Below are 57,671 nucleotides of genomic sequence, written 5' to 3' on the forward strand. Positions count from 1 at the left end.
GCGGTCTACAATACTGTAACCTTACCTATACCAACTTCGCGGAGAGAAACGAGATCAACATCAGTATGACACAACAATACGACCCATATGAGAATGCTGTAGCAGAACGAATAAACGGAATATTAAAACAGGAATTTGGATTGGGTAAAACAATTGTGAGTCTAAAATTAGCTCAGAAAATGGTTAAAAAAGCAGTCAAAATCTACAATTCAAAACGAATGCACTACAGCCTAGAATTTAAAACTCCAGACTTTGCTCACAGCAATCAAAATCATAATTACAGACAGTACAGAAAAATACCGATATTAGTAACTCAATAAAAACAAAATAGTAAACCAAAAATGGTCAACCTATTTCAGTATAAGACAACTATCTTAGATCCCTAAATTTCCACAACTGAAAGATATACAAGACCATTGTGCAACATTTGAAAATCAAAATTTTTAGTAATATTTGAATTTTATTTTGGTTTTGCAGTTTGATTATTATTTAATAATATTTTATTAATGAGAACAGAATTTATATTTATTTTAATCTTCTTCTATTACAATATTAGCCAAAGTCAAAATGTATATTCTTTAAAATCTTCTGACGATAATTCACCTATAAAATATGCTTATATTTATGCAAATAATAAAATACTAACTTCTAGTGATTCTCTAGGCATATTTAAGATTAGCGATAAATACTTAAATTCAACAATTAAAATAGAAGCACTTGGTTATAAAACCATTGATAGTGTTTCACTTAAAAAAACATCAAATATTGTAATGGAAGTTAAACCTGTTACATTAAATGAGGTTATTTTAATTCAAAAAAAAGAATCAGAAAAATTTAAATTAGGTAAAGCTAAAAGTGGCGATATTGGTATTGTCTGTACCCTTCAAAATAATACCATATCACAAGTTTCTAAATTATTTAAAAAACCTACTCAAAATATTTTATTTTTAAATAAAGTTAAGTTTAAAACATTATGCTCGGACAAAAATAGAATATTATCAGTATTCATTTATACGGTGGGGAAAAATGGTAAGCCAGATAGAATCATTAATAATGAAGACATAATATGCAATTTAAAAAAAGGGCACAACGTACTTGAATTAGATCTAAGCCATTTAAACATAACTTTTCCAGAAAAAGGTGTTTTCATTGCCTTAAATTATATCTTCTTGGATCAAAATAAATGTTATCCTAATAAAAATAATAACTGGTATTATTATGAACCATCAATTGACGCGATAAGCATTGATAATTATACAGATAGTTGGTATAATATTAATGGTTTATGGAAAAAATCACAAACATATAGTATTAGTATGCAATTAAATGTAACTAACTAGTAAATTTCTATTCTATCTATATTAAAGAGGTATTAAAAAATAATAACCGATTTCAAACATCAACACTAAAAAAACGTTGCAAAACACCATATATAGCAAATAGCGGGGTTTGGTTCTAAACCGTAAATTTCGATATATTCGGAAGTTCGCCAATTTTTGTTTAAGTAAGAAAAGGTAAGATTCAAAAAAAAATTGTCTTGCATTTGGCGGAAAGGTTCTAGCATATCCGCCCGCGCTACTTGTCAAGAACTGTGTTAAAAAACAAATAAATTCGAATATTTATTTGGCTAATACGTTTCTATGATTTTCATCGTATTTCTAAGCTGCTTTGGCAATTGCAAAGGCCTGTTTTAAAAGCCTGTTCCATTGAAAGCTATAACGTTTTAGTTCATCGTATAACCTTTTATTTTACAAAGGGTTAACGATCGCTTAGCCTCTTCCCTATTCGTTAGGTGAGCACCGGTGTAGCCAACGTCATAAGTTCTTCTTTATATCTTAACAATTCTTGTTGAATCTCTTTATATTCTGACGATTGAACGGGTTGAAACAATTGTTGATAATAGGCAATTCCACTAGTTAAATTCACTTTAAACCGTTCCCATTTCTTAAGGTGTTTGGCGCTGATTTCTTCTGAAGTCGCTTCTATTTCATTTTTGAGGTAGTTCACATACATTTTCAATTCGTTAATGAACACATGAGAACGATTTACCGGGCTTAGCACAGAAGCATTGCCGTAAATATGTTGTATCATCTTAGCTAACGAGACTTCTTTATCGAAATAAGCCATATTAGGTCCAGGACAAATAACCACTCCCTGCGCTTGCCCCTTTATTGGGAGATCATGTTCCATATAAGAGGCATTGGCTAAGCCTACACACAAACAGGATTTCTCGTTTATAAGTGTTTGTTCTTTCTCATACTGATCCTTAGAGACTTGTCCTTTTTTTTCTGCTAAGGCTTGTAGTTTAGCTGTTTGATATTTTTTAGAAGCGGTACAAACCCCCTCAGGACCAAATTCTTTACTTAAAGCCAGATATTTTTTAGGGCATGAGCTTCCTGCTTTATTGGCATCGATGCGTTTTTGTTTATAATACTCATTTGTGGTTCCTTTAAGCGTATTAAAAGGAACTCCTAAAGGTGAAACACCACTTAAATATAAATCTTTCTCCTTAGCGTTAACAAGCAACGCTCTAGTGTGTTCATCTACCGACGTAGCTTCCGGTACCAATAAAAAAGGACTTCCCCACCCTACCGAATCAACCTCATAGTTGTCCAGTAAAAATTCATGTTCCGCGGCAGTACCCACTCCGCCTTGAACGGTTATTTTTAAAGCTAACGCTTTGGTGGGGACAAGAAGTTCTTTTTGTTGTAAAGCTTTTACGAAAATGGCATGCGTCTCTTCTAGTAAGGCTTCTTTTTTGGTTTTAAACTCTTCTAAAATGGGGCCCAATAAAAATCCTTCGGTAGCAAAAGCGTGACCTCCACAGTTTAAGCCCGATTCTATTCTGTATTCTGAAACCCAAAGTCCTTTCTTTGCAAAAAATTTACCCTGAATAATAGCCGAACGATAATCGCTTACTTTTAGCGTGATTTTCTTTTTTAAGTGTCCGTTGCGATCGGGGAAAAAGTCTTTGAAATTTTCAAAATAACTATATAAACGCGGATTCATTCCTGCGGAGAGAACTACGGAAGAACTTAAGTTACTTGTAGCAAACCCACGAAGCGAGGCGTGGGCATCATTAAATTCTACCGGTAATTGTTTTCCCTTTTCAAAGTTATCTTTATCTACTTTGGTCATGATGTTTACATCTATCTCCCCCGGGACCAAGTGCTTTTCTAAATACGTGGCAAGCCTTGCCGAAGGTACAGCGCCTTGTTTTATAAAGGTAAAAAGTCCTGCTTTAATCGTAGAGGTATTGGGTAAAATAGCCGTAAACCGCTCTAAAGCCTCAGTATTTTGCGACAGTTCCTTTTTAAACGTTGAAAAGTTATGCTTCACAATAGTCTCAACCAAATTTAAATAGGAAGTAATGCGTTTAGCGCGATAGTCGTGTTCTTTCTTTGATATTTCTTGATAAGGAAGATTGAATTTTTTGGAGTACAAGGCATTCATTTTTTCCATAAGCTCATCGTCTATAATAGAAATCACAGAGGAAATTCCATAATGAGCCACTCGTATCGGACTGTCTATGGTGTAGGCTAAACCCATAACCGGGATATGAAAACTATGTATTGATTGCGTTGAAATCATCTTATCAGCACGTTGAAAAGTTAATAACTACAAATATGCTTTTTACTACACTACTAAAAACTGACATAAATCATATTTGCATTTTTTTCAATAAAATATTCACCTAATTATAGTACGACAATGAATCCGAGAAAAACATATGATCTTACTGAAGTGTCTTCTCCTAAAAAAAATTGGAGCAAAAGTAAGTCCTATTATAAATAATTGGGATTACATTACCACAAGTCTCAACTTAGCCGAATGCCTTATTATATACCATAAAAAAACGGAAAGACGTGAGCAATACCTACCCAACTCTTATCTAATAAAAAGTAAAATTTAAAAGAACCTCAAAAATCTAACGCTTAACGAGCTTTTTACTTAGCTCTTCCATTTAGCGCTAGTGAAGTTGTATCTGTATATACCCGGAGGTAAAAGTACATGTACTTAAAACCAAACTAATAGTGAGTCCATTATGAAAACACGATATTGTGGTGAAATGTAGTTAAGTCCTAATTGCAGTTGGACTCAAAATGGTTTAACTATGACGTATCTGGGAAGCAAGGGAAGTGTTACTCCTCATACAACAATCGCATTATCTTGTTAAAAGAATGCGCTAATTCTTTCTGTTCCGGGAGGGATAAGTGAGAAATGATACCAGCGACGGAAACCGAAGACAACTCATCGAGTTTTTGTTGCTCCTTGATGCCTTTTTCGGTTAAACTGATTTTAAAAACGCGCTTATCGACCTGCGATTTTTCTTTGGTTAATATGGAATTAGAAATCAGTTTTTTGATGATTCGGCTTAAATAGCCTTCATCCAAATTCAGCACCTTATTAATATCGGTCGCGGTGGTTTTGCCGTGTTCCTTAACGATATACAGAATATGAGATTCGGTAAGCGAATATCCTGTATTTAAAAAAGTTTTTTCCAAAAGCCCAATGCTTCGTACATAATTACGATTGAATTTCCGGATGCTATGTATAATTTCGATTTCTTCCATAAAATTTACTTGCCTATATCAAGTATTTATACTTATATTTGCTTTTGTCAAGTAATATACAACATCTCCTAATAAATTCAAGCAATGATCAGCGTAAAAAATATCAACATCACAACTCCGCAGTATCAGCAGATGCGTGAACTCCGCAACAAGGTATTGCTCCGCCCCCTGGGGATTCCCGATCATTCCTGGGAAATGCACGACGCGCGTTCCTGGCATTTTGTAGCTCTTCAGGACGATCAGGTGATTGGCTGTGCGGTGCTGGTTCCTTCCGAAAAAAATAAAACTTCGGCACAACTCATACAAATGGCGGTCGCTCCCGAGGCTCAGGGAAAAGGCATCGGTCAGTTATTGCTTAACGAGATTATCGCATTTGCAAAACGTAAATCCTTGCAGGAAATTCATTGTCATTCCCGGCAATACGCAGTTAATTTTTATAAAAAAGCCGGCTTTACCATCTATGGCAAAACCTTTACCGAAGTAGGAATTCCGCATAATTATATGAAATTAGAGTTATTATAATGGAAATTAGAAAAATCAAAAGCACCGATAATCCAGCGGTGACCACACTGATTAAAACCGTGTTCGAAGAATATAATGCACCAAAAGAAGGAACTGTCTATTCCGATGCCGATACGAATAGGCTTTATGAATTCTTCGGAATAGAAAAAGCGGAACTTTGGGTAGCCGAAACAGAAGGGAAAATTGTTGGCAGCTGTGGCGTCTATCCTACTGAAGGATTGCCGGAAGCTTGTGCCGAGCTGGTTAAATTCTATATCGCTAAGGAAGCCCGCGGAAAAGGTTTGGGCAAAAAATTAATGGAGGCTTCTATCGCATCTGCCCTGCAATTTGGGTATCGCGAACTTTACCTGGAAAGCTTACCCGAGTTTTCCAATGCCGTTTCGTGGTATAAAAAACTGGGCTTTAAAACGCTCGATGCCCGTTTAGGAAATTCGGGACATTCTTCCTGCAATATCTGGATGCTGAAACCGCTGGTGTAGTTGTAAGAAGAATACTTTATGTTCTCAGCCAACTCCTAATTTCTTCTAGAAAAAAGTCATTTTTTTCAACTGAATATTTTTCATCTTTACTTTATACTTCAAAATTGAAAAATTTATTCTACATTATTTAAGTAAAAACAGTATTTTCAAATAAAAAAAGATGAAAACCCCACCTATACCTTACAACGATGCTGAACGATCTGAAGAGGCCTTTCAATATACCAAATATACTATAGAAGATGAAGATTTGAATTTTTTAAGCGCAATGGTGGCCGAAATTTGTAATACCGATAGCGCCCTTATATCTCTTATTGACAAAAAAAAGCAGTACATTCAGTCAACTTTTGGAATGGAACTGGAAGTACGGGAATTTCCAAGGGAATTTACGTTTTGTGCCCATACCATTAATAATATAGATAAGCCTACCGTTGTACCCGACGCAAGAAAAGACGAACGGTTTAAAGATAGTCCATTTGTCACTGGTGAAAATCCAGTGATATTTTATTCCGGTTATCCTTTAATAAATAAAAAAGGTTATGCTTTAGGAACTATTTGCGCCATAGACGGAGAGCCGAAAGAGTTAAATGAAGACCAAAAAAACAAATTGGTTTTACTCTCTAAACAGGTAATGAATGTATTGGAACTTAGAAAACAATCGGAAATTCTTACCCAAACAAACAAAGAACTTTCTAAGTTAAATAAAAGATTTCAATACATTACCAAAAGTACCAATACTGGGACTTTTGAATATAGTTTAAACAATTATTCCCTTGAATTTAATGAGGCATGGTGGACAATTACAGGCTATTACAGTGGACAAAACCTATCCTTAAAAAAATGGCAAGAGCTGATTCATCCCGGAGACCTTCCTTCGTTAAAAGAGAAAATTAAAAAGCATTGTAACTCCAATGATACTTTTAACCATCAGTTCCGACTTTTGCATAGAGATGGAAACTATATCTGGATAAGTGCTAATGCTCAGTTTAATTTTGGCTTAGCTAAAGATAAACCAACCCATATTTACGGCACACTTATAGATATTACCAAACAAAAAAATAAAGAGTCTGAAGTTGTTTATAGGCAAAAGCTTCTGCAATTATTATATGAGCTCTCACCTATTGGTATCGCCCTAAATGATTTTGAAACAGGGGCATTTTTAGAAGTGAATCAAAAACTACTAGACCCTACGGGTTATACCAGAGAAGAATTCCTACAACTCAATTATTGGGAAGTTACCCCCAAGGAATATGAACTACAGGAAGCACAGCAAATAGAATCCATGAATGAAAAAGGTGCATATGGCCCTTATGAAAAAGAATACATAAAAAAGAACGGAGAAAAATATCCGGTATTGTTAAGAGGTGTTTTGGTAGAAGATATCGACGGAAATAAAAAGATTTGGAGCTTTATTGAAGATATATCTGAACACAAAAAAGATGAGCTTGAAAAGTCACAGTACTTAGAGAAGATTCAAAGCTTGTTACATATAAAAAATAATCAAAACGAGCGGTTAGAAAATTTCGCTCATATTGTTTCCCATAATTTACGTTCCCATTCTGGCTCTATTAATATGCTAATTGAATTATTACAGGAAGAGAATAATACGTTAGATGAACAGGAAACATTTAAATATTTAATTCAAGCAACATCAAATCTGAAAACTACTATTCAGGATTTAAATGAAATTGTTGAAATAAATTTATCGGATACTAAAGATTTTAAACCAATTGATATCTATCCCTTGATTCAAAAGAATGTGGAAAGTGTATTTCCAATCGCCAAAGAAAACCATGTAAAGATATTTACAGATATTGACCCTAAAACCTATATGATAGGGGTACGCTCCTATTTAGAAAGCATTTTTCTTAATTTTATCACGAATAGTATTAAATACAGTGCTAAAGACCGAGACAGTTATCTAAAAATTTCCGCTAAATCTGAAGGAAACTTTACCAGCATAATTTTTGAAGATAATGGCTTGGGAATAGATATGGAAACCTATGGTAATAAACTGTTTAAAATGTATCAAACTTTTCACACGCATAAAGATGCCCGTGGCATAGGCCTGTTTATTACCAAAAACCAGATAGAAACCATGAACGGAACTATTGAAGTAAGCAGTAAAGTTAACGTAGGTACCACTTTTAAAATTAAAATTCCTAATAGCAACTAACTCCTGGAATTTTGAAGTACCAATACGCTAAGTCATAAAGCTAAAATTACCTTAAACAAGAGGAGCAAAAAATACATGCGCCTTTTTTAGTCGGGTTTATCTTATAGTGCAATCCACCAAATAAATCATGTATATCACTACATTATAATAAAGTAAATCCCCACTTCTCTATCATCATTACCCAGTTGAAATTGATAGCTTAAAAAAGTTATCAATTTAATAATGCGAAAATCTGTAGCGCGAAAAGTTCTATCGAGGTAATGTTTTAAGCGAACTCATTAGAAAAACCTAATTTAAAACCGTTGATTTTTAACGTAATGAGTATATTACTTTACTAAAATCGCTTTTAATTCTAGGTAGGGTTTCAAAGAATTTTTTAACTTCAACTACCGTACTTTTTTGTTGAATGTGATGTTCAAGTAACCCCTTATGAAGAAAGGATATATGTTTAACTTTATCATATTTCTACTTCATATTCCGCTCCAGTTATAAATTTCTCACGATTTTGAATAGCTTTTAAGAGTTAATTATTCCATATTAGTGATAATTTCTCAATCACAGTTTACTCAGCAATATAAAGCGTAGCTTACGTTTTTTTTATTTCTACATCTTTTACGTAACTTCTTTAATTTTGCCATTTCCAGGGATTAATTACTCGTCTTCTATTACAGTTCATTTTTTGTGCTACTATGAGCGTGGGAGAGATACTTCAAAAAAATTCATTGGCAAAGATGTAAAGTAATCCTTTCCCCAAGCTATGACTTCTTCAAATTAGTAAAGGTTTTTTTATGCTTATTATTTTATTTACTTAATTTTAATATTCTAACGGCTCCTTGAATAACCAACACAAAAACGATGGTTCCGATAATTAAATCGGGGGTGCTGGAATGCAACCAATTTACCAAAAGTGCTGCGATGATGACGCCTAAATTGATCACTACGTCGTTAGAGGTGAAAATCATACTGGCTTTCATATGCGCTTCTTGTTTGCTTTTTGACTTTTGGAGTAGATACAAGCAAATTCCGTTTGCGATAAGCGCGAAGATCGAAACGATAATCATTGTGGAAAAGTCAGGAAGTTTCTCGGTTCCTAAAAATCTCCTTAACACTTCAACAAATCCAATAATAGCAAGGGTTATTTGAAAATATCCGGCTAGTTTGGCTATTTTCTTTTTCTTAACCACGGTTCCGCCCACGACAAGCAAACTAATGCCATACACAAAACTATCGGCCAGCATATCTAAGCTATCGGCGACCAATCCCATTGATTTTGAAATGATCCCAGTGGTGATTTCTATTCCAAAAAAGATGAAATTTATGCCGAGTACTGCCCACAGTAGCTTTTTTTGGTTGGCATTTTCCTTAAATTCGGTTTGCTTAGTTTCTTCAGTCGAGATTTTCTTTCCGCCTAAATTCAGTTCGAGAACAGATTTTTCGATTTGGTCAATTTCTCCGCGGTGAAAAACAGTCAGTTTTCTATTGGGAATATCGAAGTCCAAATTTGCAATACTTGAGATGCCATCCAATTTCATTCGAATTAGGTTTTCTTCTGAATGACAATCCATTTTGGTAATCTCAAATATTGTTTTCTTCATTGGTTTACGGTTTTATTAATTTCTAATTAAAACTTTGTATAACGCTTCACCTAAGGTATATCGCTCCATAAAACTACCCAAAATCACCAATCTCCATTAAGGATTTCTTGAAATTATTAGCTTAAGTAACGCTTACCGGTTTTAGGCAACAGTTATTTCATTAGTTCTTCAACTTTTTCTATTGCTCTATCTTTATTATTAAATTCCGAGTTCAAAGTTTTAAAAAGTTTCGTTTCTTCTCTCGAATATTCAATTTTGTAATCAGGAGGAATTCCTGTTACCTCAAAAAGTTTACCATCCATTGTTTCATAAACTTCGCTTGACAACCAATAAGTCCAACCGTTAGGGAGTTTTTTGTATAAAACATCGGACAAAGCTCCATTAGTATTAGAGCCAACTCTTTTGAAATTTGGAAAATTCATTGTTGCTATTGTGGTTGTTTCGGCAGCACTAACCGTAAAAGGACTTGTAAGTATGTATACACTTTTTAGATAACCAGGATTTGAAGGCTCTATATCAATAATTTGATACTCTGAATAATTGTCTTTAAATCTTCTTTTCTTTTTAAAAATATCATATTTCTTATCAATAAAATGACTCATAAATGCGAGTCCCACCCAATCATATCCTCCTGAATTGAATCTTAAATCTATTATGCAGACTTCTTTGTTTTGAATATCATTAATGATTTTAGTAGCTATTTTATGTGTACCATCTATCAAATCTTTTTCATAATCATCACTTTCCTCTGCTTTTTCCCAATATTCACTTGCATTGACAGGTTGATAATCGGCAAGTCCATCCATTTCATTAATTTGGATATAAGCAAGATTTTCATCGATATTTCCCCAAGCTATTTGTCCTCCATTATATTTCTTCACCTGTGTTACAAAATTCTTTAGAATTTTATCTTTTGCAAGGTCTCTATAATCCGTGGTGTCTTGTTTCTTGTTTAATTTGTGCCATTTTTCATCAAAATCATCTGGGACTTCAAAGTCTGAATGTTCATCATTAAGTTCCAATACAATTTTTCTAATAATAAATAGAATTCAAAAGGTGGTGTTTGGTCTGTAAATTGAGATTGGTACTTGTTCTTTAACATATTCCAATCAATATTCCGTTCTTTAAAAAAAGCATATTGGTCATTAAAGGTATGCCAAAGGGTTTCAAAATTGTACGTATTGCTATTGATTTCTTCTTCGGTAAGTTCTGTACAAGACGTGGGTTTTTTTTCTAGTTTCTTATATGTGAAAATGGTGTATCCTTCTTGATTTGTAAAAGTATTTTCATCAATTACTTTTATGGTTGGGGTTTGTGTATTGAAATAATCTCTCGAAATTTTCCATTCAGGAAAGCAGTTAAAAGAGCTACTATAAAAAGAAGTAACTAAAGAATCATTGATTTCAACAATTTGTCCTTCTCCTTGTTGTTCAAAAAAGCCATTAAGTTCTGCTTTTGTTGTTTCAGTCTTTTGTTTTTCTGAATTTTTGCAATTAATCGCTGTAATTGTAATTAATAAAAGTAAAACTTTTTTTATCATAAATATATTTTTGTTAAAGACTATAGTTTATAGAAATTGTTACAGATCTGATCATAATTGTTGCCAACCTAGCTATACCCCAACAAGCATTGTGTGATATCCATTTTAGTTCAATGATAAAACTAACCAAAATCAACAATTTCAATTAAGGATTTTTTGGAATTATTAGCTTGGGTAACGCTTACCGGTGTTAGCTGCTGTTATTTTTTAATCAGTCCTTTATTATTTTCGTTCGGTTCAATCAAATCCCACAAATTTCCATATAAGTCTTCAAATACCGCAACAGTACCATATTCAAATTCAGTAGGTGGTCTAACAAAATTTATCTTTCTTTCCACCATTTTGTTGTAGTCTCTCCAAAAGTCATCAGTGAAGAGAAAAAATCCAACTCTTCCTCCAGTTTGATTTCCTACAATTTCAGTTTGTTTTTCATTAGCAGCTTTAGCAAGTAGTAAACAGCATTCAGTAGCACCAGTTGGCGCAATCATTACCCATCTTTTATTGTCGTCAATTTTTGTGTCTTCAAGAAGTTTGAATTCCAGTTTTTCTGTATAGAATTTAATTGCTTCGTCATAATCTTTTACTACTAAAGCGATATGAGCTATTCTTTGGTACATTTTTATTGCGTTCGGTTTTAATTGCAGCTAACCTAGCGATAACACCACTCTTGTTGGGTGACATTCCTTTTAGTTCAATGATAAAACTACCCAAAAATCACCAATCTCGATTAAGGTTTCTTGGAATTATTAGCTTGGGTAACGCTTACCGGTGTTTTGCATAGTGCTTTTACACTTAGCTTAGTCTTCCTATGTTCCTTATTTAGTTCTAAAATGTGCCTTGGTAAGACAACACATACTCTTTTGCGATTTTTGGCTTGTATGGTAGCTGAAGCGAATTGTAAATGTCTATAGCTTTTAGTGTCGGCTTCATTCCTCAAATTTTAAATATGGATTTAAATTAACCATTCTCCAAAGTCCATCACTTCCATCATAATCAAAAAAGACTCCATCAACATCATTAACAGAAGAGAAATCAATTTCAGAAGTACTTATATCTTCTATTAATTTATAATCAGGACTTACTAAATATTGAATCCCATTAATTTTCTTTGCAAGCAAACGAGTAGTTGTCTTGTGCTTTTCAGGAAATGTAAAATTAGGTACAGACTTTAAAACACTAATTTCTCTTTTAGAAAATTTAGATAATAGAACAAGCCATTTAAATGCTCCTTCAGAAATCAAATCTTTATATTTTTCTAAGCTATTGATTAAATCATTTTTGTAGAATTTGATACTTTTATCCCATAATTCATTATCGTACAATCCACTAATTTCATTAGCGGAAGACCTTGACCTAATTCCACATTGATAAATTTTGACACTTACTAAATTAGGTAAACCGAGTTCGACTAAAATTGATAGTTCCTCAATCGTATCTGCTTCAATATTAAGTTCTTTATTTCTTAGTTTTTTTGAGATTCCGTTTAAAACCCAAGGAAGGCTGAATGAATAATATTTGGTAACTATGTTAGTTGCTTCTTCAAGAATTGCTATTTCTGACAAAGGAACAGCTTTTAGCCATTTATCTCTTATTTCATCTTCATTTACACTTTCTATAAATTCTTCAGCAAGAACATTGATTTCTTTAATTTCATTTTCAATATCTTTTAACAAGTCAATTTTCGAATCAATATTTATGTCATTTGATAAATAATCTTGAATAATGCTTATTAACTTATCTAATTTATCTTCGATTTGTAAATCGCTATTTAGAGGTATGCCAGATTTAATTATTGAATTCCATTTACTTTTGTCATCGCCAACTTTTGTTACGATTCCTTTAGTTCTTGCTTTAAGGAACTGAATTACTTCTTCTCCAGTAATTTCCTCTGATTTCTCTGCCTGAATGTAAGCTAATGAATTTCTAAAGTAATCATCAGTCCATCCATAATTATCATCATCTGAACTATTTAAACTATGTAATGATAATAGGCCATCATCAATCCAATCTAAGGTATTATTAATTGCTTCTGAATTTTCGTGTATATCTGAAATGTCATTATCTGCTATTAATTCTATTAATTGTTCAAATGATACATCATTTGAGTCAGCTATTTTCTTTAGAATTTTAATTAACTCTAAGCAACCACTCTGGGCATTATCAATTTTAGCTTTATCGAAATAGTCAAATATTAGATTTCTTTCCCAATTAACTTTTCTTGATTTTTTATTTACCGTATCTAATGCTACTAAAATCTTCCCTTCGTGGTCTACAAATGCTCTTCCAGCTCTTCCAGCAATATTCCAAAAATCTCTAGAAGTAATTCGATTACCTGCTTGATATAATGTTGAGAATATTACAGTAGACACACCCAAATTAACTCCTTGACCTAAAGTTGATGTTGCAATTATAACTCTAGGTTTTTCTTTGCTCATTAACCTTTCAAGTGGTAATCTAACATCTGATAATAAATCAGCATTGTGGCATAAGATTCCTTTTCTAGCAAAATATAGCCATTCAGATTCTTCACCATAAGATTCAATACAAGCAAGCTCGAATGCATTCCAATCATTTTGATTTTTAAATACAAATTCGACTTCATTAGCAAGACATTTATCATATTCTCTTGCAATAGTAAAAACAGACCTTTTTTGCCCAACAAAAATTAAAACAGGTCCGAAGGTTCTAAGTTTATATGCTGTGCTAGCTATTGCTTGATTTTTTGTTTCAGGAAAATGTCTTATTCTAGTTTGCCTACCTTTTAATGGTTGTTCTACACTTTGGATAAATTTAGGGTTAAATGAATTCCTTTCTGTATCAGTACTTCTCCAGTTTAAATCAACGGAATCACCATTCCATTGAAGTATACCTAACCGTTCATCTGAAGGTCTCCAATTTTCTTTAAAAACGTTTTCGCTTGAGTCGGTTAACCATTCTGCTAAATCTTCTGCATTGGGAAGAACAGCCGATAATAGTAAAAACCTGCCTTCATTCTGCTTTATAAAATATCTTAATTCTTCATAGAAAATTTCATTGACAATCAGCCTTTTATTTGCTCCTAATAAATGACCTTCGTCTATAACAACAAGTTTTATTTGATTTAGAATTTCATTATTACCTCTAAGCATAGCTTTTGCTTTCTCAGGTGTTGCAATTATTACATCAGATTCATCAATTACTTTCTCGTCAAGTTTACTAAATAAGCTACCACCATAAAGGTGTGATGCTGATATTCCGATACTATGAAATATTTCGTCTAATGAATTTTCAATTTCATAAGCTAATGACCTAAATGGTGCGATATACAATACTTTACTTTCTTTGTTTTTTGAAATAGAGTCTAATATTGCTATTTCAGCAATTCTAGTTTTCCCGCTACTTGTTGGTATGCTTACCACGCATCCATTATTTTCTTCACTAATTACTTTAGATAATGAATTGCGTTGAGTTATGAATAACTCATATATTCCTCCATATTTTTGATACGTTAACGAATGAATATATTTGCGAGCTAGTCCATCGCTAATGTCAAAATATTTGCCAAGTGAATTCCATAAAGAAGCTTCTGAAATACCATCTGTTATAATTATCAATAATCTAACTACCCACCAAACATCAGGTTCGTTTTGAATCTCAGTAATTATTTTTAAATTTTTGAGATTGGTTTTTGCCAACTCTAAAAGATATTTTTCTCCTGTGTAGAAGTATTTAATGAAGTTATTTAAAGATTTTGCAATAGTTATTTCATATATGTTTTTACTAGAATCTATCTCTTCATTGTTTTCAGATAAATAGTCGTCATTGTAAATTTCATTTACCATCATACTATTTATTATCGCCTGAAGTTCTTGGTAATTTCGACTAATAAATAAGGAAACAATTTTTGAAATAACTGTGTCATTTTCAATTTTCTTAATTAATATGAATGCTTTTGAGTATTGAAAACAAACGTAATACGACAGAGCTGATATAAGACCATAGTAATTACCTAGATTAGTTTTTACTTCAGGCGAACCGTGGATGTTTTCCAATATTGAAGCTCCTTTTTCTAAAGGGAACATTCCATTTTTTATATGTTCATTTTCAATAAACCTACATCCTAAATTGAGATAATGAAATGCGAGTAGATTTAACTTATCGTCTTTAATCGTGTATTTTGGAAAGTTATCTACACTTTCTGCAGTATTATAAAGAATGTATCTAGCATTTGCTTGAGCAATTAGATTTTGAAGAGTCGAGTCTTTTTCAATTCTATTTAATTTTTCTTGAATTTGGTCAAATTTCATAAAGCTGATGGATTAGCAATTAGTTCATTTGCTTTATCAAAAACAAGATTTATAAAATTTTCAGGATTTTTAATGCCAATAGAAATAAAAATTAGTTCTGGATTATCATTACTAAGGTTTCGCTCAACATTAGCAGATGTATTTTCGTTACTCAATAGTAAACCTGTATAAATTAGTTGACTTTTATCTTTGATATCTTGCACAATAAAATCATCTAGCTTTAAAGCTAATTCTTCATTACTTTTAGCAATTTCTTCAACTAAGAAAGAATAAGACAAAGGCATTTTTTCTTTTTCTAATGAAGACGAAATATCGTTTACAGCTGTTTTGTCTGGGGTTTTTCGGAATTTAGATTCTCCTAGATAAATTTTTAAATCATCTCCACTTTCTTGTTGAAAAAGGTCAACCATTAATGTGTCATCTCCTTTTATTGCTTGGTCAACATTGGGATTGTATTTAAGTTTAAAAACTTTAATTAATTCACGATTTAATGTGCTTTGAATGTATTCGGTAAGTAAAATTTCTGTCGCATTTCCTTTTTTTACTTTATCTGCAATAGGCAGTTTTCTGTTTTGCTCAGCGTATTTTGGAAAACCTAATTCTCCATATTTTTTCTTTAGTTGCTTTAGTCGAAAAGAAGAGTAGTGATGACTGATTAATTTATTTGCCATCCATAAAATCAAGTCTTCATTTTCTTCGTTATTTATCTCAGTTAATTCTCTATGACATTTGGTAGCTGTAACTGGAATATCATTCGCTTTTAACCAAACTCCAAGAGGGTGTTCTGCGTTTGGATGATTTCCAATTAAATCAATTTGTTTAGTCATTTTATCGTATTTCTAAGCGTTGGCAAAAAACAGCTCTATTGTTTTTTTGGTGTCGGCTTATGTTTTGATCAAAAAACAATTGTGCCGTTTGTGCAGCTGTCATTTTAGTTTAAAATTACTCCCAACCTAAACATAACCCAAAAAGCTATATTATAAGTAATTATAAATCTACCAAAAAAACTCCAATCCTCATTACGGTTTCCCTTAAAAGAGAAAAACAGCCCATCAAAAAAACCTTTCCTAAAAAAATAGCCGTTCCACATAATCAAATACCTTTGCCTACGTTAGCCTAAAGCTATGCAAAAGAATAAACCAATGAAAACAAGACCAAGCCTGGGGATCCTCGTCGCTCTCCTTTTTAGTTTACCGGGTATCGCGCAGCAAATGTACCAACCCGTGAGTGCGCTTAATGTGGAAATTGACACGATACCGGTGAGTTTCCCCGAGCAGGAACAATTTAAAAACGAGGTGACCGGCAACACCGTCAAGGTATTGCACGCCATAGAAAATACCGGATTTCAGTTTTACAACAGCGTGAGTTTTCGCAACGAAAAAGAAGGCATTATCGCCGGCGGCACCCGGTTACGCCTACGCTCCACCCAAGACGGCGGAAAGCATTGGAAAGGCTTTTCCTTTTCCGGTTTTGCCAATGCCTTTTACAGCACCGCCATTTACGAAAATCAGTTTTATGTGGTGGGCGCTTCCCGCTATATTTTTAGGAATAACGATTTAAATACCGAATGGGAAGCTTTTGATGTCAATACGCTGGCCGAAAACAAATACGCCTTACGCCATCCTAAATTTTATAAAATAAAGTTTTCTCCCAGCGGTTTGGGGATTATCGTTGGCGATAACAACGGGAAACCACTCGTCCTAAAAACCACAGATAAAGGCGCGCACTGGCAACAAGTTCCGCTTGATGGATTGCCAGCCGATGAAGTTCCTTTAAGCGATGTGTTTATTTTTCCCGATAACACCATCAGGATCCTTTCGTTTACAGGAAATGTGTACGAAAGTACCAACCAGGGCAACAATTGGCGGCAATTGCGTAGCGGAAAAGAAGGGGAATCCTTAAATTCTATCGCTTTTACTACCAAAAAAGAAGGCTATATTTCTGGGTTGCAAGGCCTGCTTTTAAAAACCACCGACGACGGAAAAACCGGGGAACAGATAGATACCGCGGTGTTGGGAAGCGGCGCCAATATTTCGAATTTAGAATATACGAACGACAACCGCTTGCTGCTCACCACGGCCGAAAGTTTTCAGGATAAAAAAACAAAAGCGCCTCTATTTTCCATCGATGCGCAGGGAAAAATTTCGCCCTTTCTGTTGGCCCAAGGGAAAACCTTTGTGTTTGATGCTTACGGACTTTTCTTGCTAAATGACAAGGTGTTTCTCTTAAGCCGCGATAAATTATACCAAACAAAACTATAGTTCGTAATAAGAACTATTTTACGCATCGCTACGATATCATTTTTGGCAAGGCCAACTATCCTAAAAATGAACTGCTAAAGCCATCAATTACTGAGATTGGCTAAACTTTAGCATATTTTTCACGGAATACAGGGGGTGCGTTCCCGTTAGATTTTGCTTGCTTTGTGATGGCAAAAAAGAACTACTGAAAAGCTGAACAAGTAACGCCGCTTTTCAGCATCAATCCATAAAAGCCTTAAAAAATGAGCACCTATAACACTAATATTCATCGCCTGCTGCTGCTAAGCCTTATCTGCTTTTTCAATGCCTGCGATACCTCTAAAAATGTCGCCGAGAAAAATTCAGATGCCGCCACCCAAGCAGTAATCGATACCGTGATTTACCCCAAAAGCACGCCCTTTTTTCAGGGAATTGCCCGGGTAGAAAAAGATAGCAGTCATTTTTACATCACCAAAAACGGCCGGCGCGCTTTTACCAGCATCGTTCAGGATTTTCATCCGCTAGACAGCGTGGTGCCCACCAGCAACGGGATGGAACGCTCTTACGAAAACGAAAATAAGCTAATGTATATCGTTCAGGTAGCCAACGGAAAATCGGGAATGCTCAACGAAACCGGCGAATGGGTGATTCCGCCAAAGTATGAAAAAATAAGCTTTGTTTTTGGGCGTTACCTTCAAATTGAAGATCAGGGTAAAAAGACTTTTGCCGATTCCTGGGGACAATTTTTGGTGCCGTTGGAATTTGAAGATGTGATGGTACTCAACCGACATCTTTTTGATGTAAAGAAGAATGGAAAATGGGGCGTTTACGATGCAGAAACAGAAAAAATTAAAATTCCATTTGAATATGACCAATTTGATTATTGCAGCGGTTGCGGACGAAAATCGGATTATTTGTATGCCAAAAAGGACGGAAAATGGGGCGTGATCAATTTTAAAAATGAAGTCTTAGCGCCTTTCCATTACGAGCATCAACACGTAAATATGCGCAGCGACGAGTGGGTGGCGGCTTTCAGGAAAAACGGGGAACAGGTGGTTTTCAACCTTCCGAAGCAAAAAGAATTTGCCGGCCCGGAATATAAACGCCTGCAGATCGAAAACGGACATTTAATCGCTTCAAAAGCGGGAAAATCTCCCAATGCAGAAGCACTTTTTGGACTGATTAACCGCAACGGCGAACAAATCGTTCCGTTTGAATATTCGGCTATTTACAATCCGTATTCCACCTTTCAGTCCGGTGCCTATTTTTCCGTAGAAAAAGATGGCAATTACGGCATTATCGATACGCTGGGCAATGTCATTATTCCGCCCACCTATAAAAATCGGTTGATGGTTCGGGGCGATTATTTCATCAGCAAAAAAGACGATAAATTAGGATTGCTGGATAAGCAAAACAAGCAATTGCTGCCCAATACTTACGATTGGATCGATTTAAGCGAAATACGCACCGGTCCCGACCAATTAATGCCAATTTTTAAAATCAGAACCAACGGAAAATACGGATTTTATGTTCCTAAAACGGGTAAAATCGTGCCTCCGCAATACGATCGGGTGGAATTTTTTAATGACCGCCAATCCTATCGTTTTGAGGAAAAACCCGTGGGATTAATCCGTTTGGAAAAAGACGGTAAGGACCAATTATACCTGCTTCATTCAGATAAAATAATCCCGGGAGATTATGCCAAAATCGAATTGCAAGCCCATCATAAAGTTATTTTATCGCAAGAAAATTATGGTGCTCAGGGCGTTTACGATCTAGCAAAAGAACAATTAATTATTCCCATCGAGTACAACTATATTCGGATGTTCAACCAAAAACATCAGTTGATTCGGGTAGAAAAAGAGACCGAAAATCATCGAACACTGGCCGGCCTTTTTGATGCGGAAGGAAACGAGGTGTTACCGTTCTCCTACACGCATATTGAGCAAATGGACGACCCCTATTTTGTGTTGAAGCACAATGAAAACGGGTATGCGCTTTTTAATGCGGAAACGAATACGCAAGAACCGCTTCCGTTTACCGAAATGAGCAAAGACGAAAACCATTGGTTGCTCACCGTGCAAAAAAACGGAAAAACCTATTTGTACGATTACAAAAAGCAAAAGCTGCTAACGGAAGGCTATTCGCTTATTAAACCTTTAAAAAACGGAAATTACCTGGTTGCCCAACAAGAGGCTAACCGGTTAAATTTTGGTTATGCCAATGCCGAAGGAAAACTGATTGTTCCCGTGACTTACGATAGCCAGGAAGACGATTATTTACAGAAATTTGAGAACGAACATTACCTGCCTTTGTTTAAAAAAGACCCGGCAACCGGCAAAATGTGGAAGGGATTTGCCAATCTGGAAGGGAAGATCGTGGTGCCGGCGCGTTTTCAGAAGGTTTTTGAGGAAGAAAATGGCAACGGATTTTTAACAATGCTCGATCATCGCTTCGGAATTATTACTGCGGAAGGAAAAGAGCTCCTGCCGCCCAAATATGATATCTATTTAAACCAACGGCTGAATGTGTACCGGGAAACTTCAAATTTCAGCTTTCCCATCGCTTTTAAAAAGGACGGTCTCTGGCAATTTATGGATAAAAACGGCCAACTGTTACCCATAAAAACCAGGGAAATGATCGATGTTCCGCAGTATTAAAAACCTGAATTCGATATAAGAAAATTTCGGAAACTGAGTAAAATCTTTGCAAAAGATGTTGTATCGACGTTTCCATTTTGGTAGCATTTCGATACAAATTTTCCTTGAAAATTCACTCAATGATCCAAAATGCCTGCCGGCAGGCAGGCCTACAAAAAACGTTTAGATGGAACTCAGTATGATTTATTACAAACATTAAAAAAATATTGAATGTCCGCAATAGATCATAATAAAGTGTTGTCACCCTGAACTTGATTCAGGGTCTCATCACAATGGCTTGTTTTTTAATACAGTATGAGATTCCGGATCAAGTCCGGAATGACGAAAACAACGAATGATTACAAATTACAGACCTAAAAAAAAATAAAATTGAAATGAATATTCAAAAAACCATCATCGCGATACTACTGTTGTGTTCTGTTGTTGCGGGGGCGCAAACCAATGATTTTATAGGCTCGTATTACTACACGAAAATGGAGTATGCCGAGCAGTTGCATATTTTACCGTCGCAGCGTTTTTCGTGGCAACAGGTGTATGGCGCGGTCGATAAAGACCTACGGGGAAAATGGTCGGTTACGGGCGACACGCTGCAACTCGTATTCGATGAGTTACCCAGCGAGGTGCAACCGGGAAAATTTGAGGCTGTTTTAACCGATTCCGGAAGCCTGAATTTTATAACTTTTGATAGTCAACCGGTAACGAATGAACGAAACCTACAAGCGTTTGAAAAAAAATTACCGCCTGAAATTGCCCAAAAACTCGCCCAACCTATCGATTATTCTGAAGCGATTGCGGCCCAAAAAGAACGGGTACAACAGCAAAAAACCGCCGACCAAAAACGCTTTGAAAAATTTAATGCGGAACGGAAAAAGTACGGCAAATACCACGGTTTCTTCAAAAGTCAAAATAAAGATTTGCCTTTCCAGTTGGCATTCAACGCCAGGTACCATCAGTTTATCGCCACGCGGCCAGATTCGTTACGCGACCAGGTGGCCACTTATTTAGTAGGCGATTTTAAGGTTAAAAACGATACGGCTTATGCCACCACCAATCCCGATCAGGATGAAATAAAGGTATTTGCCTATAACGCGGAAACTTCTTCTGAAAAAATACAGATTTATTTAAAGAATTTGGACCCTAAACACCTCCAGCTACAAACCGGAAAAACCTTTGCAAGCTCAAATTTTGTTACCGCTGAAGCTTTCCAAAAAGAAAGCGATAGTGTGCAACGCTTACGCCTGGAAAAAAGCGATAGCCTTTGGGTAGCCGTTGGGGAAAAAGAGCGCCATATTTATAGTTTTCCGCTCGCGGAAGGCAATCATTCCATATTAATTAAACCGACCGCCTATCCCGTCGAAACCTGGGTAGAACAACCCATTTTTATCAATAGCAAGGATGAAATCCATACGCTTTTTAACGGCAAAACCATCCTGAAATTAAGCACCGGCGAAGGTTTTTACCCTCCCTTAAAAATGATGTCCACACCTCCTAATTTCAACGGGAAACGCTATTTCCCCGTAGAAAGACAACAGCTTTTTAAGATGAAGGAATAAGGTTGATTGGGAGTTGGTGTTTTATGCGATGTTTTTGAATGCCGAAACTGATTACCAACTCTCTTTTTCCTGAATCGCGATCAAGTTTCCATCTGCTATCTTATAAAACATTCTTTTTTCATCCCCATTCACCACATAAGGAAGTCCGTAGATAATCACTTCCTTTTTAGAATTTGTTTTTGAGGATATAAACTGATATTTGGGTTCTAATAGGATATTTTTATCGCTGTCGGCCACTCCGTATGCAAAATAGTCATCGGTTTTACTTCCGCCGCCACCAAAGCCCAGGAGCATTATATCTTTAGAATACTTGTATTTTTTAATCAGGATCAGCTTATCGTCAAGATGTTGGTTCGCATAGCTCAGTTCAGCTGCATTTTCGATATAGTCGGTCCTCAGTAAGCTAATGCGATAGTACGGTTGTCCTGCAAGTCGCCAAACAAATATGCCCATCATTATCAGCACAATAAGCGCCACAACCCCTCCTATTTTTAACCATTTTTTCCGCTTCATTTTTTTCCTTTTACGAATTCCTAAAATCTCCATACCGGAACGATAACCCCAAGTGAAGCTCGGCAATTCCCAGATTAAATTTAAGGATAAGGGCTTCAAAATCCAAATGGAATCCTCTCTACAATTCAAATACGCTTCCCTCGCTCCAACCAGCTTCTTACCACCATCATCAGCAAAGCCAGCATTCCAAAAAGCAAGGTTAGCCAAGGGGTATAAACCACAGTTTTTGTAGCGATGAGCCAACCGCCTACCGTTGTTCCTAAAGTAATTCCAAGATTCCCAAAGGAGGTGGCCAGACTGTTGGCAAATTCTAAAGATTGCGGTGCAGATGAAATCATATAAGTAGAAGCATTTAAAAAACTTGGGGAATACAAAAATCCCCAGATTCCTATAACCACAATTGTTGCTATTGTATTTCCTCCTGAAAAATGCAGCAATATGGGGATCAGGATGGTTCCCGATAGAAAAAAAGCAGTGGTTTTAGTGATATTTTTATCTAGCATTTTTCCTGCTACCCAATTTGCGAATACGCCAATGCCCCCAAATACAAACATCATATAGCTCACCATTGTATGGTCCATATTTTTAGCTTTATTTAGATAATCTGCAAAGTAGCTGTAGGTAGAAAACCAGGCGGCTATCATAAAGAAATTCATTGCGGTACTGGCGATAAAAGTGGGTTTTCTCAATATTTTTAGCTGACTTCCATACGACTTTTTTTCTTTGACGGGCATAGGAGGCAAAACGGTAAATATGGCAATGAATGCGATGATACTAATCACCGATTGTATATAAAACGAATATTCCCAGGAAAATAAACTGGCGATATACGTAGCAAAAGGAACGGTGGTCACCATCGCAATGGCCACACCGCTAAAAACAATACTCATTAATTCATTTTCATTCTTTTTATCGCCTTGAGATACCGCTACCGAAAGTGCCGTTGCTATATAAACCGGTTGTAAAAAAGCGGGTAAAATCCTCACCAACATCAATAACCAAAATGGCGGGGAAAAGGAAGAAATTACGCCGGTAATCACAAATAATAAGATCGAAAGCAGCATTACGTTCTTTCGGTCAAACCCAGAGGCAAACAAGGTCATAAAAGGCCCCGTTAATGCGATGATTAATGCAAAAGCACTTAATAGAAGTCCGGCGCGATCGATACTTATTTCATAGTGCGTCGCGATTTGTGGTAAGATTCCAATCACTCCAAACTCTGTAGTGATTACTCCTATGAACCCCAGGCAACCGATATAGGCATATTTTTTCATTGATAAGGATTTTTATAATTCACCAACGAAATTAAAATGAATGCTATAAATTTGTAGGGTATACAACTGATTGTATGGTACTAACAATTTTGTAAGTAATGGGAAAGCGAAAAGAAAATTCAACCAATATGCAAAACGAAAAAAGCATAATGGAATGCGATTTAACTTATGCGGTTTGTAAAGTAGGTGGCAGATGGAAGTTGCTGATTTTATGCAAACTGGAAAACGGTAAATTACGCTTTAGTGAGATTAGAAGGTTGATCCCTAAAATCACGGAACGAATGTTAACCTTACAGTTGCGTGAGCTGGAAAAAGATGGCTTGCTGAAACGTACCGTTTATGCAGAAGTACCTCCCCGAGTAGATTATGAGCTGACCCCAATCGCCATAGAATTAATTCCTATCTGGTCAAAATTGAGTGACTGGGGTGCTAAGCATAAAAAGCTTGTAAAATGACATCAAATTTTGAGTTATGATAGCGGCTTTGATAAATCATATAGAAAAATTTGTGGAGGTTCGGGATACCGACCTCAGCACGATGGATATTTTTTTTGAAACTAAGGTTTTAAAAAAGAAAAAAGACGTATTAAAAGAGGGTGCCATCTGTCAAGACCTGTTTTTCGTCAACAAAGGCTGTTTACAGGTCTTATATACCAAGGAAAATGGCACGGAACAAACGATTGATTTTGCCCTGGAAAACTGGTGGACTACCGATTTTGCGGCCTTTTCTAACAGAAATTTATCGAACTTCAGCATCCGAACCGTAGAACCTAGTGAAGTTTTAGTGTTACGTGCCGATGCTCAAGAAGCCCTGCTCAAAGAATTTCCGATTTTAGAACGGTATTTTCATCTGATTTTTCAGCGTGCTTTCGCGGCTTCGCAATACCGAATAAAACTGCTGTATGAGCATTCGCGGGAAGATTTATATTACCACTTTAGGGATAATTTTCCTGAATTTATTCAACGGGTTCCCCAATACCTTATCGCTTCATTTTTAGGCTTCACGCCCGAATATTTAAGTGAAATCCGCAGAAAAGAGGTTTCTTAAACCAGTTTAAGAATTTGCTGTTTGTTTCTAGTAATCTTTGTTCCCCTAAAACGAGATTACAATGACTAATTTAAAACAGGCCTTATCGTTAGGATTTACGGGAGCTTTAGCCATTTTTATAGCTTCCTATTTTAGCTTACTGCCCTGGGTGCTCTTCATCGCCTGGGTGAGTTATCATCTTTTTGGTACCAACCTTAAAACCGCCTTTACCATTCTGATTCAACAATTTTTTGGAATTCTCATCGGGATGTTCATCCAATATACAGGGATTTGGTTTTCAGCATTTATCGGGGAATTTGGTTTTCCTTTAGCGGTATTTATCGCGATGATCGGCATTTTCTACATTTCAAAAATGAACCGTTTAAATACGGTGCCGGCTTACTTTTTGGGACTGATCACCTGGTTTTCTTCGGGTTTTGAAATTACTGTCCAATCCCTTTTTATCCTGCTTATTTCTCTGGTGGTGGGATATGCCATCGCTAGCCTGGATACGTTTCTCAATGAAAAATTAGCTGCTAAAAAATAACACACAGATGATTATACGAAAAGCAACAGCTACAGATCTTCCCTCTTTGGTGGTTTTGATGACCGAATTCCGGAAGTTCTATCACCAAGCATCAACTACAGAGGAAGTACAAAGTTTTCTAAAAGACCGACTGGAGAAGGCTGACAGTGTGATTTTTGTGGCCGTTCTGGAAGATAAGCCGATAGGTTACACGCAGCTTTTCCCTTCATTCTCCACCATCAAATTGGAAAAAATATGGATTTTAAATGATCTGTTTGTATCGGAAAAATTTCGGGGTTTGGGCGTGGCTTCCCAATTACTAACACGCGTTTTAAAATTTTCCCAGGAAACCCACCGCCATCAAGTCTGGCTTTTAACGGGCAATGACAATAAAAATGCACAACACCTCTATCATAAAATCGGATTTACTAACACAAAATTTAAACATTATGTCTACAACTTTTAACCCTCAACAACGCATCAATATTAAAGCCCTGGAACCGGAATGCTGGAAATTGATTATTGAAATTGAACACTATTTGGCTAATACTTCTTTAGATCCACAGCTTAGGGAACTCATTAAAATAAGGACTTCTCAAATCAACAAATGCGCTTTTTGTATTGATTTGCATACGAAAGATGCCCTGAAACTTGGAGAAACCGAGCGTAGGATATTCGCTTTATCCGCCTGGCAGGAAAGTCCGTTGTTTTCTGAAAAAGAAAGGGCCGTATTAAAACTCACGGAAGAAATTACCAAAATAACCGAAGCCGGAGTTACCGATGATACGTATGATAAGATTAGTACGTTATTCAGCAAAAATGAAATCGCTCAAATTATTATCGCTATCAATCATATGAATTTTTTAAATAGGGTTGCAGTCTCCACAAAATTGATACATTTAAGTTAACCCCAACCTATTAAAAAAAGTTTAATCTTCAGTCAATATAAAGTCCAAAATGGTCTGTACATGAATTTTGGCACTGTCAAACACAGGAATTGATTCAAAATAATGCTCGTTAATCAGTAGCTGAATTTCGGTGCAGCCTAAAACGATGCCCTGAGCACCTTACTGAATAAGGAGGTTTGAAAACTGAATGAATTCCTATTTTTAGCTTTCCTTGATTAAACCTTTCCCTAACTCTTCTTTTACAATATACTGAATATGGTCTATGTCTGCTTGTTTTTCAGTCGTTATGACCTCTATGCCAAATTCGTTCAGTGTAGTCTGATAAACCCCATTTCCATCGTAAACTTGGTACCTAACAGACCGACTTTGGTAATGCCTTTGGTACGAATATTTTTTGCCGTTACGGTTATAATGTTAATGATTGATGTGCTGATTTGCTTCTGAATTTTATCAGCAAATAAATATTCGATATTTGAACCTAAAGCAATGTCATATACCTTTTTATTTTCCAATTCTTTACAAGCATTTAAAAGCAATTCAAATGATTCCAGCCATCCTCCTTGCTGAACATTGCCAAAATTTAATGAATAGATTACCGTTTCGGCAGACTGTAAACCGCCCAAAGTTTTATAACCCTTTCATTCATGTATTTGTAATAGTCTAAAGTTGCGGTTCAACTGATTCCGCCTACTAATCCTATTTTTTTCATAATTTTTTCATTGTTTATTATTTAATAAGCTTTAATTGTTTTAAGAATTTGTTTGGTAACTGTTTTCCGTCCACTACTAAAATCAGGGTTTTCTGTTTCTACATTTTTGGTTAATCGAGTAGCAAAAAAGTAGACATTCTCCTTGGTGGTTAAGTAGCCAACCCACCAGCCAATATCCTTACCGTTTGCCCTTGTCCATCCTGTTTTATCACGAAAAGTATAATGCTTTGTACTTTCAGAAACCATTATTTGTTTTACTTTGTTTATGTTTCTTTGTGCAAATGGGAGTTTGCTTTCATAAAGTTGGATTAAAAATTCAATTTGATTTTTTGGTGAAACAGCTAATTGCCCATAATTCCAAAAATCATCTCCCTTTTCACTTAAATCATTATTTCCGTAATCTATTTTTTTTAGCGTACGCTTGTATTTTTTTCTTTTAATTTTTTTTGCAGCATTTACATAAAACCAAACGGTAGAATTTTTATAAGCCGTTTTTAAATCGGTATCTTTTTCCCAAACTTTAAACTCATATCCAAAATGGGATTTTGGCTTACCGTCCCACTTAAAAATTTCATTTTCATCATTAACTACTTTATTTTCAAGAATAATAAGTGAGTTTAGAATTTTAAATGTTGATGCCGGCAGGGTGGCTATCTCAGCATCTTTTTCATGAGTATATATCCATTTTTGGTTTTTGTAATCAAAGATAGTCGTACTACCTTTAAGACCTAAGCTATCATAAATTGATTGAAAAGAGGTTTGCCCGACTACAGTAGTACTCCAGAAGGTTAAAATTATAAAGAATATTTTCATTTTAATGTTTTCAAATGATAGTAATTACTAACGTAATTTAATTTGTTATCGCTGCTTATATTTTATCCAAATCAGTAACCGTTAGGTCATTGTTTGTATTTCCGGTATTTAACGTTGTGCCAGGTTCAAACAATAAGACACTAACTTCTTCAGGAGCGCAAGGTTTATGTTCAATTCCTTTCGGGATGACCACAAATTCCCCTGCATGTAACGCTAACGTTTATCATTCAATTCTATGAATAATGTCCCGTTTACAACCAGAAAGAGTTCATCTTCCTGCTCGTGTTTATGTTTAACGAATTCTCATTTGAATTTTGCTATTTTAACCAATTGATTATTGAGTTCTCCTACTATTTTTGGCATCCAATATTCGCTAAATGTGTTTAATTTTGATTGGAGGTTTACTTTATGTATTTCCATATTAAGGATTTTTATGAATTATTTTCTCTTATGAATTTTAGTACAAAATCAACTCTGCTTTTAACGTCAACTTTAGGGACTTCAACAATTTGATATCCATAACTTTGATAAGTTTTCAATATAGTAGTATGTGTTAACATCACTTCGTTCCAATCTTGTTTTCGCTCTTCATCCGTTTTATAAATTTCTTGCCAAGGCGGAAGTATAAAAACGACTGGATTGAAACTCCAATGTTCCGCATATAAAATCATGTACTCGCTTATTTCGGACTCAATGAGTTCTGCATAACCTATTGAATCTAATAATCCACGGTCAAAAAATACAGGTTTATTGTTGGAAGTATGTATTTTGAATTAAACGAATTGGCTGCTGCTGATGGGCGTTATTCATCCATAGCATTCCAATCATAGCCCATACTTTTGCACCTAATCCTGCAGCATCGACCAGAACAAGCTTTTTAACCATCTTTGGATTATCGATAACAAACTGTAAAGCAATTGCTCCTCCTTGAGACAGACCTACAAGGTTCGATTTTGATATTTTTAATTCTTCCAAAAAACTTTTGAGCCACTTAACAAAATAGGGGCGGCTATAATCCGTATCATCGGGTTTGTCCGATTCTACATACCCAACGATATAGGGTACAATTACTTCTCTCTGTTCTATATTTACCTTTAATTTTTCTATTATGTTTTTTCGATATGTTCTTTGTACATTGTTTTTAACATCTTTTATTAAAGAAAACCTTTAGGATGCTAAAATGCTTAAGACAACATATCCTCAATTCCTTGAAAAACACTCATGAAGGTTCTGCAAAACGATTACCAAGATAGAGGTACCACTCTGTACCATAAACGATGTAAATTCGACAATTATAGCCTTTGTGATTGTATTCCAACAAACCTTCATTTTCAATTCCCAAAAGTCTTTCCAAAACATAATCTGTGGCACAATAAAGACCTACTAACTTGGTACTTTCCTCAAATATTTTGGTGTGGTGTGATGTTATGGCTCATTTTTTATTTTTTGAAAGTAATCGTTATAAATAATCTAGGAAAATTGTATCAAGAGTCATTCCTCGTTCTAAAGCTATTCCTTTTGGAGTTTGATAAGCTCCCTTGACCATACGGATGCTTCCAGGTAATTGAAGGACGTCTTTAAAATCATCTTTAGTTCTATGTAAATAAGCCTGCAAAGTTATACCAAGATTTTTATGTGTTTTTAATAATTCTTTCTCCTTCATTCAATTTTCACGTTTTTAAAGATGGGGTGAATGTTTTGTATTTGGTTAATTTATTTTGCTACTTTACTTTCAAAAAAATCTTTAAGGTGGTGGGTACCGTATGTGTTGGCCACATTATCATCAGCTATGGCGGTTAAGAAAAACTCAATAGGGCCATAGATTTTAGAGGAAGTAAAGGTTCTTAAAAACCAAATTACTCCTCTTCTGACCCAATCCGGCAAATGAGAAATTTTTATAGGCTTATTCCAAGCTTTTAAGGCGAGTTCTCCTATTTCATTTTGAGTGAGAACATCAGGACCGCCAACCGATTCTTCTGAACTTTTCACCATCATTTTATCGACACATACCTGAGCTAAATCGGCTCCATGAATAGGGTTTAATTTTTGCTGACCATCGCCAAAAAGATAGACTCGGCCACCTTTAGCCATGTTTAAAAAATCTTTCATATCAGAAAAGAAACCATTGGGACGTATAATACAACTTCGAATGGCTGATGCTTTTAATTCGTCCACAAGTTTCTCCTTGGCTTCAAATATTTTTAATTGTCTTAATTTGTTGCCATTGATGGCCGAAATATATTGGAAGGCTTCTACATCATCTTTTAGGGCTTCTTTTAATAAATTGGAATTACCCTGATAGTCCACATCCATATAGGTCAGTCCATCTTTTTGGCGTGTAATGCCAACCGTAGAAAACACCCAGTCTATATTTTGTGTCACACCATCAAGAGTATGGGGTTTTGTTATTTCGCCAATAAAAATATCATCTACGTTACCAAAAATTTTCTTTTGAGCTTCCTTACGGATTAATACCCGGACCCAAAAGCCTCTCTTTTTGAGCTCTTTGACCAAAAATTGCCCTAAATATCCTGTAGCTCCAGCTACTAAAACTTGCTTTGTATTCATTTTTTGTTACAAAACTAAACTTTTCTTAATTCAGTACTCTTGACGATAGTCAAGAACTTTATTTTTTAAAAATACGCGCTTTTATTCTACTTAAGGTTTCGGGAGAAACCCCTAAAAAAGAAGCTATATATTGTTGTGGAGCACGTAAGAAAAGATATCCTTGAGTATTTAATAAATCGATATAGCGTTCTTCTGCCGATTTTGTTATGAAAGAAGCAATTACTTTTTGAGTGGTTATCAATTCATTCTCAGTGGCTATTCTGGCTATGACTTCCAGTTTAGGAAGTGCCTCCAATAATTTTTCTGTGGCCGATTTTGTAAAAATGAGTAGTTCTGTTGTTTCTATTGCTTGGTAGTTTTCACTAGCAGGAACATTAAATGTATAACTCTCGCCAGCACAAATAAACTGTCCTTCTGAATAAAAGAAAGCAGTTTTTTCGTTCCCTTTAACATTGTAAAAAAGTCGCACACAACCTTTAGTAACATAGTAAATTTCATTTGCTACTTTCCCTTCAGTAAAAATTAGTTCATTTTTGAGAAATGTTTTTGTCTCGATGGCTTCTTTTAGTAGCTGAGTTTCATCTTTATTAATAGAGGTGTATATTTTTATATTTTCTAATAATCTTTCCATAGTGCTATCAAAAGTACCAAAAAATAAATGAAGAAATCTCCGAAATGAACAGGAGATTTTTTACTGGTTATAGACTATAATGTAGCTATTTAGGCTTCCTACAGTCTCATTTCCAAAAAAATAAATTTATAAATGTTTTTGCATTACAAAAAACCAAAAGTTTTTCCTACCAATTTGGAAATCGTGTTCTCCAGTTTTTTTAAATCCACTTTTGTTATAAAAATTTATAGCTCTAATGTTTTCTTTGAGTACCGAAAGCCATATTTCTTTGAATTCTAATTGTTTTGCTTTTTTTAGTAGATGATGTTGTAGTTCACCCCCTATTTTAATAGAAAGGAAATCTTTAAGAACATATATTTTTTGAAGTTGACATACCTGTTTGGCTAGGGTAAAATCTGATGCCGAATTTAATTTAAGTTTGGCATAGCCAACCGGTAAATTATTAACTGTGGCTATCCAATATTTATTATTAGGTTTATTGATGCTATTCTCTATTTTATCAAGAGAAAAAGTAGCATCAAGATAATCAAGTAAATCCTGCTCATAAGTAAAATAATGAGCAAAGGTTTCAGAGAATGTTGTTCTACCTAAAAGTGCTATGGATTTAGCATCTTTTTTATTTGCCTGTCGGATTTCAATTTTATTCATTATAAGTTCAATTCTATCGCAACCTTTATTGAGAGGTACTATTTTTCAATTCTCGCTCCATCATTTTTTTTGGGTTTTGCACTTCTTTAAATCCGAATTGTTGATACAGGCCGTGTGCATCTTTGGTGTTTAGTTTCCAATTTTCCACTTGCTTTAGTTCGGGATGACTTAAAATGTATTCCATTAACTTTTTGGAATAGCCTTTTCCCCGTTCGCTTTCTATGATAAACACATCCATCAGGTAGGCAATGGTGGTAAAATCGGTCACTACCCGGGCATATCCTATTTGCCTGCCTTCCAGATAAACCCCGAAATTCAACGAGTTCGCTATCGTCTTTTGGACTTGTTGAAGCGTGCGCCCTTTTGCCCAATAGGTCTGGGCAATAAAATCTGTTATTAACTGAATATTCAGTTGATTCTTTTCTGTATTAATGATTAGTTCTTTCATTTCACACTGCATTTATAATTTTAAAAAATCATCAAAATTATGTATAGGTCGATAGTTGAGTTGCGCCTTGGCTTTTTCTATACTATAAACCCGATCTATGGTTTCTAAAAATTTCCATCTTTTTTCTTCAAATATCCTTTTTGCGTCTGGATAATATTTACAAATGACTTTTTCAGGATTTATATATAAAGTTTTTAGGTCTTGCTTCTGAAAAGGTGTGTCATTGGAAATATTATAAATTTCAAAAGCATCAAAATCTTTCTCCAGAGCGAGTAAGTGGGCCATAGCCACGTCATTTACATCTACCCCTCTATAAATTCTATGATTTACTTTTGTATTCTCATCTTCAGGCAGAAAGCGCGAAACCCTTAAAGCATTGGTTTCCAACCCTTCTTTCTCAAAATAATCTTTACAGAGCATTTCACAAGTCAATTTGGTAATGTCATAAATATCCCTTGGTTCTGGATGTAAATTTTCATCTACCCATACAGCTTCTTGACCATTCAACATTGCATTTCCATAAACAGAAGTAGAGCTTGTATATATGAATTTCTTTACTCCATTACATACGGCTGCTTTTAAAAGGTTATGCGTGCCTGTAATATTGGTTTCGATAAACCTTTCCCGAGGGGTATCACGGTAATAATGTTTACCGTGCAAAGCAACAGTATGAATAATAGCATTAATAGTAAGGGTTCTTTTTTTAGTAGTTCATAATTCCGAATATCTAAAATTTCATCGGTTGAATTTCCAGCTAAAATATCGATACCTATAACCTTATAGTTTCTCTTTCTTAGAAGCTTGACAATAGCACTTCCCAACTGTCCCGAAGAACCTGTTACTAAAATTGTTTCCTTTTCTGTATTCATCATCTTTTAGCTATTCAAATCAACCCCCGACTCTTGAAATGTTTTTTGAATATTTCTGTATATCGACTTTTTGTCCTCACTCTCATTGATCAACGAGGCAATGGCAATTCCATAAACACCTGCCGATAATAAGGGTTTTATATCAGAAATCTTCACTCCACCGATCACCAATAAAGGAATGGGATGATGATCTAGTTGCTTTTGTTGATCGATCAAGCTTTTAATTTGTTGTAGGGAAAGAAAGTTTTTAATCTCTGGTTTTGTTCGGGTTTTTCTAAAGGTGCCCAATCCCATATAATCGGCAATACCGCGTTGTTGATGGTATAGTGCTTCTGATTCATTATAAGCCGTAGCACCGATAATTTTGTTTTCTCCAAACTCTTTTCGTGCAGTCTCGTGATCGACATCATCATTTCCTAAATGTACCCCATCTGCATCAATTGCTATAGCAAGGTCTAAATGATCATTGATCACCAATGTGGCATTAAACTGCTTACAGATATTTTGGGTTTCCAAAGCAATTTCGAGCATTTCCCGTTTTTCCATTTCTTTTAAGCGTAGTTGCACCAACTCCACCCCTGCTTGACAGGCTTCCAATGCCAATTGTTGATGTGTTTTATTTGGCATATCCTGAGTGATATAGTGAATTCTGGATGATTTCATAACAGTAGAGTTAAATAATACCAAGCAAAGATTCGCTGCTTGACCTATATTGAGACAGTAATTTCTTTGCCCTATGATAAGCTTGTTTTACATCTAGTCCTAGGGCCAATCCCGCTGTTATTCCTGAAGAAAGGACACAGCCGGTACCGTGTTTATCGAAGCCCTTAATTTTTTTAGCTCTCAAGGAAAGTGTTTCACCCTTCCAAAATAAATGGTCAATAATCATTTCTTCTGTTTCAATAGCCGATTTCAGTAAAATAACTGGTCTGTGAGATATTTGGGATGGGGAAAAATCATTTCCCCATAATTCATTAAATTCCTCTCTGTTCGGTGTGATCAGGTCTATGAGTTTCATTATTTCAAAAAGTTTATGGGAAGCTCCATTATCCCAAAACCGAAATCCACTAGAACTTTTTAAAATGGGATCCCATACAATTTTTAAAGAAGGGTTATAGCTCCTTAATAATTTAATTAACCAGCTTAGCATATCTATATTTTGTATGATTCCAATTTTTACCACTGATATGGAATGAACATCAAAAACAACCTCAAGCTGACTTTTTATTTCCTCTTGAGTTAACCAATGAATGTTCCGTATCTCATATTCATTTTGAATGGTAATGGCACTTATTACGCCAAAGCCATAAACATTGAAATGTTGAAATACTTTTATATCAGCTAGGGTTCCCGCACCTGCTGAAGAATCAAAGCCGGCAATAGACAGTACTTTCGGTTGCTTCATAGATAAATGGAAGATCCTTTTTGGGTAAATTCATCGGCTTTTTCTTCTAATCCTTTTTCAATAATGGTGTTTTCATTAGTATCTTTTTCCGCTGCCATATTCCTGATTTCCTGGGTAATTTTCATCGAACAAAATTTTGGACCGCACATACTACAGAAGTGGGCGATCTTAGCGCCTTCTGCCGGTAAGGTTTCATCGTGATATTCACGGGCAGTGTATGGGTCAAGCGATAAATTGAATTGATCTTCCCATCGAAACTCAAAACGGGCTTTACTCAGCGCATCATCCCGGTACTGGGCGGCAGGAAATCCTTTTGCCAAATCTGCTGCATGCGCGGCAATTTTATAGGCAATTAATCCTTCTTTTACGTCTTCTTTGTTGGGAAGTCCCAAATGTTCTTTTGGGGTGACATAACATAACATTGCTGTTCCAAACCAACCGATTAATGCGGCTCCTATGGCGCTGGTGATATGATCGTAACCGGGCGCAATATCGGTAGTTAGTGGGCCCAGGGTATAAAACGGGGCTTCGTGGGTAATTTCCAGTTGTTTATCTACATTTTCTTTGATGAGCTGCATTGGTACGTGCCCCGGGCCTTCAATCATTACCTGTACATTATGTTCCCAGGCAATCTTGGTAAGTTCTCCCAAGGTTTCCAATTCTGCAAATTGAGCTTTATCGTTGGCGTCTGCAATACTTCCCGGTCGTAAACCATCACCTAGGGAAATAGAAACATCATATTTATTGAGGATTTCGCACAGTTCAGAAAAATGTTCGTAAATAAAATTCTCTTTATGATGCGCCAAGCACCACTTGGCCATAATACTGCCTCCGCGGGAAACAATCCCTGTTAATCGGGAAGCTGTTAGCGGAATATAACGCAATAAAACCCCGGCGTGCAACGTAAAATAATCGACTCCCTGCTCTGCTTGTTCAATGAGGGTATCTTTAAACAGTTCCCAGGTGAGTTTTACGGGATCGCCATTTACTTTTTCCAAGGCTTGATATATAGGAACGGTTCCTAAGGGCACGGGACAATTTCGAATAACCCATTCCCGGGTTTCGTGAATATTGGCGCCGGTGGAGAGATCCATAATGGTATCTGCTCCCCAACGGCAAGCCCAAACTGCTTTTTCAACTTCTTCAGCAATCGAAGAGGTTACCACTGAATTTCCGATATTGGCATTTACTTTGGTCAAAAAGTTGCGCCCGATAATCATTGGTTCTAGTTCTGGATGATTGATATTGGCGGGAATGATAGCCCTTCCTTTGGCTACTTCTTCCCGAACAAATTCCGGGGTTATTTTTTGCGGAATATGGGCTCCCCAATCTTTTCCGGGATGTTGTGGATAATCGTTCATCATTTGGTTTTCCCTTACGGCGATATATTCCATTTCAGGTGTAATAATTCCCTGCTTGGCATAATACATCTGGGTATGGGATTCCCTTTTGGTTGTTCGGGGTTTCTTCAGGTTGGGAAAGCGTAAATGATCTAAGCTAGTATCCTCTAAACGAATATTTCCATAGTCAGAAGAAAGGCGGGGCAAGTTTGTTAATTCTTCGTCTTCTTTTAACCAATTTCTTACTTCGGGAAGCCCTTTAGATAAATCGATAGCTATTTTTGGGTCAGTATAAGCTCCACTGGTATCATAAAGGATAATATCAGGATTTGAAGTGTCTTTATCAGTGCTATTGACGGTTGTTTTTTCCTGTTTTATTTTCCGAAAAGGAATTTTGAGTCCGCTATCTGTGGTCAGGTAATATTTAGAGGAACTGGGAAATGCTTCTCTTGAAACGGTATCTTGAGTATCCATTGTTTTTGTTTTGAACAAAATTGACTAAATGCGATACACTGTGATAGTAAAAGATAGACATCGAAGAAAAGTTTGTACTTTCTTTTTGGATTGATCTACCTATTTTTATTGATATTCTTTCCTAACACTGATTAATTACTACTATGTTTTCAAAATAAATTGTATCTAATTTTAAAAAACTTTTAATTTTACTTAATCACTTTATGAGTATTAGCTAAATTAATTTTATATTATGCTAGGTATCGCAAAACCCAGCTTAATGAATGGCACAGAACTTAAATTACGGGAAAGGATAAAAGAGCTTACTTGTCTTTACGAGGTCTCTTCTATTATTGGGAATACCGATATAAATTCTTTACCCAACAGCCTCAACGCAATATTAAAAAGTTTAAAAAAGGCTTTTCAATACCCCAAGTTTACCGAAATAAAAATAGATTATGAAGATGTTTGTTATACCACCGGGCCTATAAATGATGAAGTTACCATTACCAGTGCCATCAAACTATTTAACCAACCTAAAGGAAGCTTAACGGTCAGTTTAAAAGAGTGTAAAAGCTCTTTTTTAAAAGAAGAGAAACAATTAATAGATAGTGTAGCTCTAAAAATTAGTAACCTCTTGGAAAGAATTGAGATTAAAAAAAATGAAAATTCTTTACGACGTCAGGTAGAACGTACAGATCGGTTAAATATTTTAGGGGAAATTACCGCAGGCATCGCCCATGAACTCAATACGCCATTGACCAATATATTAGGGTTTTCTGAACTGCTTAAAGAAAACTGTACCCAAGAAGAAAGTAAAGACCTGGATAGAATTATTCAAAATGCGATTTACTCTAGGGAAGTGGTAAAAAAATTAATGTTCTTTGCTTGTGAAATGCCTCAAGCACGGGAAACGATAGATATTGTGCCTACCCTTAAAAGTGCTATTGACTTGTTAAGGCCCACGTTGAGGAAAAAACACCTGGAATGCATTTTAAAAACCAACGAAAAGTTATTTTTAAAAGCAGATGCCTTACAAATTACCCAAGTACTATTTAATTTGATCATGAACGCGATTTATTTTACACCAGAACAAGGGACTATAGAAATACAAGCATTTCAAAAGAACGAACAGATCATTATTAAAGTGAAAGACGAGGGAAGCGGACTTACGGCAGAAGCAGCGGAAAAACTTTTTGAGCCTTTTTTTACCACCAAGCCTATTGGCGAGGGTTCCGGATTGGGATTAAGTGTGGTACACGGGATTGTCGCGAGTCATCAAGGAAGCATTACCGCAAAAAACAATATTGAAAAAGGGGCTACCTTCCAAATTAAACTGCCTATCAACTAACAACTTATGAAATTAAGAGAAAATATCTTAGTGGTAGATGACGACCTCTCTATCTTAGAGCTATTGCACCGGCATTTAAGTGCTTGGGATTTTCATGTATTCAAAGCAGTTTCTGTTAAAGAAGCAGTCAATATTTTAAAAGATACGAACATCGATCTTTTAATTACCGATTTAAAAATGCCACAGATAGATGGTTTTGAACTTATTAAATTTGTAAGTGAACACTACCCTCACCTTCCCAAATTAATTGTAACCGGTTATCCTTCTGTGCAAGATTCTTTAAAAGCCATTAAAAACGGTGTTGCAGATTATCTTACCAAACCGTTTACCAAAGAAGAATTAAGACTTGCGGTAGAAAAATCGATGCAGCCTCACACTCCACAAGTTACTTCTGCCAAAGACAAAACGCAAACAGCTAAAAAACTCCCAAAAGAAATCATCGGTGAATCTCAGGCTATTCAAGAGATTTTTGAAATTATAGAACGTGTAAAAGATAATAAAGCTACCGTTTTTATTCACGGGGAAAGCGGAACCGGAAAAGAGCTTTTGGCACGGGCGATCCATTATGAAGGTAAATTCTCCAAACAACCTTTTATAGCGGTTAACTGCGGAGCCATCCCCGAAAATTTATTGGAAGCTGAACTGTTTGGATATACCAAAGGAGCCTTTACCGGAGCTGACACGAATAGAAATGGTTTTTTTCAAGCTGCAAATGGCGGAACTATCTTTTTAGATGAAATTGGCAATGCGCCTTTAAATGTTCAAAATAGGCTATTAAGGGTATTGCAAGAAAAAGAAGTCATAAAAGTAGGTGCACAAAAGCCTGAAAAAATAGATGTAAGAATTATTGCCGCTACCAATAGCAACCTAAAAGAAATGAGTAAAAAAGATCTTTTTAGGGAAGATTTGTATTATCGTCTGGTAGTTGTAGAAATTGAAGTGCCTCCCCTACGCCTACGAAAGGCAGATATACCGTTATTAGTCGATAAGTTTTTATTAAAATATGGGTTAGAATATAAAGATAAGTTTGTAAGCATTACCCCAGAAGCATTGGATATTTTAAAAAGATATCATTGGCCGGGGAACATTCGGGAATTAGAAAATATAATTCAAAGAGCGGTTATTTTATCAGATAAAACTATTGAAGTTCATCATCTTCCCGACCATTTAAAATATCAAATCGATTTTCCTGAGGATGGTTTTGTTACGTTAAAGGAAATGGAAAAAAAATACATTCAAAAAGTATTGCGGGCTACCCAACAAAACAAAACCAAGGCCGCAAAGATATTAGGCATCGATAGAAAAACCATTCGGATAAAACTCGATCAATAAATTTCTCTTGGGCAAGTCCAAGGAGCATTTCCTGAAGTCGTTTTCAAACTTTAAAAATTCACTAGTAAGACAAGACTTAGAGTATTTGCCGCTGAGCATAAAAATCGGGTAAAAAAGTACCGGTTGATACTTTTTTACCCGGTCTCTACTAGCGCATAAAATACCTTATCATTCTTAACTAATTGTATTTCAGATACTAAAAACCCTTCCCTTTCTATTGGTTTTTATTTGGTACAGCCATTGACTTTAGTACATCAAAATTAAATGTACTATGATCGACCCTATTTATTCTATTTGTAAAAACTGTAGGCATAAAAACTACTGTGTGCTTACCCTTCATAAAGATCAAGTTTGGTCTTGTGATGAACACTCTTCTAAAAACGCCTAATTATTTAAGTAAAAATTTATGAATACAACTTTAATTAACGATAGAAAACCTGAGGGAAAAGTTTCTCAGGGAATGATGGAAAACGTATTGCAGCAATTCACCAGTGCAGCTCAATACATTAATTTACATCATGATATTCAAAAAATTCTAAAAATCACTAATAACGAACTCATACTTCATTTTCCTGTGAAGATGGACGATGGGTCTGTAGAGATTTTTACGGGATACCGTGTGCAACACAATAATGCCTTAGGCCCTTACAAAGGAGGATTGCGCTATCATCCTACGGTAGATATTAATGCGGCCCGGGCTTTGGCCATGTGGATGACCTGGAAAACTTCTTTGGCAGATCTTCCCTTTGGTGGTGGTAAAGGAGGCATTCAATTAGATCCCTCTAACTATTCAACCTCTGAATTAGAAAGGATTACAAGACGATTCACTTACGCCTTAGGAGATAATATTGGACCCGATCATGATATTCCTGCCCCAGATGTAAATACAAACAGTCAAACTATGGCGTGGATGGCAGATACGTTTATGAGTACCCGTTTACCCGCCAAAAGATCTGTTAACCAGCATGTGGTGACGGGAAAACCAGACGGTATCGGTGGACTTGAAGGCAGGGACCGAGCTACAGGCTACGGCGTGTTTTTAACGATTAAAAAGTATTTAAAAAAACAAAAGGAATCCTTACTCAACAAAACATTTATAGTTCAAGGTTTTGGGAATGTAGGGTATTGGGCCGCTAAATTCTTGGAAGAAGAAGGAGCGGTGTTAGTAGGCGTGCAAGATGCTTCTGCTACTTTACACAACCCACAAGGGATAGAAGTTTCTTCTTTAAACGACTATGTAAACATAAATGATAACCGTATTGGAGGATTCCCACGAGCTGAAATTATCGATAAAGCTCATTTTTTTCAGCTTGATTGTGACATCATCATTCCGGCAGCTTTGGGCAATCAAATTACAGCGGAAAACGCTCCAAATATTCAAGGCAAACTTATAGCGGAAGGTGCGAATGGCCCTATTAGCAATGAGGCAGAAAAAATCCTTTTGAAGAATAAGGTAACAATTATTCCTGATATCCTTTGTAATTCCGGTGGAGTGATTGCCAGTTATTTTGAATGGCTCCAAAATAAAAATGGAGAGATTTGGCAGTTAGAAGATACCTTGAAAAAGTTAGATCTAAAATTAGAAGAATCCTTCAATAATGTTTTTTACTATGCACAAAAAGAAGGTATCGATATGCGGAAAGCCGCTTATTGTATTGCGATTAAAAGAATAGAAAAAGCCTATATCCAAAGAGGGCTTTTCCCATAAAAACAAATTATATGAAATACGGTAGCCACATTATAGAAAAAAAGGAATATGTATATCTAAAGAGACTGCTGAATATCTCTGGATATGACCACACTGTAGCCCATAAATTAGCGTTAAAAAAGCTTGCCCTTAAGCTGGATGATTCAATTATTGTAGATGAAGAAGAAATGCCTGCGGATATTGTAAGGTTAAACAGCAAATTAACCATTAAGTCTGTTTCCAATTCTTCTACAATGCCTTTACAAATAGTAATCCCTATGGATGAAGAAATCCGAAAGCAAAAATTGTCTGTACTAAGTCCCCTTCCGGTAGCTTTAATCGGTTATTCTGAAGGAGATCAGGTCGATTTAGCTTTTACCAATGAAAATACAACGGCCTATGTGATCCAAAAAGTGGAACAAGATATAGAGACCAATAAAATAGATATACCCATATAATCATGAACAATAAATCACAAGCAATTTTTTTTCACGATGACGAGCATAATATTTCTCATAAAAGAAATACCTATGAATTAGAGCATTGGATAAGTCATCTAATTTTTATTGCAAAAGAAATAGATTATTTACATAAAATGTGTAAAACAGATAAGGGAAAGGAATGTTATTTTTTAAAAATAGAACTCGATAGAAATAAAAACAAAAATAAGCAACTTATCTCCAGATTAGAAAAATATGGTAAAAGTCGGGATATCCTTAACGAATGCGAAGATATGGAATGCGACCGGCTTTTTATACACCACCACGAAATTTACAGAAGTAAATATTATCGATTTATAGCGGAGTATCGTGCGATAAAAGAAAAGCTATTTAACTTAATAACCTAACTAATACTATGCTCTTGAATTCGAATCTTGAAAAAATCAACGAAACTAAATCTTTCTTTATAAAGAAAGATTTACTAGAGCTCCAACATTGGCTAACAAAGCTAGAAGAAAACCATCAAGAACTAGATTATGTGCAAGTTATACATCAACAGATTATTCAAGATACAGAAACCGCCTACAGTTTACAACAAGAAAGACGTAAAAACACCTTGGCTTTAGCCAGCCTTTGTAAATATGAACAACAATTAAAGAAAGTTTTGGAATATAGTTATGAAGTGTATGATTTGGATTTAGCTCATCAACACGAAAAAAAGAGAGTTGAATTTATAAATACGGATAAAAGTTTTTTTGCTTTTAAAATAAGTTTTTACAAGAAGCTAAGTAAATATAATATTAGATAAACAGCAGATCTATGAGTTTTCGAAAATTTGCAGTCATCGCTATCATTATTGGTATTGCCATCATCGTTTTATTATGCTGGATAGTTCCACCTCCCCTTTTTGATAAATAATAAACTATCTAAGGTGAGATGCACAAAATTTCTTGCTTCCATATTTGGTATGTATGATTTTGAATTCCAAAATTAAAAAGGCATCTCATTACTTTATTACAAAAAAATATAATCATGTCTTGCGAATATTAGTTGTAAACCAGTTTTAAGATCAATTGAGAAAATTTTTCTAACATCAAATATAAGGATAGTTTATTTTGATTTAAATGTCCAACTTATACTATTCAAAAAAATGCTTTTTACCGTAATTTGAAGATCATTAATCCTGCGAATATGAAACTGTATATTATTGGTGCCGGAGCGATTGGGAAAGCTCTTGCGGTGTGTTTAACGAAAAACGGAAAAAAGGTGGAGCTCATTCGTGGGAGTGTTGATGATGGACGTACTTATACCGAAAAAATAAGTTTACGACTGAAAACTGGTGAAATGCTAACCGCCGATATAAGGTTCAATTCCCTGTGTAATTTTTCGGCTTTTGACGGAATTATTATTTTCACTACTAAATCTTTTGGCAATAAAGCCTTAGCTGAAAAGCTAAAGGATAAAGCAACGCATACGCCAATCGTTATTCTACAAAATGGCTTAGGGATAGAACAGCCTTTTATCGAGCATAATTTTAAGGAAATCTATCGCTGTGTGCTGTTTGCTACCAGCCAAAATGTGCTTGAAAATGAAGTCAGCTATAAACCGGTTGCCCCTTCCCCTATCGGAATCGTCAAGCAAAACCTTACATTTTTAAATAGCATTGTCGACACATTGAATACGCCTGATTTTAGGTTGGAAGCGGAGGAAAATATAGATAAAATCATCTGGAAAAAGGTCATTGCCAATTGTGTATTTAATTCCATTTGTCCGTTGTTAGAAGTAGATAACGGCATTTTCCATCGCGATGCAACGGTTTTTTCTGTGGCCAAGAATATTATTCGGGAATGTGTAGCCATATCTACGGAAAAAGGGATTGCTTTAACTGCAAAGGAAATTGAAGAGCAGGTAATTTCAATCAGTAAAATGTCTGATGGGCAATTTATTTCTACCTTGCAGGATATTAGAAATCACCGAAAAACAGAAATAGATACCCTAAATTTGGAAGTTCACCGAATAGCCAAAGAAATGAATTTGGAAAGTCACGTGCAACAAACAAAACTATTAGGGGATTTGGTTCAACTAAAATCGGAATTGCACCTATAAAATGTACCAGCTATTTTCACCACCGAAGCATTTACAAAATCTGGTTAGGTATTACTGGCTGTTGGATTTAAGTACTGAAGATAAAAACCTTACTGAATATATTTTTGCGTACCCTTATGTAAATTGGGTGTTTACCCTGGGAATGCCGTATACGGTAAAAGATAACAGTAGTGGAGCTCTCCTCATCAAAGATACGCGAATACTGGGGCCGAGAACTAATTTTGCAGAATACCTTCATCCAGAAGGAAATTTGGCTTTTGGAGTGACTTTTCAATTTGGTAGCACGCTGCCGATCTTTAAAGAAGATACAAAATTACTGACCAATAAAATTATTTTACAGGAGGATATCCTTCCTGGTTCTAATTGGTTGACGCCATTTTTTAATGAAGTCAACTTAGACACTTTTATTCCTTCCCTGACCAGGCAAATAAGTCAACTTGCCGGTGATACTCCTAAAAATGGATATTCCTTATGGAATCGTTTTTTGGATTTAATCATTAACCAACAACACTATACTACCACGGCCTATTGTTTGGCCAAAGAATTGAGCGTAAGCCAGCGACACCTTCAACGAATTACCTTACAATATGCAGGACTTTCCCCAAAACAAATTCAGTCGATGATTCGCTGTAGACTGGCCATTCGGCATATTCAGAAGACAGGAAGTGTAACAGACTTCTTCCATTATGGTTATTTCGACCAGAATCATTTTATCAAAGAAGTCAAACGCTGGTCTGGCCATACACCAGGAGCGCTTTTTTCTTTGTTGTCAAATGCCTAAAAACTTATGAATTTTAATCATTGAACAAAGAGAATTGGGCTGTGCTTGTTTAATAAAAAGCATTGAAGTATTAGTTTGGACATCTATACCAGATTAAAAAATACATAAAACCAAACTCACACTAGTGATACAACAAAGACATTTTATATATTTAAAATGTTCTCGTTATTAATTTAAAAAAATTAAACCCCGCATTTTCTATATCTGAGAAAAGTTTAAAGCTCTCTTTCTCGTGTTTAAAAAATTAATTCTTATGAAAAATATGCGTCCAAATAGATCTGGAAAGCCTAAAATTGAGTGTACTCGACAAAATAGCTACAAAAACTATAATGAAAAAGACATTTAGTGGTGATAAATCTATTAAGTACCAAAATAAAATAAGGCTAGCAATCATCTCTCCTGCAGTAAGGGCATAACTAACGAACATTGCTCCAAAAAAGAAACCTGTCTCCTTTTCAAATTTATAATTACAATGTTGGCAACGTTTATTCATTTCAGGCATTTTAAATAAAAAAATATTGCCTTTTTTATTAAACATATTGCCTTTCCCACAATTGGGACACTTACATTTTACAATCTCTAAGGCTTTATTCATCACATTAAATTTTTAACGCTACAAAATTAACACTTTAGAGACTTATAATTATTATATTTTTACTGCTATTTTTTGTACTTTTAAGACATTAATATGAAAATACCAGTACTTAAAATAAATCAATTTGAAGAAACGGAACCCCTAAAAGATTTCTATATAAATTCTTTTGCCAACCATATTTCTTTAAATAAAAAATTAATTTCAAAGCCCCATAAGCATAATTTCTATCTATGTGTTATGTTTACCAAGGGCACGGGAATTCATGAAATCGATTTTAATTCTTATACCATTAAGCCCGGAAGTGTTTTCTTTTTAAGACCTGGACAAACCCATTTTTGGAAATTTGATTCTCCACCAGAGGGTTTTATTTTTTTTCATTCTCAAGAATTTTATGAATTGAAATTTCTAGAGCATAAATTACATGAATTTCCTTTTTATTATTCTTTTCAAAATCCTCCGCTTCTTGAATTACCGGATAAAAAAATAAATGGTTTATATAAAAAACTAGAAGAAGTCTATACAGAGTATATAAAACACAAGCCTTTTAAAGAATTAAAAATTGTAAGTTTAATCAATACGATATATATTGATTTTTTTAGAATGTACACCAATAATATTTCTAACGAAAAAAGCCATTCTCCAAATTATTTAAAAATTCTTGAAAGATTGGAAATTTTGATCGATGAAAATTTTCAAACAGAAAAGTTACCAAAGTTCTACGCTCAGCACTTAAATATAACTACCAAACACCTGAACCGTGTGGTTAAGGAAACCATTAATAAAACAACTTCTGAATTGATTTACGAACGCATAATTCTAGAAGCTAAACGATTAATTGTGCAAGACGATGAAAGTTTAACCACTATTTCACACAGATTAGAATTTTCTGATTATTCATATTTCTCTAAAATTTTTAAACTTAAAACCGGATTTACGCCAATAGATTTTAGGAAAAAGTATAGAAATTAAACCGAAGCTTAAAAATGTTCTAATTTCAATAATTGAGTAAATTAACTCCTTATGCTAAATTTTATAATTAATTCGCTGAATTTATCGGCTATAATCATGTAAGAAATTAAACCAACCTATTCACTAATATTTATAAGTTATTTTATATTTGTCATCTATTCCAATAAAAGTTTTTCGTCTGTATACAAGCTTTTCAAATAGATTATTATGAGAAAAAATTTTTTATATGTCTTTCATCTTACTTATTTCACTAATATGTTTGGTCATCCTGTCTCACTAATAAGCTTACTAAATTTGCTACATGGAAAAAAATAATTTAAAAAAATTAAAGTTAGAAATTCAAGTAGAAGCTAAAAAAGGAATTGACTTTATTATTTCCGGTGGAATTTTATGGTTAGCAATATCCTTTATTTGGTTACAGGAATTTTCGTCATATAATAAAAGTATTATTACGTTTATGGTAGCGGCTTTAATGCTACCATTAGCTTTTGCACTATCTAAACTTTTTTCTACAAATTGGAAAATAAAAAATAATTCACTTCAACCTTTAGGGTTATGGTTAAATTTTGCTCAGCTTATTTATTTTCCAATTTTAGTTTTTGTTTTGCTTGAACAGCCCGATAACTTCATTATGGCTTATGCAATTATTACCGGGGCACATTTATTTCCGTATGCTTGGTTATATGAAGATATAGGCTATGCCATTACCGCAATTATAATCTCCATAGGATCATTGGGAATAGGACTTTATTTTTCCCCGGAAAATTTTTGGATTATACCACTATTTACCTCTTCACTACTTTTTTTATTGAGCTTAAAAATTCTATTCTTAAAAAGAACTAGTCATCTTAAGAACTAAGAATTATTATTCGAATACTATTAATTTTTCCGCAACATTTATAGTGACAAATCGTATTTGGTAAAAACTATAATGATGCGAAAAATTTTACTTATATGGGCTTGCTTTCTCCAAGTTCTCATAATCACAGCTCAAGATAAAGACTATACCGAGTGGTATTTACAACGAAAAGATGTAAATATCTTTGTAAAAGAACTAGGTGCAAAAAAAGATACAGTAATTGTTATTCATGGAGGTTTTGGAGCAAACCATGAGTATATGACAGATGCTGTAAAAGGCCTCACAAAAAAATTTCATTTTGTTTTTTACGATCAACGGGGTTCCTTAATGTCTCCAACTGCTGAAGAAAATCTAACTTTTCAAAAAAATGTAGAAGATCTTTACGCATTAATTGAAACGCTTCAACTTAAAAAAGCTAAACTTTTATGTCATTCTATGGGAACCTTAATCGGAATGGAATTTGCGAAACAGCATCCAGATAGGGTTTCACATTTGGTTCTTGCAGGTGCTATTCTTCCGAAATCTGATAGCATAGAAAGTGTATTTTCAAAACGGCAGAAAGAGCAAGTAAATTTTATGCTGAACCGAAAAATAGTAAATCAACTTTCTAAACCTTATAAAGAAAAGGGCATAGATAATTTAAAATCTATTGAAGATTTGGAAAATTCTACCTTAACGCACAAAGATTTAACTGAATTTTGGAGGTTAAAATTTGCTGCAGTAAATATTTATAACCTAAAAAAATATTCATTAGTAAAAGGAGGTAAAGCTTATTACAATCCTAAAGCAGCGGTTATGACAGAAACACTAAATTGGAACTATGATTATAGGCCAATTTTAAACGAAAAAATGAAAACTACTATTATTAATGGAGCGTATGATTTTTTAGACTTTAATAGTTATATAACGAAACGCCTATTGAAGAATTATCCAAAAATTAAACTCATTACACTTCCAGAAGCAGGACATAATAGTTGGATAGATCAACCTCAACTTTTTAAAAAATCTTTAAAAGAAAATTTAGAATAATTAATTTCAAACATACTTCAAAAAATAATCTTTCACGTATTGATAATGTATATATAAGGTTTCGATTATTTAATAGTAGAGAAAAAGTTTAAAAAATCTTAGTAACATCCTTATTTGTCTTTCGTTATTAACGAAAAGCAATCCATGAAAAACAGCACTTTAAAATTCTTATTATTAGCCAATTTATTGGTAACAATAGGATTAGTTATTTACGTGATCAGAAACCAACAAGTAGAAATTGATTTATCAGATGAAATTTTAAAAGTACGCGGACTCGTCGTTACTGATTCTACAGGTGTAGAACGGGTAATTATTGGTAGCCACCTCCCTCCTGCTCAATCGCAAGGCTATCGTTTTTACAGAGGTGATAATTCCGGTGTTTCCGGCGTTATGCTCTATGATCACGAAGGACAAGAACGTGGAGGTTATGTAACTGATGATTCTTACGGAAATGTTTTCTTAACCTTAGATTCTAAAATTTCGCAACGTGTATTATTTATGGCAGAACCGCAAGGTGCTGCTAGCCTTAAAATGTGGGCGAAAAACGGAAATCAACTTAACTTAGGTACTTCTGACGAAGGCACTTGGCTAGAAACTTCTAAAAATGGTGTAAAGAAAACTTTCCTAAAAACTGATTAAAATGAAAACTACTTCTCGAATAACAATCCTTATATCTATACTCATCTTATTTTCCCAATGCAAACAAGAAATAAAACTGAAACCTCAAAAATTAACCGGTAATAATCCTGTTGCTTTTACCGACGTTATTTATAAATCAGGACGAGATACCGTGTTCGTTTCAACTTACGGTGGACATATTTATGAAATCATCAATAATAAAACAAAGAAAAAGAAAATAGCACTACTTGATGACGAAATCTATAGTATGGCTTATAATTCCAGCACCAAGCAGATTTATGCAGCCACATTAAATTCTGGTATTGCGGTGATCGATGCGGAAAATGGAAAACTAATTAAAACTTTAAAGCTTAAAGAAACTTGGGCGCATAAACTTACCTATAACCAGCAAAGTAAGCTGCTAGCTACCTCAGATTTTAAAGGAAATCACTACATATGGAATACAGCCGATAATTTTAGAATCTTAGAAACTCCAAAAAAAATAAGAAATGCCCAACCAAAATATATTACAGACAATGGAATAATATATTTTAATAAAAGAAATGAAGTTTTGGTCTGGAATACACAAACCAATCAGATTTTCTCACATTCCTTAACCGGAACACTAGAAGATGTGGATAAAAACAATAATTTATTAGTAATTGGAGGTAAACAATTTGCCTTATACAATACCTCTACAGATAGTTTGGTCTATAAAAATAAGCACCCTAACTGGCCTATTTACCTAAAAGATAAAGATAGTTTTGTAAACGTGCCCTTAACCTTAGAAATAGTTTCAGGAAAATTAGGTAATAATACTATCTATACAGCGGGACTGGATAAGACAATCCGTAAATGGAAAAAATCAACTGGTAGTTTGGAAGAAACTTTGAAAAAACATCGGGCTTCCATTAGTGCCATTTCGCTTAATAAAAATAAATCGCAATTAGTAAGTGTAGATCTATCGGGAACAATTTATTTCTGGGAATTATAAACTTATAATATTGAAAAATTAAACGTTTTGAAAAAAGCGTATAAAAATAAACCCCTTATTATTAAGGGGTTTATTTCACTATTTTTTAGACTCGGCAATCGATACTTTTCGAAATTCTTTTAATAGTTTTTCTAAAGCTAACGAAGATTTTCTAGCGCGTGTTCCTGCTGCTTTATTTCCGCTTTCTAACTGAGTTTTAGCGTCATTTTCAAAAGATTCATAAGTTGTTTGGATGCTTTCCATTAATTCTTTCATAAGAATAGGTTTTAAATATTAACAATAAACCAGCGAAAATATAATTATTCTACAAAATGCTTTCTTCAAATTGAAAATAAAAATTTTAAAATTTACTTTTCCCGCAGTCTATGAATTTCATTTTGTAGGCTATCTACTTGTTTATGTAAGCGTTCGGATTCCTTACGCAATTCCATAACCTCATTTCTTTTTTCATCCAGATCTTGGCGCTGTTCTGCACGGTTTAGACGATCTGCTTCTCTTTTCATACGCATAGCTTCGCGCTTCAACTGTTGTGCTTCACGTTCTAGCCGTAATTCATTTCTATCTTCTTGCTTTCCCGATAGCAAATTTTTAATTTTTTGTCCGGTGTGTGTGAATTTTTCTTCCAATTGATGATCGGCTTGGGTTTTATCAAGTTTCATTTTCAATTTTCCAGAAGAGAGTTCAATGCTATAAACCTCATCATTTCCGGGAGAAAATATCCAAGAAAACCAACTGTCTCGCTTTTGAATACTTTCTTTCCCAAATTCATTTATCAAAATTTCTTTTACTTGCTTATCGTAACTTTCCGAATAACTTGCACTAAATTTATAATCGGTATTAGAATTGCTTACTGAAATTGAGAGATTGGAATCACCCGTTTTTGAACCAGATACATTATGATTATAATGACTCGAAGTAGAACTTGTTGTAACAGAAGTTGGAGGTTGTGGCGTTTGGGGAGTTTTTTGTGCGGACACAAACAAACTCAACATAAAGAATACGGTGGTTAACATTATAGATTTCATAAGTATTGTTTTTAAAGTTTATAAATTAATTTTATTCATCTAAAAAGAAAGTTATTCCTATACCTCGTGTACTTTCAATTCTAATACGAGAATCATTTTTAAAGTATTTCCGTAATCGACTTAGAAAAACGTCCATACTTCTTCCAGAGAAAAAATCATTATTTCCCCACAAATCATTTAAAATTTTATCTCGTTTTAGCATTTGGTTTTTATGCTGAAAAAGGTAAGTAATCAAGGCTGCTTCTTTTTCTGTAATTTTCTGTATTTTTCCCTCACGTTGTAAGTAATAATTTTTTACATCTAGCAAATAAGACCCTAATGTTATTTTTTCTTGTTGTGATGGCGGAATGTGATAAGTATTTCTTTTTAAAATATTACGAAGTTTAAGTACTAAAATATCGGCATCAAAAGGTTTTACGATATAATCATCTGCGCCTAACCGAAGTCCTTTTATTTTATCTTCTTTTAATTTTCGTGCGGTTAGAAAAATAAAGGGGATTTCTGGTGTTATCGTTAGCATTTTTTGGGCGAGTTCGAATCCGTCTAATTTCGGCATCATCACATCAAGTACCGCTATAGATATAGGAGGATTCTTTTTCTCTTTTAGAATAGTAAAAGCCTTTTCTCCATCGGTTATCCAAGTAACGTCATAACTGTGTACTTCCAGGTATTGCTTAAGTATACTTCCGAAATCATAATCGTCTTCCACCAATAAAATATGAATTTTACTCATTGTATCTTAGGTATTTTAATTGTAAATGTGCTTCCCTTACTTTTTTCGCTTTTCACTTTTATTGTTCCTTGATGAGCAAGAATAATTTGTTGCGTATAATATAATCCCAAACCTAAACCTTGGTTGGCTTGAAGGTTACTTGACGAAACCCGATAAAACTTTTCAAATAAATGCTGTTGCTCTTTTTTTGGAATTCCTATTCCTTCATCTTTAATCACTAGAAAAAAACAATTGTTATTGTAATCGGTAGTTATTTTTATTTTGGCTTTTTCTTTGCTATACTTTACCGCATTATCAAGTAAATTGAAAATAGCAGTTGAAAAGTAAAAAGGGTCTATTTTTAATTCTTTTTCTTGATGGTTAAAAGCAATAGCTATTTGTAAAGGTTTAGCCTCTACACTTAATTTAAAATCTTCCACTATATGATTGAGAAAAGGAATTATTTCCACATTTTTTAGAGCCAATTTTAAATGCTGTGCTTTCAAACTATTTGTCATCACCTGGTCAATCAGTTTTTGAATGCGTTCATTCTGGCGGTCTATAATAGCTAGCGAATTTTGTAAAGTTTCCGGTTTCGAAAGAATCTGTTGATTTTTTAAGCTTTTGGTAGCTATTCCTAACGTAGCCAAGGGTGTTTTTAACTCGTGGGTTATATTATTGATAAAATCTGTTTTTACTGCACTAATTTTTTTTTGTGCCATTAAACTTTTAAGGGAGTAATAAAAAAGTCCCAACATAACTACAAATAAAAATAGAGAACCGATTAATAAACCGAGCATCTGTTTAAAAACGATACTGTTTTTATCTTTAATATACATCAAGTCCTTAAACTTGATCTCTAGATTATAATGCTGTGTATTAATTTTATTTTCAGTTTGGTCTATGTAATCATACTGGGAAAAAGTTCTGGAAACGCTAACGGAATTTGCCTTGGAATTCTGAAAATCATTACCGAAAAGTTTGAAATTAGTTTGTTCAGCTAATGGGAAGATAGTATCATTCTCTTTATCAAAAATAACAATACTTTCTATATTTTTTTTATAGCTCACAGCATAGCCTAAATCTTTATGAGCTAATTCTTCTTTATATAAATTATAATAATTACTATTTAGGCTATCCGCTTTTTGCCGGAGCTTATTTAATACGATTTGTTTAGTGGTACGCTTATTTTTATAGTCAGCAATTTGATTTTTTAAAGTTTCCTCCCACGTATCTACTATCGAATCCAAATGCTTATTATAGTCAATATTCAAAATTTCGCTTCGAGTATTTTGAATAAATGCATTGCGTTTTAACGTGTAAGTATTATAAATTAAATATCCCTGAATAACTGAAAGCGCAATAAAAGCAATTACGGATATAACAATTAACCAAGTAACTTTAAGTTTCATAAACACAAGATTTATAGTCCAAAAATACTATACTTTGCCCTTTTTGTAGCCTCCTAAATAAGCATTAACCCATCATTAACCTACTTAATTTAATAACTATTGATAATCAAATACTTATTAATAACACTTATTAAGTTTATTAACCTAAGCTTAGTTCGTGCTAAACATTAACCCTGCATTAACTGACGATTAACCAAGTTTAAGCTAAAGTTCATACAGATTTGCAAATAAAAATGAACTTATGAAAAAATACGGACTCGTTCTTATAGTTTGCTTTCTATCGCTTCAGCTCAATGCACAAAAACTATCCATTTCGGGACAAATAACTGATACAGATGGAAATTCTGTAATTCAGGCCGATGTGATTTTAAAAACGTTGAATGGAGAAATTGAAACCTATACCTCTACCGATACCCTAGGAAATTTTAGACTTAAAATGCTTGCCGGAAAATATCGATTAGAAGTACATCACCTAGCTTATTTAAGCTACGTGGATACCATTCAGATACTGAATACTTCTTCAGAAAAATTAAAAATAAAATTAAAACCCAAGCAAGAAAATCTATCTGAAGTTATCATTAAAACCAAAAAGCCTTTATTAGAAAAAAAATTGGATCGACTGGTTATTAATGTGGAAAATCATCCTGTGTTTTTTGGAAGTAGCGGATTCGAAATGCTTAGCCGTGCTCCCGGAATATATAGAACTGGAAATGAAGATTTGCAAATGTTAGGAAAATCTGGTTTACGCATATTGGTTAATGGCAGGTTACAACACTTAAGCGGAGATGAACTTACCTTGTTTTTGAAAAATATGAGTGCGGAAGATATTGTAAAAATTGAATTGCTTACCACGCCTCCTTCTAATTACGAAGCTGAAGGAAACGCGGGATATATAAATATTATCACAAAAAAATTAAAAGAAGAGTCTTGGAAAGTTCGCAGCGGATTTCATTATGGACAAGGTAAATATGCTCGTGCTAAAGGAAATATAGGATTTCAATATCAACACAACAGAATGAATGCCGATCTAACCTATCATGCCGGAAAAATAAATTCATTTGAAAATATTGAACAATACAATGAGTTTGGTGAATCTCAAGCAAAGCAATACTATCGTTCGTATAATCATGAAATGCGCTATACAGTTTATCATAGCATCCGAAGTCAATTGGATTGGGAACTCAATAAAAAATCTTTACTAAGCTTTGTTTCTAGCGCAATGCTTCAAAAAAGTAATCGCCCAAGCCGAAACCATACTTTTCAATTTCAAGAAAATAGTGAAATTCTACAAGAAATAAATACCTCTAGCTTGGCCAATCTTAACTACTTAAACTATAGCAACGATTTATATTATGAATATAAGTTGGATACTTTAGGTAAAAAAGTAAGTTTTACTACAAGTTTAGCAGGATTTGGTCTACAGGATCACCAAATGTTTAGAAACAGATTTCAATCGGCTTCTCAATTACCTTTTACAGAAAACTTACAAAGTAATTTTAATAACCAGTCTACAATTAAAGCCGCAAAATTGGATTTGAAATTACCTTATGAAAACAGTACGTGGGAAACCGGGATAAAATATGCCTCCATGAAAGCTATTAATAACTTTATTTTTGAAAATTTTAATGAGGATAAATGGGAACTCGACCCCAATTTAAGTAACGATTTTATCTATCGGGAGCAAAACACAGCAGCCTATATTTCTTTCCAAACCAAACTTAGTAAAAAATGGCAGGGAAAAGCAGGCCTTCGGGCAGAATATACCGACACTCGGGGAAAGTCGCCTACCTTAAATCAAGTAACGACCTATAATTATTTAAAGCTTTTCCCTACTTTATACTTGCAATATGAAATTAATGAAGACTACCAAATGGATATTGCTTTCGCTCGAAGAATTAACCGACCTAATTACGGAAGTCTAAACCCATTTATTACCTACCAGAGTCCATTATTTTCCAATCAAGGAAATCCGCTGCTTCGTCCTGAGTTCACCTATAGTTTAGAATGGAACCATATCTTAAGTGATAAATATATCATTACTCCCTTTTATAATTATACAGAAGCATATTATACAGAATTTCCGCTTCGCATCGAAAACAGTAATGAAACGCGCTATACTTTTGGAAATTTAGGAACTTATCAGAGTACTGGTATTCAAGTTATTCTTCCTTTTAACCTCACTAAAAAAATAGCTTGGCAACATAGCCTTATCGGTTTATACCAAAATTATCGGTTATCCTATAATGACATTCGCCAAGAGCCCAAAGATTTCTTTTGGCGTTACCAAGCCTCGATTTCTATAAACTTTTCTGAAGCATTTAAAACCGAAATTTCTGGTTATTACGAAAGTAGTTCGTCGCAGGCTTTTTATCGATCGGCAAATAATTCGGATGTAAGCTTGGGAGTTACCTACACATTTTTAGAACAAAAAGCTCGGTTAACGGTAAATGTAACTGATCTATTTTATTCTAACCGTGCTAAAGCAAATATTGAATATCCTCAGCAATCATTAGGATTTTACAGACTAAATGATACTCGTAGGGTTCAAATCGGCTTTACTTATGAATTTGGGCAACAACTAAAAAACAGGAAAACTGTTATTAGCGCAAGTGAAGAAGAACAAAGTAGAGGCTAATCGATTTATTGATTTTTTTCTTTCCTTCTAAAATCGAAATCATATTGAAAAGTGAATTGTAATGTGGGGTGTACTTCAAATAAATTATCACTTTTTTTTATATTTTGATGAAGGTAAGCAACTTGAATATTTCCATTTTTTAAAATTTCATATCCAATTCCTAGGTATAACCAGTTTCGATCATAAGCAGGATATTGGAAATTTTCATTCATATTTATCCATAATTCATCAAATATATTTATAAACCAATTATTGAAAATAGGATATCTTACTGTAAGTCTATAACGAAATCGGTTCGAAAAACTAAAATCATCGACAGTATAATTTTGATTATTATTCATCACTAAATTTCCTTGAAAACGATGTTCTAATCTAAAACGATGAGAAAACGATAATTCTTTATAAGCTTGAGAAAGCGTAATTTGTTCCCAAATATTATGTTCAGGTTTTGTAGCAGGAATTGCATTTTCAGTATAAGGATATGACCTTAAATAAGAATACCCTATGGAATAAGCTAACGGACTTTCTGTAGGAGAATAGGTAATAAATGGTCTTAGAATTAATTGTTGCTTTTTGGACAAAAAATGAGTGTTTCGCCAATGTATTTCACTTCCTCCACTCCATTTTTCACTAAACTCATAATTATTCAGAAGTAAAAACCAAGCATCTGAATATGATTTAGTTTCTTGTGCTGAATTTTTAAAAGATAGTAGACTTATTACAATAACGACAATCACTTTAATTTTCATATACTAAACTTTTGCTCAATTATTCTTTAAAAATATCAATTAATTGGAGACCTCATATTTTTAAAGAGAATTTATAACTAAAAACCCCACACGGATTGTGTAGGGTTTAAAAAAAATTTATGGTTTAAAATTTTAATTTAAATTCATAATAGCTTTTGCATTTACAAATTCTTTTACTCCAAAACCACCATGTTCTCTACCGTAACCGGAATTTTTCACACCACCAAAAGGCATATTCGGTTGAGCTAAACCAAAAGAATTAATAAATACCATTCCGGTATCAAAATGTTTTTTGGCAATTTCCATTGCTTTATCTTCATTTTTAGAGAAAATTCCACCGCCAAGCCCAAAACGACTATCGTTTGCAATTCTTACAGCATCATCGGTATCTTTTGCTTTTATTAAAGAAGCTACAGGACCAAAAAGCTCATCGTCATAAGCCGGCTGACCTGGTTTCACATTTTCTAATACCGTCGATGAGTAGAAATATCCTTTTCCTTCCGGTAATTTTCCGCCGCAAAGAATTTTTGCTCCGTTTTTTACACTTTTTTCAACTTGTTCGTGTAAATCTTCGCGTAAATCTTTTCGAGCCATTGGTCCCATTTTACTATCTTTTTCAGTAGGATCACCATACGTAATACCGCTCATACTTTTCACGAAAGCTTCTTTAAACTCATCATACACTTTTTCAGTTACGATAAAGCGTTTTGCCGCAACACAAACTTCTCCATTATTATAAATTCTTCCTTGCGTACACATTTTTACAGCTTTTTCAATATCGGCATCTTCTAAAATTAAATAAGCATCGTTAGAACCTAATTCCATCACGCTTTTCTTTAATTCTGCTCCCGCTTTTTTGGCAACAACTTTTCCTGCGTCCGGACTTCCAGTAAGGGTTACCCCGCGAACCAAATCATTTTCAATTACTTTATCAGACTGATCGTGATTAATAATAAGTACACTAAATAAATGTTCAGGTAAACCTGCTTCTTTAAAAATTTTCTCTAATAAAAGTGCGGTTCCGGTAACGCTTTCGGCATGTTTTAGCAATACGCCATTTCCTGCCATTAAGTTAGCGATTGCATAGCGAATTACTTGATAAGAAGGAAAATTCCAAGGTTGAATTCCGTAGATTACGCCTAGTGGAGAATAGGTTATTACGCCATTTCCGCCATTGGGTAATTCTCTTTTTTCATCTTTTAATTCATCGGGAGCATTTTGGGCGGTCCAATCGCAAATTCCCGCGCAAAGATCTACTTCTTGTTTACTATGCTTGGTGAGTTTCCCCATTTCTTGGGTCATTAATTCAACCAATTCATCTTTGTGGTTTTTTAAATTTTCACCGATGCTTTTTATCACTTTTGCACGCTCTTCCAGCGATTTCATTTTCCACTCTGTAAAAGCATTATGACAGTTTTCAATAATTGAATCAACTTTATCTTGATTCATATATTGATAGGTCTTAATCTCTTGTTCGTTTGTTGGGTTAATTGTTTTAAATTCTTTTTTGTTAGCCATAATTTCAATTTTTATTTTTTTTGAAATTACTAAACATGAAGCCGTTAACTTCCCAAAACAATGTTATACTTCCCTTTATGAAATGTTATTTTCTGAATAGAATTTAAAACGGATAACCGATAGCAAAGTTAAAAACCGGTTGGTCATATTCAAATTCCCAGTTATAAGCTGGTCTTTTTAATGGTGCTGCTAAATCGAAACGAATTACAAAGCCTTGAATATCGATACGTAAACCTATTCCGGTTCCAACGCCTAATTCATTAATAAAGTTTGAAGAAAATTTTCCGCCGGGAATTGCTTCATTTTCCTGAATAAGCCAAACATTTCCCGCATCAGCGAAAACCGCTCCATTCACATATTGCACAATAGGAAAACGATATTCTAGATTTCCTTCCAGGCGAATATCTCCAGCTTGATCAAAATAAGAACTGTTATCATTACTTTCCGGATCGTAGGTTCCCGGTCCGAGTGAACGAATTTGAAATGCACGAACACTGTAAGCGCCGCCAGCAAAATATTGCTTTACAAAAGGTAACGCATCAGAATTTCCGTAAGGTAAACCAACGCCGCCAAATAATCTTCCTACTAATTTCTGACCGGAATCATCTAGTTTGTAATGATACCTAAAATCGACATCAGCTTTTGCGTATTGCGCATATTCTAGTCCTAGAAATGTTTTTACACCATCGTTATTTTCTTTCGCAAAAAGATCGATGGTATTTCCAGCGATATCAAAATTGAAATTGAAATAAAAACTTCCGATTCTATCCGCATCTACCAATTCATTATAGGTAAAAGAATAGGTTAAACCCGCGATAAATTGCTGATCGAAACTTCTACGTAAGAATTGATTTTCATCTAAAACTTGTTCAAATTCTTCACTTGTATTCGAAAGGCTTACATAATTGACATTAATAGGATTTAATTGATGCGTCACATAACGATTTGCCGCCCAAATATAACCGAACGACGTAGAAACGGAACTCAAACTATATAACTGACTTCGATTTAAATAATCTACCCCTAAATCTATTTTTGTCTTCGGAATGGAATATTTAAAACGCCCATCAGTATCAATAGGAATTGGAAATAAAAGTCGTGGAAAC

General features: G+C 34.5%; 59 protein-coding genes (1 of these 59 running past the window's edge). 27 read left to right on the top strand and 32 right to left on the bottom strand.

The features are described 5' to 3' along the window. Positions 1 to 320, top strand: a 320-nt coding sequence (locus ACFFGL_RS04410; RefSeq protein WP_378928005.1) for an integrase core domain-containing protein, incomplete at its 5' end; no start/stop codon positions are given. A 186-nt stretch (positions 321 to 506) separates the two neighbouring features. Then, positions 507 to 1,340 carry a hypothetical protein gene (locus tag ACFFGL_RS04415; RefSeq protein ID WP_309727849.1) on the top strand — a complete coding sequence of 278 codons (834 nt, stop codon included), beginning with the start codon at positions 507 to 509 and terminating at the stop codon, positions 1,338 to 1,340. 448 nt (positions 1,341 to 1,788) lie between these two features. Here the strand turns inward: ACFFGL_RS04415 and ACFFGL_RS04420 are convergent, their stop codons facing one another. Next, complete coding sequence (locus tag ACFFGL_RS04420) at positions 1,789 to 3,591, bottom strand: hypothetical protein (protein WP_374708754.1); 1,803 nt, start codon at positions 3,589 to 3,591, stop codon at positions 1,789 to 1,791. A gap of 551 nt (positions 3,592 to 4,142) precedes the next feature. Beyond that, positions 4,143 to 4,574 carry a MarR family winged helix-turn-helix transcriptional regulator gene (locus ACFFGL_RS04425; RefSeq protein WP_309727851.1) on the bottom strand — a complete coding sequence of 144 codons (432 nt, stop codon included), beginning with the start codon at positions 4,572 to 4,574 and terminating at the stop codon, positions 4,143 to 4,145. An 84-nt stretch (positions 4,575 to 4,658) separates the two neighbouring features. Between ACFFGL_RS04425 and ACFFGL_RS04430 the strand changes: the two genes are divergently transcribed. From ACFFGL_RS04430 to ACFFGL_RS04440, 3 genes are all read left to right on the top strand, one after another. After that, on the top strand, positions 4,659 to 5,096 hold the full coding sequence (locus ACFFGL_RS04430) for a GNAT family N-acetyltransferase (RefSeq protein WP_309727853.1): 438 nt from the start codon (positions 4,659 to 4,661) through the stop codon (positions 5,094 to 5,096). After that, positions 5,096 to 5,575, top strand: coding sequence for a GNAT family N-acetyltransferase (locus tag ACFFGL_RS04435; protein WP_309727855.1), 480 nt, complete (start codon positions 5,096 to 5,098; stop codon positions 5,573 to 5,575). Before ACFFGL_RS04430 ends, ACFFGL_RS04435 begins: the two co-directional genes overlap by 1 nt. 160 nt (positions 5,576 to 5,735) lie before the next feature. Continuing rightward, entirely contained in the window at positions 5,736 to 7,748 is a 2,013-nt protein-coding gene (locus ACFFGL_RS04440) for a PAS domain S-box protein (RefSeq protein ID WP_309727857.1), read from the top strand. Positions 7,749 to 8,548: 800 nt separating this feature from the next. Here ACFFGL_RS04440 and ACFFGL_RS04445 read toward each other — a convergent pair. The 6 genes from ACFFGL_RS04445 to ACFFGL_RS04470 form a co-directional block, all read right to left on the bottom strand. Continuing rightward, the gene (locus ACFFGL_RS04445) at positions 8,549 to 9,343 is read right to left on the bottom strand and encodes a cation transporter (RefSeq protein WP_309727859.1); all 795 of its coding nucleotides are present in this window, start codon (positions 9,341 to 9,343) and stop codon (positions 8,549 to 8,551) included. Between the two features lie 152 nt (positions 9,344 to 9,495). Then, positions 9,496 to 10,365, bottom strand: a complete 870-nt coding sequence (locus ACFFGL_RS04450; RefSeq protein WP_309727860.1) for a S41 family peptidase — start codon at positions 10,363 to 10,365, stop codon at positions 9,496 to 9,498. After that, the gene (locus tag ACFFGL_RS04455) at positions 10,296 to 10,883 is read right to left on the bottom strand and encodes a hypothetical protein (protein ID WP_309727862.1); all 588 of its coding nucleotides are present in this window, start codon (positions 10,881 to 10,883) and stop codon (positions 10,296 to 10,298) included. Before ACFFGL_RS04455 ends, ACFFGL_RS04450 begins: the two co-directional genes overlap by 70 nt. A gap of 200 nt (positions 10,884 to 11,083) precedes the next feature. Continuing rightward, on the bottom strand, positions 11,084 to 11,500 hold the full coding sequence (locus ACFFGL_RS04460; protein ID WP_309727864.1) for a VOC family protein: 417 nt from the start codon (positions 11,498 to 11,500) through the stop codon (positions 11,084 to 11,086). 309 nt (positions 11,501 to 11,809) lie between these two features. Then, positions 11,810 to 15,169, bottom strand: coding sequence for a DEAD/DEAH box helicase (locus tag ACFFGL_RS04465; protein ID WP_309727865.1), 3,360 nt, complete (start codon positions 15,167 to 15,169; stop codon positions 11,810 to 11,812). Beyond that, the gene (locus ACFFGL_RS04470; protein WP_309727867.1) at positions 15,166 to 15,996 is read right to left on the bottom strand and encodes a Hachiman antiphage defense system protein HamA; all 831 of its coding nucleotides are present in this window, start codon (positions 15,994 to 15,996) and stop codon (positions 15,166 to 15,168) included. Before ACFFGL_RS04470 ends, ACFFGL_RS04465 begins: the two co-directional genes overlap by 4 nt. A 396-nt stretch (positions 15,997 to 16,392) precedes the next feature. Here ACFFGL_RS04470 and ACFFGL_RS04475 point away from each other — a divergent pair, with 396 nt between their 5' ends. From ACFFGL_RS04475 to ACFFGL_RS04485, 3 genes are all read left to right on the top strand, one after another. After that, positions 16,393 to 17,430 carry a sialidase family protein gene (locus ACFFGL_RS04475; protein ID WP_309727869.1) on the top strand — a complete coding sequence of 346 codons (1,038 nt, stop codon included), beginning with the start codon at positions 16,393 to 16,395 and terminating at the stop codon, positions 17,428 to 17,430. Positions 17,431 to 17,672: 242 nt separating this feature from the next. Then, a complete protein-coding gene (locus tag ACFFGL_RS04480) occupies positions 17,673 to 20,069 on the top strand; it encodes a WG repeat-containing protein (RefSeq protein WP_309727871.1) in 2,397 nt (798 codons plus the stop codon). A gap of 374 nt (positions 20,070 to 20,443) precedes the next feature. Further along, positions 20,444 to 21,622 carry a hypothetical protein gene (locus ACFFGL_RS04485; protein WP_309727873.1) on the top strand — a complete coding sequence of 393 codons (1,179 nt, stop codon included), beginning with the start codon at positions 20,444 to 20,446 and terminating at the stop codon, positions 21,620 to 21,622. Positions 21,623 to 21,673: 51 nt separating this feature from the next. On the opposite strand, the gene ACFFGL_RS04490 is transcribed toward ACFFGL_RS04485, so the two are convergent. Both ACFFGL_RS04490 and ACFFGL_RS04495 read right to left on the bottom strand, forming a co-directional pair. Beyond that, positions 21,674 to 22,342, bottom strand: coding sequence for a hypothetical protein (locus ACFFGL_RS04490; protein ID WP_309727874.1), 669 nt, complete (start codon positions 22,340 to 22,342; stop codon positions 21,674 to 21,676). Continuing rightward, a complete protein-coding gene (locus tag ACFFGL_RS04495) occupies positions 22,261 to 23,409 on the bottom strand; it encodes an MFS transporter (protein WP_309727877.1) in 1,149 nt (382 codons plus the stop codon). The genes ACFFGL_RS04490 and ACFFGL_RS04495 overlap by 82 nt, the downstream gene beginning before the upstream one ends. A 98-nt stretch (positions 23,410 to 23,507) precedes the next feature. On the opposite strand from ACFFGL_RS04495, the gene ACFFGL_RS04500 reads away from it, so the two are divergent. The 5 genes from ACFFGL_RS04500 to ACFFGL_RS04520 all read left to right on the top strand — a co-directional run bounded on the left by ACFFGL_RS04500 (position 23,508) and on the right by ACFFGL_RS04520 (position 25,869). Next, positions 23,508 to 23,864, top strand: coding sequence for a winged helix-turn-helix transcriptional regulator (locus ACFFGL_RS04500; RefSeq protein WP_309727879.1), 357 nt, complete (start codon positions 23,508 to 23,510; stop codon positions 23,862 to 23,864). A gap of 16 nt (positions 23,865 to 23,880) precedes the next feature. Further along, on the top strand, positions 23,881 to 24,456 hold the full coding sequence (locus tag ACFFGL_RS04505) for a Crp/Fnr family transcriptional regulator (RefSeq protein WP_309727881.1): 576 nt from the start codon (positions 23,881 to 23,883) through the stop codon (positions 24,454 to 24,456). Positions 24,457 to 24,517: 61 nt separating this feature from the next. Continuing rightward, complete coding sequence (locus ACFFGL_RS04510) at positions 24,518 to 24,982, top strand: DUF1097 domain-containing protein (protein ID WP_309727883.1); 465 nt, start codon at positions 24,518 to 24,520, stop codon at positions 24,980 to 24,982. Between the two features lie 7 nt (positions 24,983 to 24,989). Beyond that, complete coding sequence (locus tag ACFFGL_RS04515; RefSeq protein ID WP_309727885.1) at positions 24,990 to 25,427, top strand: GNAT family N-acetyltransferase; 438 nt, start codon at positions 24,990 to 24,992, stop codon at positions 25,425 to 25,427. Beyond that, positions 25,411 to 25,869 carry a carboxymuconolactone decarboxylase family protein gene (locus tag ACFFGL_RS04520; protein ID WP_309727886.1) on the top strand — a complete coding sequence of 153 codons (459 nt, stop codon included), beginning with the start codon at positions 25,411 to 25,413 and terminating at the stop codon, positions 25,867 to 25,869. The genes ACFFGL_RS04515 and ACFFGL_RS04520 overlap by 17 nt, the downstream gene beginning before the upstream one ends. A 308-nt stretch (positions 25,870 to 26,177) precedes the next feature. On the opposite strand, the gene ACFFGL_RS04525 is transcribed toward ACFFGL_RS04520, so the two are convergent. The 14 genes from ACFFGL_RS04525 to thiC all read right to left on the bottom strand — a co-directional run bounded on the left by ACFFGL_RS04525 (position 26,178) and on the right by thiC (position 35,774). Continuing rightward, positions 26,178 to 26,492 (bottom strand): hypothetical protein, encoded by a 315-nt coding sequence (locus tag ACFFGL_RS04525; RefSeq protein ID WP_309727887.1) that lies wholly within the window; start codon positions 26,490 to 26,492, stop codon positions 26,178 to 26,180. Between the two features lie 107 nt (positions 26,493 to 26,599). After that, positions 26,600 to 27,391, bottom strand: coding sequence for a penicillin-binding transpeptidase domain-containing protein (locus ACFFGL_RS04530; RefSeq protein WP_309727889.1), 792 nt, complete (start codon positions 27,389 to 27,391; stop codon positions 26,600 to 26,602). Between the two features lie 431 nt (positions 27,392 to 27,822). After that, on the bottom strand, positions 27,823 to 28,158 hold the full coding sequence (locus tag ACFFGL_RS04535) for an AAA family ATPase (RefSeq protein WP_309728251.1): 336 nt from the start codon (positions 28,156 to 28,158) through the stop codon (positions 27,823 to 27,825). Beyond that, positions 28,139 to 28,546: an alpha/beta fold hydrolase gene (locus ACFFGL_RS04540; protein ID WP_309728253.1), complete on the bottom strand. Its 408-nt coding sequence runs from the start codon at positions 28,544 to 28,546 to the stop codon at positions 28,139 to 28,141. The genes ACFFGL_RS04535 and ACFFGL_RS04540 overlap by 20 nt, the downstream gene beginning before the upstream one ends. 304 nt (positions 28,547 to 28,850) lie before the next feature. Next, positions 28,851 to 29,054, bottom strand: a complete 204-nt coding sequence (locus ACFFGL_RS04545; protein ID WP_309727892.1) for a hypothetical protein — start codon at positions 29,052 to 29,054, stop codon at positions 28,851 to 28,853. 50 nt (positions 29,055 to 29,104) lie between these two features. Further along, entirely contained in the window at positions 29,105 to 29,959 is an 855-nt protein-coding gene (locus tag ACFFGL_RS04550; RefSeq protein WP_309727894.1) for an SDR family oxidoreductase, read from the bottom strand. Positions 29,960 to 30,017: 58 nt separating this feature from the next. Then, entirely contained in the window at positions 30,018 to 30,590 is a 573-nt protein-coding gene (locus ACFFGL_RS04555) for a Crp/Fnr family transcriptional regulator (protein ID WP_309727896.1), read from the bottom strand. A 126-nt stretch (positions 30,591 to 30,716) separates the two neighbouring features. After that, positions 30,717 to 31,238 (bottom strand): GNAT family N-acetyltransferase, encoded by a 522-nt coding sequence (locus tag ACFFGL_RS04560; protein WP_309727898.1) that lies wholly within the window; start codon positions 31,236 to 31,238, stop codon positions 30,717 to 30,719. Between the two features lie 25 nt (positions 31,239 to 31,263). After that, positions 31,264 to 31,686, bottom strand: coding sequence for a GNAT family N-acetyltransferase (locus ACFFGL_RS04565; protein ID WP_309727900.1), 423 nt, complete (start codon positions 31,684 to 31,686; stop codon positions 31,264 to 31,266). A gap of 12 nt (positions 31,687 to 31,698) precedes the next feature. Then, entirely contained in the window at positions 31,699 to 32,373 is a 675-nt protein-coding gene (locus tag ACFFGL_RS04570) for an NAD-dependent epimerase/dehydratase family protein (protein WP_378928074.1), read from the bottom strand. Continuing rightward, positions 32,265 to 32,558 (bottom strand): NAD-dependent epimerase/dehydratase family protein, encoded by a 294-nt coding sequence (locus ACFFGL_RS04575; RefSeq protein ID WP_309727904.1) that lies wholly within the window; start codon positions 32,556 to 32,558, stop codon positions 32,265 to 32,267. The genes ACFFGL_RS04570 and ACFFGL_RS04575 overlap by 109 nt, the downstream gene beginning before the upstream one ends. A 3-nt stretch (positions 32,559 to 32,561) precedes the next feature. Continuing rightward, positions 32,562 to 33,218, bottom strand: a complete 657-nt coding sequence (gene thiE / locus ACFFGL_RS04580; RefSeq protein ID WP_309727906.1) for a thiamine phosphate synthase — start codon at positions 33,216 to 33,218, stop codon at positions 32,562 to 32,564. A gap of 10 nt (positions 33,219 to 33,228) precedes the next feature. Then, on the bottom strand, positions 33,229 to 33,960 hold the full coding sequence (locus ACFFGL_RS04585) for a hydroxymethylpyrimidine/phosphomethylpyrimidine kinase (RefSeq protein WP_309727907.1): 732 nt from the start codon (positions 33,958 to 33,960) through the stop codon (positions 33,229 to 33,231). Beyond that, the gene (gene thiC / locus ACFFGL_RS04590; RefSeq protein ID WP_309727909.1) at positions 33,957 to 35,774 is read right to left on the bottom strand and encodes a phosphomethylpyrimidine synthase ThiC; all 1,818 of its coding nucleotides are present in this window, start codon (positions 35,772 to 35,774) and stop codon (positions 33,957 to 33,959) included. Before thiC ends, ACFFGL_RS04585 begins: the two co-directional genes overlap by 4 nt. 259 nt (positions 35,775 to 36,033) lie before the next feature. On the opposite strand from thiC, the gene ACFFGL_RS04595 reads away from it, so the two are divergent. The 8 genes from ACFFGL_RS04595 (at position 36,034) to ACFFGL_RS04630 (ending at position 43,450) form a co-directional block, all read left to right on the top strand. Beyond that, a complete protein-coding gene (locus tag ACFFGL_RS04595; protein WP_309727911.1) occupies positions 36,034 to 37,104 on the top strand; it encodes a sensor histidine kinase in 1,071 nt (356 codons plus the stop codon). A gap of 6 nt (positions 37,105 to 37,110) precedes the next feature. Further along, on the top strand, positions 37,111 to 38,436 hold the full coding sequence (locus ACFFGL_RS04600; RefSeq protein WP_309727913.1) for a sigma-54-dependent transcriptional regulator: 1,326 nt from the start codon (positions 37,111 to 37,113) through the stop codon (positions 38,434 to 38,436). 406 nt (positions 38,437 to 38,842) lie between these two features. Next, complete coding sequence (locus ACFFGL_RS04605; protein WP_309727915.1) at positions 38,843 to 40,144, top strand: Glu/Leu/Phe/Val family dehydrogenase; 1,302 nt, start codon at positions 38,843 to 38,845, stop codon at positions 40,142 to 40,144. An 11-nt stretch (positions 40,145 to 40,155) separates the two neighbouring features. Beyond that, positions 40,156 to 40,581 (top strand): GreA/GreB family elongation factor, encoded by a 426-nt coding sequence (locus tag ACFFGL_RS04610; RefSeq protein WP_309727916.1) that lies wholly within the window; start codon positions 40,156 to 40,158, stop codon positions 40,579 to 40,581. A gap of 2 nt (positions 40,582 to 40,583) precedes the next feature. Next, on the top strand, positions 40,584 to 40,970 hold the full coding sequence (locus tag ACFFGL_RS04615) for a hypothetical protein (protein WP_309727917.1): 387 nt from the start codon (positions 40,584 to 40,586) through the stop codon (positions 40,968 to 40,970). Between the two features lie 14 nt (positions 40,971 to 40,984). Beyond that, positions 40,985 to 41,371, top strand: coding sequence for a hypothetical protein (locus tag ACFFGL_RS04620; RefSeq protein ID WP_309727918.1), 387 nt, complete (start codon positions 40,985 to 40,987; stop codon positions 41,369 to 41,371). Between the two features lie 383 nt (positions 41,372 to 41,754). Then, positions 41,755 to 42,669 carry a ketopantoate reductase family protein gene (locus ACFFGL_RS04625; protein WP_309727919.1) on the top strand — a complete coding sequence of 305 codons (915 nt, stop codon included), beginning with the start codon at positions 41,755 to 41,757 and terminating at the stop codon, positions 42,667 to 42,669. Position 42,670: 1 nt separating this feature from the next. Next, positions 42,671 to 43,450 carry a helix-turn-helix transcriptional regulator gene (locus ACFFGL_RS04630; protein ID WP_309727921.1) on the top strand — a complete coding sequence of 260 codons (780 nt, stop codon included), beginning with the start codon at positions 42,671 to 42,673 and terminating at the stop codon, positions 43,448 to 43,450. A 244-nt stretch (positions 43,451 to 43,694) separates the two neighbouring features. Here ACFFGL_RS04630 and ACFFGL_RS04635 read toward each other — a convergent pair whose 3' ends face one another. Continuing rightward, positions 43,695 to 44,045 carry a DUF983 domain-containing protein gene (locus ACFFGL_RS04635; protein ID WP_309727923.1) on the bottom strand — a complete coding sequence of 117 codons (351 nt, stop codon included), beginning with the start codon at positions 44,043 to 44,045 and terminating at the stop codon, positions 43,695 to 43,697. A 93-nt stretch (positions 44,046 to 44,138) separates the two neighbouring features. Between ACFFGL_RS04635 and ACFFGL_RS04640 the strand changes: the two genes are divergently transcribed. The 5 genes from ACFFGL_RS04640 to ACFFGL_RS04660 all read left to right on the top strand — a co-directional run bounded on the left by ACFFGL_RS04640 (position 44,139) and on the right by ACFFGL_RS04660 (position 48,514). Then, the gene (locus ACFFGL_RS04640; RefSeq protein ID WP_309727925.1) at positions 44,139 to 45,014 is read left to right on the top strand and encodes an AraC family transcriptional regulator; all 876 of its coding nucleotides are present in this window, start codon (positions 44,139 to 44,141) and stop codon (positions 45,012 to 45,014) included. Positions 45,015 to 45,315: 301 nt separating this feature from the next. Next, complete coding sequence (locus ACFFGL_RS04645) at positions 45,316 to 45,873, top strand: DUF7010 family protein (protein WP_309727927.1); 558 nt, start codon at positions 45,316 to 45,318, stop codon at positions 45,871 to 45,873. Positions 45,874 to 45,948: 75 nt separating this feature from the next. After that, positions 45,949 to 46,902: an alpha/beta fold hydrolase gene (locus tag ACFFGL_RS04650; RefSeq protein ID WP_309727930.1), complete on the top strand. Its 954-nt coding sequence runs from the start codon at positions 45,949 to 45,951 to the stop codon at positions 46,900 to 46,902. Positions 46,903 to 47,046: 144 nt separating this feature from the next. Next, a complete protein-coding gene (locus ACFFGL_RS04655) occupies positions 47,047 to 47,541 on the top strand; it encodes a hypothetical protein (protein ID WP_309727932.1) in 495 nt (164 codons plus the stop codon). A 1-nt stretch (position 47,542) separates the two neighbouring features. Continuing rightward, positions 47,543 to 48,514, top strand: coding sequence for a WD40 repeat domain-containing protein (locus ACFFGL_RS04660; RefSeq protein WP_309727934.1), 972 nt, complete (start codon positions 47,543 to 47,545; stop codon positions 48,512 to 48,514). 78 nt (positions 48,515 to 48,592) lie between these two features. Here ACFFGL_RS04660 and ACFFGL_RS04665 read toward each other — a convergent pair whose 3' ends face one another. From ACFFGL_RS04665 to ACFFGL_RS04680, 4 genes are all read right to left on the bottom strand, one after another. Next, positions 48,593 to 48,769: a histone H1 gene (locus ACFFGL_RS04665; RefSeq protein ID WP_309727937.1), complete on the bottom strand. Its 177-nt coding sequence runs from the start codon at positions 48,767 to 48,769 to the stop codon at positions 48,593 to 48,595. 92 nt (positions 48,770 to 48,861) lie between these two features. After that, positions 48,862 to 49,539 (bottom strand): hypothetical protein, encoded by a 678-nt coding sequence (locus tag ACFFGL_RS04670; RefSeq protein ID WP_309727939.1) that lies wholly within the window; start codon positions 49,537 to 49,539, stop codon positions 48,862 to 48,864. Between the two features lie 31 nt (positions 49,540 to 49,570). Beyond that, positions 49,571 to 50,272, bottom strand: a complete 702-nt coding sequence (locus ACFFGL_RS04675; protein ID WP_309727940.1) for a response regulator transcription factor — start codon at positions 50,270 to 50,272, stop codon at positions 49,571 to 49,573. Then, entirely contained in the window at positions 50,269 to 51,663 is a 1,395-nt protein-coding gene (locus ACFFGL_RS04680; protein ID WP_309727942.1) for a sensor histidine kinase, read from the bottom strand. Before ACFFGL_RS04680 ends, ACFFGL_RS04675 begins: the two co-directional genes overlap by 4 nt. 241 nt (positions 51,664 to 51,904) lie before the next feature. Here ACFFGL_RS04680 and ACFFGL_RS04685 point away from each other — a divergent pair, with 241 nt between their 5' ends. Continuing rightward, the gene (locus ACFFGL_RS04685; protein WP_309727944.1) at positions 51,905 to 54,298 is read left to right on the top strand and encodes a TonB-dependent receptor domain-containing protein; all 2,394 of its coding nucleotides are present in this window, start codon (positions 51,905 to 51,907) and stop codon (positions 54,296 to 54,298) included. 5 nt (positions 54,299 to 54,303) lie between these two features. Here ACFFGL_RS04685 and ACFFGL_RS04690 read toward each other — a convergent pair whose 3' ends face one another. From ACFFGL_RS04690 to tamL, 3 genes are all read right to left on the bottom strand, one after another. Continuing rightward, a complete protein-coding gene (locus ACFFGL_RS04690) occupies positions 54,304 to 55,047 on the bottom strand; it encodes a DUF2490 domain-containing protein (RefSeq protein ID WP_309727946.1) in 744 nt (247 codons plus the stop codon). Positions 55,048 to 55,179: 132 nt separating this feature from the next. Further along, a complete protein-coding gene (locus tag ACFFGL_RS04695; protein ID WP_309727948.1) occupies positions 55,180 to 56,565 on the bottom strand; it encodes an NAD-dependent succinate-semialdehyde dehydrogenase in 1,386 nt (461 codons plus the stop codon). 103 nt (positions 56,566 to 56,668) lie between these two features. Continuing rightward, positions 56,669 to 57,671, bottom strand: partial view of a translocation and assembly module lipoprotein TamL gene (tamL, locus tag ACFFGL_RS04700; protein ID WP_309727950.1) — the end only. 1,280 nt of this gene lie beyond the right edge of the window; 1,003 of the gene's 2,283 nt are visible here — the last part of the coding sequence; the start codon falls outside the window, past its right edge — the gene reads right to left on this strand; its stop codon occupies positions 56,669 to 56,671.

It is taken from the genome of Mesonia maritima (assembly GCF_042433895.1).
Taxonomy (GTDB): domain Bacteria; phylum Bacteroidota; class Bacteroidia; order Flavobacteriales; family Flavobacteriaceae; genus Mesonia; species Mesonia maritima.

Bases quoted from the DNA above. Each gene is read 5' to 3' on its own strand.
- ACFFGL_RS04415 (WP_309727849.1), top strand. From the start codon at position 507: ATGAGAACAGAATTTATATTTATTTTAATCTTCTTCTATTACAATATT.
- ACFFGL_RS04420 (WP_374708754.1), bottom strand. From the start codon at position 3,591: ATGATTTCAACGCAATCAATACATAGTTTTCATATCCCGGTTATGGGT.
- ACFFGL_RS04425 (WP_309727851.1), bottom strand. From the start codon at position 4,574: ATGGAAGAAATCGAAATTATACATAGCATCCGGAAATTCAATCGTAAT.
- ACFFGL_RS04430 (WP_309727853.1), top strand. From the start codon at position 4,659: ATGATCAGCGTAAAAAATATCAACATCACAACTCCGCAGTATCAGCAG.
- ACFFGL_RS04435 (WP_309727855.1), top strand. From the start codon at position 5,096: ATGGAAATTAGAAAAATCAAAAGCACCGATAATCCAGCGGTGACCACA.
- ACFFGL_RS04440 (WP_309727857.1), top strand. From the start codon at position 5,736: ATGAAAACCCCACCTATACCTTACAACGATGCTGAACGATCTGAAGAG.
- ACFFGL_RS04445 (WP_309727859.1), bottom strand. From the start codon at position 9,343: ATGAAGAAAACAATATTTGAGATTACCAAAATGGATTGTCATTCAGAA.
- ACFFGL_RS04455 (WP_309727862.1), bottom strand. From the start codon at position 10,883: ATGATAAAAAAAGTTTTACTTTTATTAATTACAATTACAGCGATTAAT.
- ACFFGL_RS04460 (WP_309727864.1), bottom strand. From the start codon at position 11,500: ATGTACCAAAGAATAGCTCATATCGCTTTAGTAGTAAAAGATTATGAC.
- ACFFGL_RS04465 (WP_309727865.1), bottom strand. From the start codon at position 15,169: ATGAAATTTGACCAAATTCAAGAAAAATTAAATAGAATTGAAAAAGAC.
- ACFFGL_RS04470 (WP_309727867.1), bottom strand. From the start codon at position 15,996: ATGACTAAACAAATTGATTTAATTGGAAATCATCCAAACGCAGAACAC.
- ACFFGL_RS04480 (WP_309727871.1), top strand. From the start codon at position 17,673: ATGAGCACCTATAACACTAATATTCATCGCCTGCTGCTGCTAAGCCTT.
- ACFFGL_RS04485 (WP_309727873.1), top strand. From the start codon at position 20,444: ATGAATATTCAAAAAACCATCATCGCGATACTACTGTTGTGTTCTGTT.
- ACFFGL_RS04495 (WP_309727877.1), bottom strand. From the start codon at position 23,409: ATGAAAAAATATGCCTATATCGGTTGCCTGGGGTTCATAGGAGTAATC.
- ACFFGL_RS04500 (WP_309727879.1), top strand. From the start codon at position 23,508: ATGGGAAAGCGAAAAGAAAATTCAACCAATATGCAAAACGAAAAAAGC.
- ACFFGL_RS04505 (WP_309727881.1), top strand. From the start codon at position 23,881: ATGATAGCGGCTTTGATAAATCATATAGAAAAATTTGTGGAGGTTCGG.
- ACFFGL_RS04510 (WP_309727883.1), top strand. From the start codon at position 24,518: ATGACTAATTTAAAACAGGCCTTATCGTTAGGATTTACGGGAGCTTTA.
- ACFFGL_RS04515 (WP_309727885.1), top strand. From the start codon at position 24,990: ATGATTATACGAAAAGCAACAGCTACAGATCTTCCCTCTTTGGTGGTT.
- ACFFGL_RS04520 (WP_309727886.1), top strand. From the start codon at position 25,411: ATGTCTACAACTTTTAACCCTCAACAACGCATCAATATTAAAGCCCTG.
- ACFFGL_RS04530 (WP_309727889.1), bottom strand. From the start codon at position 27,391: ATGAAAATATTCTTTATAATTTTAACCTTCTGGAGTACTACTGTAGTC.
- ACFFGL_RS04545 (WP_309727892.1), bottom strand. From the start codon at position 29,054: ATGAAGGAGAAAGAATTATTAAAAACACATAAAAATCTTGGTATAACT.
- ACFFGL_RS04550 (WP_309727894.1), bottom strand. From the start codon at position 29,959: ATGAATACAAAGCAAGTTTTAGTAGCTGGAGCTACAGGATATTTAGGG.
- ACFFGL_RS04555 (WP_309727896.1), bottom strand. From the start codon at position 30,590: ATGGAAAGATTATTAGAAAATATAAAAATATACACCTCTATTAATAAA.
- ACFFGL_RS04560 (WP_309727898.1), bottom strand. From the start codon at position 31,238: ATGAATAAAATTGAAATCCGACAGGCAAATAAAAAAGATGCTAAATCC.
- ACFFGL_RS04565 (WP_309727900.1), bottom strand. From the start codon at position 31,686: ATGAAAGAACTAATCATTAATACAGAAAAGAATCAACTGAATATTCAG.
- ACFFGL_RS04575 (WP_309727904.1), bottom strand. From the start codon at position 32,558: ATGATGAATACAGAAAAGGAAACAATTTTAGTAACAGGTTCTTCGGGA.
- thiE (WP_309727906.1), bottom strand. From the start codon at position 33,218: ATGAAATCATCCAGAATTCACTATATCACTCAGGATATGCCAAATAAA.
- ACFFGL_RS04585 (WP_309727907.1), bottom strand. From the start codon at position 33,960: ATGAAGCAACCGAAAGTACTGTCTATTGCCGGCTTTGATTCTTCAGCA.
- thiC (WP_309727909.1), bottom strand. From the start codon at position 35,774: ATGGATACTCAAGATACCGTTTCAAGAGAAGCATTTCCCAGTTCCTCT.
- ACFFGL_RS04595 (WP_309727911.1), top strand. From the start codon at position 36,034: ATGAATGGCACAGAACTTAAATTACGGGAAAGGATAAAAGAGCTTACT.
- ACFFGL_RS04600 (WP_309727913.1), top strand. From the start codon at position 37,111: ATGAAATTAAGAGAAAATATCTTAGTGGTAGATGACGACCTCTCTATC.
- ACFFGL_RS04605 (WP_309727915.1), top strand. From the start codon at position 38,843: ATGAATACAACTTTAATTAACGATAGAAAACCTGAGGGAAAAGTTTCT.
- ACFFGL_RS04610 (WP_309727916.1), top strand. From the start codon at position 40,156: ATGAAATACGGTAGCCACATTATAGAAAAAAAGGAATATGTATATCTA.
- ACFFGL_RS04615 (WP_309727917.1), top strand. From the start codon at position 40,584: ATGAACAATAAATCACAAGCAATTTTTTTTCACGATGACGAGCATAAT.
- ACFFGL_RS04625 (WP_309727919.1), top strand. From the start codon at position 41,755: ATGAAACTGTATATTATTGGTGCCGGAGCGATTGGGAAAGCTCTTGCG.
- ACFFGL_RS04630 (WP_309727921.1), top strand. From the start codon at position 42,671: ATGTACCAGCTATTTTCACCACCGAAGCATTTACAAAATCTGGTTAGG.
- ACFFGL_RS04635 (WP_309727923.1), bottom strand. From the start codon at position 44,045: ATGAATAAAGCCTTAGAGATTGTAAAATGTAAGTGTCCCAATTGTGGG.
- ACFFGL_RS04640 (WP_309727925.1), top strand. From the start codon at position 44,139: ATGAAAATACCAGTACTTAAAATAAATCAATTTGAAGAAACGGAACCC.
- ACFFGL_RS04645 (WP_309727927.1), top strand. From the start codon at position 45,316: ATGGAAAAAAATAATTTAAAAAAATTAAAGTTAGAAATTCAAGTAGAA.
- ACFFGL_RS04650 (WP_309727930.1), top strand. From the start codon at position 45,949: ATGCGAAAAATTTTACTTATATGGGCTTGCTTTCTCCAAGTTCTCATA.
- ACFFGL_RS04655 (WP_309727932.1), top strand. From the start codon at position 47,047: ATGAAAAACAGCACTTTAAAATTCTTATTATTAGCCAATTTATTGGTA.
- ACFFGL_RS04660 (WP_309727934.1), top strand. From the start codon at position 47,543: ATGAAAACTACTTCTCGAATAACAATCCTTATATCTATACTCATCTTA.
- ACFFGL_RS04665 (WP_309727937.1), bottom strand. From the start codon at position 48,769: ATGAAAGAATTAATGGAAAGCATCCAAACAACTTATGAATCTTTTGAA.
- ACFFGL_RS04670 (WP_309727939.1), bottom strand. From the start codon at position 49,539: ATGAAATCTATAATGTTAACCACCGTATTCTTTATGTTGAGTTTGTTT.
- ACFFGL_RS04675 (WP_309727940.1), bottom strand. From the start codon at position 50,272: ATGAGTAAAATTCATATTTTATTGGTGGAAGACGATTATGATTTCGGA.
- ACFFGL_RS04680 (WP_309727942.1), bottom strand. From the start codon at position 51,663: ATGAAACTTAAAGTTACTTGGTTAATTGTTATATCCGTAATTGCTTTT.
- ACFFGL_RS04685 (WP_309727944.1), top strand. From the start codon at position 51,905: ATGAAAAAATACGGACTCGTTCTTATAGTTTGCTTTCTATCGCTTCAG.
- ACFFGL_RS04690 (WP_309727946.1), bottom strand. From the start codon at position 55,047: ATGAAAATTAAAGTGATTGTCGTTATTGTAATAAGTCTACTATCTTTT.
- ACFFGL_RS04695 (WP_309727948.1), bottom strand. From the start codon at position 56,565: ATGGCTAACAAAAAAGAATTTAAAACAATTAACCCAACAAACGAACAA.